This window comes from Streptomyces sp. NPDC047917 (genome assembly GCF_043204345.1).
Taxonomy (GTDB): Bacteria; Actinomycetota; Actinomycetes; order Streptomycetales; family Streptomycetaceae; genus Streptomyces; species Streptomyces sanglieri.
This window is the reverse complement of record NZ_JBIDCA010000008.1, coordinates 343,793-401,463: the sequence shown is the minus strand read 5'-3', so window position 1 is coordinate 401,463 and position 57,671 is coordinate 343,793. Positions and strand designations below refer to the sequence as shown.

Sequence of the window (57,671 nt, the reverse complement as noted above, 5' to 3'; positions counted from 1 at the left end):
GCACGCCGAGCTTGCCGCCGCCTTCGCCGACCCCGCGGCCCGGCCGCTCTTCGTCGACCTCAACACCGATGGCATGGCGGCCGCCCGGGTGCTCGCCCTCGCCCGCGAGCTGGCCCCGGCCTGCGAGCTGATGGCCCGGTTCGAGAGCGGCCTGACCTGGGCGGCGGGCGAGATCCTCGCCGGGCGGCTCGATGTCTCCTTCGGCCGCGCCGCCGGACTCGACCCCGGCGTACGGGCCCGGCTGGGCGTGCAGCCGGTGCGGTACGAGCCGATGGCCGTGCTGCTCCCCGACGACCACCCGCTCGCCGCGCGCGAGACGGTCGCGCTCGGTGACCTGGCCGGGGAGACCGTCTACGCGGGCGACGGAAACCCGCGCACGAAGGAGTGGACGGACTTCGCCCGGCTGCTCTTCGCCGAGTGGGACATCGAACTGGCGCCGCCCGTGCCGCTCGCGATAGGCGTGGCCGAATTCCAGCGGGTCATGGCCAAGGACCGGAACCCGGTGCTCGCCGTGGTCGACTTCCCTCCGATACCCGGCACCGTGATCCGTCCGCTGGTCCGGCCCGTGCCGCTCTCGCCGCTGCTGCTGGTCTGGCGCAAGGGGCTGCGCCATCCCGGCCTGGACGCACTGCGCGAGGCGGCGGCCCGGCTGGGCGCCGAGGAGGGCTGGATGGTGCGCCCCGGCGACAGCTGGCTCCCCGGGCCCGACGCGGCCCTGATGCTGGGGTCCGGCTGAGCGGGCGCGGTGCGCCCCGAGGTATACCTTCGCCGGGCCGGGCACCGGTACGACCGCCCGGTGCCGGGTGACGTAACGGGCGGGAAATACGGGTGAACCAGCCCTGTCACGCATCGTTGGCAGGCTCGCCCCTCGGCATCATCGGGCAGCAGCGGGACGAGAGCCGGGAAGACCACATGCACCAGGACGAACAGCACGGGCCTCTCACGGGTTTCACCGTCGGGGTCACCGCCGCACGGCGCGCGGAGGAGTTCGGCGCGCTGCTGGAACGACGCGGCGCCACGGTCCTGCACGCTCCCGCGCTGCGGACCGTGCCGCTCGCCGCCGACGGCGAACTCCTCGCCGCCACCCGCGGAATCATCGAGTCCGCACCCGATGTGGTCGTCGCCACCACCGCTGTCGGCTTCCGCGGCTGGATCGAGGCCGCCACGGGCTGGGGCCTGGGCGAGCGGCTGCTGGCGGCCCTGGGCGGCGCGGAACTGCTGGCCCGCGGCCCCAAGGTCAAGGGAGCCGTCCGGGCCGCCGGGCTGACCGAGACGTGGTCACCCGCATCCGAGTCCATGGCCGAGGTCCTGGAACGGCTCCTGGACGAGGGTGTGGCGGGCCGCCGCATCGCCCTCCAACTGCACGGCGAACCCCTCCCCGGCTTCGTCGAGTCGCTGCGCGCCGGCGGCGCCGAGGTCCTCGCCGTACCCGTCTACCGCTGGACGGATCCCGAGGACATCGCCCCGCTCGACCGGCTGCTCGACACCACTCTCGCCCGCGGTCTGGACGCCCTCACCTTCACCAGCGCCCCGGCCGCCGTCTCGCTGCTCCGCCGGGCCGAGAGACGCGGGCTGCTCCCGGAGCTCCTGAGCGCGCTGCGCGAGGACGTCCTCGTGGCCTGCGTCGGACCGGTCACCGCCCTGCCGTTGCAGGCCCGGGGCATCGACACCGTCCAGCCGGAACGTTTCCGGATCGCCCCGCTCGTCCAGCTGATCTGCCGGGAACTCCCCGCCAGGGCGCCGGCGTTGCCGGTCGCCGGGCACCGGGTCGAGATCCGGGGCCATGCCGTGATCGTCGACGGTGGGCCTCGCCCGGTGCCTCCCGCCGGGATGACGCTGCTGCACGTCCTGGCCCGCCGACCGGGCTGGGTGGTGTCCCGCGCCGATCTGCTGCGGGCACTGCCCGGTGGCGGCACGGACGAGCACGCGGTGGAGACCGCCGTGGCGCGGCTGCGCACGGCACTGGGCGCGCCCCGCCTGATCCAGACGGTCGTCAAGCGCGGCTACCGGCTGGCGCTGGACCCGGTGGCGGCGGCGGACGGTGGGGCGGACGACGGGGCGGACCGTGGGGCGGACGACGGGGTGGACCGTGGGGCGGACGACGGGGTGGACCGTGGGGCGGACGACGGGGTGGATGGTGGTTCGGCGCGGTCGTGACCGGGTCGCCGGTCCGTTCGGCGGGGTCCGGAGACTGTGCCGCTGTCCGTGGCGTGGCCACTCCCGTTGCCGGTTTCGGTTGTCGGTTCCGATGTGAAGTTCCGTTGCGAACTTCCGTTGTCAGTGCCGTTTGTTACAACGGGTCAGGCAGGAAGAGCCAATGGGAAGGGGGCCCCGTGGGTACCTGGGGCAGCGGGAATTTCGACAGTGACACGGCCGCGGATCATCTGTCCGGCATCACCGGACGCCTCGTCTCGGAGATCGAGGAGGCGATGGCCGGCGACCCGGTCGTCCTGGAGCCCGACGAGTACGACGGCGTCGCCGTGCCGTGCAACGTCGAGCTGCTGTGCCTGATGGCGGAGCAGGGGTACGTAGGCGCGCGTGTGCCGGAGCCCGCGGTGGTCGAGAAGTGGAAGAAGACGTTCATGGACGTGTGGGAGCGGACCATCGACGGCCTGGAGCCCGGGCAGGGGTACAAGGAGGACAGACGCGCGGAGCTGATCCGTACCTTCGACCGGCTGTCGACCCTGGCCGGGCGGGAGCACGCCGGGGAGTGACCGGGCGTTCTCCGCCGTGCGCAGGGAAGGGCGGAAGGCCGAGATCGCCGGCGTCGACCACGAGATCGGGCGTGAACGCCTCGACGAATCGTTCATGGGCGCCGGCGTCGCTCAGGTGACCATGGAGTGCGATCACCTCGTGGACCGCCGGCCGGTCGTCGGCCGTCAGGCTCATCGCGAACTCCAGACACATCGGTAGGTACGCGCCGGTCGAGGCCGGTACCGCCTTCCGGCCAACTCGCTTTCATCGGTGCCGGAATCGCGCCGGAATCGTGCCGGGATAGCGTGCGGGAATGAGCCATGGAATCCACCGCCTCGACGCGGACGCACGTCTCCGTCCCCTCGCCCCGGACGACGCCGCCTCCCTCGCCGTCGCACTGACGCGCAGCCGCACGTACATGCAGCCCTGGGAGCCCGTGCGGCCCGACTCCTTCTACACCGAGCAGGGGCAGCGGGAGCGGCTGGCCGCGCTGCTCGCCGACCGCGACGCGGGACGGGCGATGCCCTGGGTGCTCGCCGACGAGGAGGACCGTGCGATCGGCGCGTTCAACCTGAACGGCATCGTGCTCGGGCCGCTCCGCAGCGGGACGCTCGGTTACTGGGTCGACGTCGAGCACGCGGGCCGCGGTCTGGCCACGGCCGCCGTGACGCGCATCTGCGAGCTGGCCAGGGACGAGCTGCACCTGCACCGGGTGGAGGCGGGGACGGTCGTGGACAACTTCGCCTCGCAGCGGGTGCTCGCGAAGTGCGGCTTCGAGCAGTTCGGGATGGCCCCGCGCTACCTCCACATCAACGGTGAGTGGCGCGACCACTGCCTGTTCCAGCGGATCCTGCACGACGGTCCGCCCGTGGGCTGAGCGACCGTCCGGGGCGATCGGCCGTCAGAGGTCCCCGGTGCGCAGCCGGGTGTGCCGATGCCCGTCCAGCGGCCACGGCGGACGCGCCGGAATCACCTCCGCGAAGCCGTATCCGCTCTTCTCCGCGACCCGGCAGGACGCCTCGTTGCCCAGCTGGTGCAGGAGGTCGAGCCGCGTCAGTACATCCCCCGCGAACGTCTCGAACGCCCAGTCGCCGAGGGCTCCGAGCGCCAGCGGCGCGATCCCGCGGCCGCGGGCGGGGGCAGAAGTCCAGTAGCCGACCTCCGCGTCGCCGGAGCCCGGTGCGGGGTGCTTGAGCGCCACATTGCCGACCGGTTCGCTCCCGTGATCGCGGTCCACCACCGCGAAGCTGAAGTATCCGCCGGACACCCACCCCTCCTGTCGCACCCGCAGCCACTGTTCCGCCGTCGCCTCGTCCGTGACCTGGGACCGCAGCATGGTGCGCATCGCGGGATCGCGGTACGCCTCGATCAGCGCCGGGATGTCCTCGGCCAGCCAGGGCCGGAGCAGGAGCGGCCCGGCCGAGAGGGTGGTGGTGACAGGATCGTCGTACATGCGGACACCGTACGGGTCGCCCGCGCGACGACCCGTGGGGCGGTAGGGGTTCCGGGCGGGCGCCGCGAGGGGCACCCTGGAGGAGACCCCACCGGTGACCCGAGGCGGTGACATGCGCATGGCGGCCGGCAAGAGTTCGTGCGACTGGCGGTTCGACTCAGGTCGGCCCTGTCTGGACCTGGTGGCGACCGGGGTCGGGACCACCGGCGCGTGTGAACTGCTCGACTGCGCAGAGCGGCTCGCGGACTGGCTCGTCGCCGCCGGGCTCGTACCGGACGGCACCCACCTCGACGTTGTGGACGAGAGCTGGGTGGTGCGCTTCCGGCAGTTGCGGACCGGCGTCGAACGGCTGCTGACGGCAGAGCTCGGCGGCAGCCGCGGCGCCGGGAGCGCCCTGGAACGGGTCAACGCGCTCGCCGCCGGGGCGCCACCGGGGCTGCGGGCCGTGCGCGGCAGCGGCGGCAAGCTGGTACGGGCACTGAGCGCCGATCCCGAGTGCGGTGCGCTGCTGGCCGCCGTCGCCCGCGACGCCGTGGAACTCCTCACCGACCCCGTGGCGCGGGCCGGGCTGCGCCGCTGCGAGGCCGACAACTGCCGCCGGCTGTACCTGGACACCTCGCGCGGCCGACGCCGCCGCTGGTGCTCCGGCGAGGTCTGCGGGAACCGCGAGCGGGTGGCCCGGCACCGCCGTCGGGCGGCGGCTTCGGCGGTGCCGGACACGGCTGTTCCGTAGCGGGCGCCGGGAATCGCGTGGCCGGGTACGCATCCGCAACCGGTCCGAAGGATCCTCAACCGGTCCGAAGAATTCCTGACCCGGTACGAAAGAATCCTCGGCCGGTCCGAAAGAATCCTCGGCCGGTTTGAACGGATCGCGGCCCGCCCCCGTATTCGATGACCTGGGAGCTCCACAGGGTCTCGACCGGGAGGGTTCGGGTGCGCAAGGATGCGGCCGTGGCCGGTGATCGTCCGCACAGGGCTCGGCATCGCGGCAGGCAGTCAGCGCCGCCCGCCCCGCCCCCGCACGCCCCCGTGCCCTCTTCCACTTCCTCACCCCGCTCCCCGTCGCCTTCCGCCGTCCCGGACGAGGAGCTGATGAGGGCGCTCTACCGCGAGCATGCCGGGCCCCTGTTCGCGTACGTGCTCCGCCTGGTCGCCGGTGACCGGCAGCGCGCCGAGGACGTGGTGCAGGAGACGCTCATCCGGGCCTGGAAGAACGCCGGGCGGCTGGGCGGCGCGACCGGATCGGTCCGGCCCTGGCTGGTGACGGTCGCCCGGCGCATCGTCATCGACGGCCACCGCAGCCGACGGGCCCGGCCGCCCGAGGTCGACCCGTCGCCGCTGGAGGCGGTGCCCGCGGAGGACGAGATGGAGAAGGCGCTGTGGCTGATGACGCTGTCCGAGGCGCTCGACGATCTGACCACCGCGCACCGGGAGGCCCTGGTCGAGACCTACTTCAAGGGCCGCACGGTCGGTGAGGCGGCCGAGGTGCTGGGCATTCCGAGCGGGACGGTACGGTCGCGGGTCTTCTACGCGCTGCGCTCGATGAGACTCGCACTGGAGGAGAGGGGGATCACGGCATGAACGACGACCACGAATGGGAGCCCTTCGGGCTCAGGCCGACCGGCCCCCGCAGCTTCTCAGGCCCCTCAGGCCCCTCAGGCCCCCGTAGCCCCTCCGACTCCCACAGCCCTTCCGGTCCGTCCGGCCACCGCACCCCCGTCGATCCCGCCGGGCACGACGCCGCCGGTGCGTACCTCCTCGGTGTTCTCGACGACGCCGGGGCGTCCGCCTTCGAGGCGCACCTGACCGGCTGTGACCTGTGTGCCGCCCGGCTCGACGAGCTCGCCGGCCTGGAGCCCGTGCTCGCGCGGGTCGCCGGCCACCGGGGTGCGCCCGCCGTCCGGTACGTACCGGGGCAGCCCGGCCCCCAGGTGCTGGAGCGGCTGGTCGACGAGGTGACGGCCGGGCGGGTCCGGCGCAGGCGCCGCTCCATGGTTCTGGTTGCGGCGGCGGTGGCGCTGATCATCGGCGGCCCGGTGGTCGCGGTCCTGGCGGGCGGCGACGACGGCCCGGCGGCGCGGGCGGCCGGACCGTACCCCACCGGCTCCACCACACCGACGACTCCCACCGGCCCCACCACCCCGACCGGCCCCACCACCCCGACCGACCCCACCACCCCCGCCGAGGGCGCCGCCTTCCGCCGCATGCCGGAGAAGGTGCGGGCCACCGACCCCCGTACCCGGGTCTCGGCCACCGTCGGCATGGCGGAGAGGCCCTGGGGCACCAGCACCGTGCTGGAGCTCAGGAACGTGACGGGCCCGCAGAAATGCCGCCTGATCGCGGTGTCGAGGACCGGCGAGGAAGAGGTCGTCACCTCATGGTCCGTACCGGAGTGGGGGTACGGCATCCAGGACTCCCCGTACCCGGGCGCGGAACACCCGCTCTATGTCTCCGGCGGAGCGGCCATGGGGCGGGGCGACATCGACCATTTCGAGGTGCGTACGTTCGACGGCGGGCGGCTGGTCGAGGTAGATGCCTGACCGATACCCCCGGCAGACCATTTCGAGACGCGCGGCAGGTGCGCGGCGGGTCACCCTTCGCATAAGGTTGACGGCTGCCCAATGCACGTCAGAAGGGGGCCTCGGTGGCCGCGCAGGATGCCGCTGTCGATTCGTTGCGGGACCGGGAAATCGGTGTCGAGCAGGAACATCTCGACCGTGTTTATCACCGCCTTGAGGAGAAGATCCACGAGGCGGAATTTCTCATGAATGACGCCGTCAAGCGCGGCCAGGTGGGTACCCCGGGGGCGCTCGCCGAGCGTGACGCCCAGGTGTTCCGGGCCGGAATCCACCTCAACCGGCTGAACAGCGAGTTCGAGGACTTCCTCTTCGGAAGGATCGACCTGCTGCTCGGCAAGGACGGTGTACGCGGCCCGGACGGCGCGTACACCTCCGTCGAACCGGCCGAGGACGCGGTACGCGACGACAGTTCGGCCGAGATCGCGGAGACGCTGCACATCGGCCGGATCGGGGTCCTCGACTCCGACTACGCGCCGCTGGTCATCGACTGGCGCGCGCCGGCCGCCGCACCGTTCTACCGGTCGACGCCGAAGGAACCCGGCAGGGTCGTGCGCCGCCGGGTCATCCGCTCCAAGGGCCGCAAGGTCCTCGGGGTCGAGGACGACCTGATGCGCCCCGAGCTGACCTCGTACCTGCACGGCGCCGAGCTGCCGGTGATCGGGGACGGCGCCCTGATGGCGGCGCTCGGCCAGGCCCGCAGCCACACCATGCGGGATATCGTCTCCTCCATCCAGGCCGAACAGGACCTGGTGATCCGGGCCCCCGCCGCCTCGGTCACCGAGGTCTCCGGCGGTCCCGGCACCGGCAAGACGGCCGTCGCGCTGCACCGCGCCGCGTACCTCCTCTACCAGGACCGGCGGCGATACGCGGGCGGCATCCTCGTCGTGTCGCCGACCCCGCTCCTGGTCGCGTACACCGAAGGTGTGCTGCCCTCGCTGGGCGAGGAGGGGCAGGTCGCGATCCGTGCCGTCGGCTCGCTCTCCGACGAGGCGGCCGGCGTCGAGGGCGCCACCACCTACGACGACCCCGCCGTCGCCCGGATCAAGGGCTCCTCGCGGATGCTCCAGGTGCTGCGCAAGGCGTCCCGGGGCGCGCTGGAACAGCCCGGCACCTCCCGCAGGGCGGCGGACCGGGACGGCCAGCTGTCCTTCGGCGACGAGGAGGCGGCAACCGACGCCGCCCCGGCCACCCCCACCCGGCTGCGGGTCGTCGCGTTCGGCGCCCGCGTCGAGCTGAACGCCGACGAACTCCACCGCATCCGGCAGTCCGTCCTCGGCGGCACCGCACCGGTCAACCTGTTGCGCCCGCGCGCCCGCAGACTGCTGCTGGACGCCCTGTGGAACAGGTCCTCGGGCCGGGGCCGCTACACCGACCCGGAACTCGCCGCCGAACTGCGCTCGTCCTTCGACGAGGACGTCTCCACCGAGACGGACTTCCTCGACTTCCTGAACGCCTGGTGGCCCGAGCTGACCCCGCGCGGGGTGCTCGCGGCGATGGCCGACGAGAAGCGGCTCGGCCGCTGGGCCCGCCGGGTCCTCAACCAGGGCGAGGTGCGCCGTTTCGCCCGCTCCCTGAAGAGGCTCGACAGCGCGGGGAACGGGCCGTTGTCCGTGCACGACGTGGCCATCCTCGACGAGCTCCACACGCTGCTGGGCACACCGCACCGGCCGAAGAAGAAGCGCGAACTCGACCCGCTGGACCAGCTCTCCGGGCTGGAGGAACTGATGCCGCAGCGCGAGGAGACCCAGCGCGAGCGCGCCGAGCGGCTGGCCGCGGAGCGCACGGAGTACGCGCACGTCATCGTCGACGAGGCGCAGGACCTGACGCCCATGCAGTGGCGGATGGTCGGCCGCCGGGGCAGGCACGCCACCTGGACGATCGTCGGCGACCCCGCGCAGTCCTCCTGGTCCGACCCGGACGAGGCCGCCCGTGCGCGCGACGAGGCGCTCGGCAACCGGCCGCGCCGCCGCTTCACCCTCACGGTCAACTACCGCAACCCGGCGGAGATCGCCGAGCTGGCCGCCAAGGTCCTGGCGCTGGCGATGCCCGGGATGGAGTCCCCGTCCGCGGTCCGCTCCACCGGGGTGAAGCCGCGCTTCGAGACGGTACGGGACGGCGATCTGGCCGCCTCGGTGCGCGAGGAGGCGCGGCGGCTGCTCGGTGAGGTCGACGGCACGGTGGGCGTGGTCGTCGCGATGAACCGCCGGGCGCAGGCCCGTGCCTGGCTCGCCGAGCTGGGCGAGCGGGTGGTGGCGCTGGGCAGCCTGGAGGCGAAGGGCCTGGAGTACGACGCCACGGTGGTCGTCTCGCCCGCGGAGATCGCGGACGAGTCCCCGGCGGGCCTGCGGGTGCTGTACGTGGCGTTGACGCGTGCGACGCAGCAGCTCACGGTGGTGTCGGGGGAGCGGGATCTGCCGGACGAGGACGGAGTTCCGGACCTGCTGAGGGACTGATCGCCTGTTTTTCGGGTCAACCTGTGCTGCGGGGAATCACTTCTTCGGGGTCTTTGTTAGCCTGGTGTCGGCACCGGCTCGATCCAAGCCCCCGGGCCCAACCTTCGTCGCTACGAGCGACCACTTGCCGCGAGGCGAGCATGGCGGGTCGGTGCCGCTTGAACCAGAAGACAGACCCGCGTCACCTCCAGGTGGCGCGGGTCTGTTTTTGTTTCGGGAGTCCGTTCCCGTTCCGGATCCGGCCGGACTCCGTCTGGGCCCCGGTGGACCCCGCGCCGACCCCGGTGGACCCCGCTGATCTCCAGTGGACCCCGCCGGATCGCAGTGGATCCGGCGGGCCCCGGCCGGATCCCGCCGGGGCAGGCTCAGGGCTTCCATCGAAGCCCCCATATCTCGTATGGTGGAAACTACTTTCCGAAGAGTGGCAGTCATTACCGGCTACCGGCCAGTAGGTGCGACGATCGGGAAGCGTGTTCGAGGCGAGCGCCCCGGCCGCGCGGCAAAGAAGCTAAGGAAAGCGAAGGACTCGGCCATGGCAACGGCGCCCAGCGTCTCGTACTCGATGACGGTCAGGCTGGAGGTGCCCGCGAGCGGCACAGCGGTCTCCCAGCTCACCACGGCCGTGGAGTCCTCCGGCGGTTCGGTCACCGGCCTCGACGTGACCGCCTCCGGTCACGAGAAGCTCCGGATCGACGTCACCATCGCGGCCACCTCCACCTCGCACGCCGACGAGATCGTCGAGGGTCTGCGCGGCATCGAGGGCGTCGTCCTCGGCAAGGTCTCCGACCGTACGTTCCTGATGCACCTCGGCGGCAAGATCGAGATGGCGTCCAAGCACCCCATCCGCAACCGTGACGACCTCTCGATGATCTACACCCCGGGCGTGGCCCGGGTCTGCATGGCGATCGCCGAGAACCCCGAGGACGCCCGCCGCCTCACCATCAAGCGCAACACCGTTGCGGTCGTGACCGACGGCTCCGCCGTGCTCGGCCTCGGCAACATCGGCCCGATGGCCGCCATGCCGGTCATGGAGGGCAAGGCGGCCCTCTTCAAGCGGTTCGCCGACATCGACGCCTGGCCGATCTGCCTGGACACCCAGGACACCGACGCCATCGTCGAGATCGTCAAGGCGATCGCCCCCGGCTTCGCGGGCATCAACCTGGAGGACATCTCCGCCCCCCGCTGCTTCGAGATCGAGGCGCGGCTGCGCGAGGCCCTGGACATCCCGGTCTTCCACGACGACCAGCACGGCACCGCGATCGTCGTGCTGGCCGCGCTGACCAACGCGCTTCGCGTGGTGGGCAAGGGGATCGGGGACGTACGCGTCGTCATGTCCGGCGCCGGAGCGGCCGGTACGGCCATCCTGAAGCTCCTCATCGCCGCGGGCGTCAAGCACGCCGTCGTCGCCGACATCCACGGCGTGGTGCACGCAGGCCGCGAGGACCTCGTCTCCGCCGACGCCGACTCGCCGCTGCGCTGGATCGCCGACAACACCAACCCGGAGTCCGTCACCGGCACCCTCAAGCAGGCGGTCGTGGGCGCCGACGTCTTCATCGGCGTCTCCGCCCCGAACGTGCTGGACGGCGACGACGTCGCGGCCATGGCCGAGGGTGCGATCGTGTTCGCGCTCGCGAACCCGGACCCCGAGGTCGACCCGGCAATCGCTCGCCAGACGGCGGCAGTTGTCGCCACCGGCCGCTCCGACTTCCCGAACCAGATCAACAACGTGCTGGTCTTCCCGGGTGTCTTCCGCGGTCTGCTGGACGCCCAGTCCCGCACCGTCAACACGGAGATGATGCTCGCCGCGGCGGGCGCCCTCGCCGACGTGGTCGCCGAGGACGAGCTGAACGCGAACTACATCATCCCGTCGGTCTTCAACGACCGGGTCGCGGGCGCGGTCGCCGGAGCCGTCCGGGACGCCGCGAGGGCGGCCGCCGGTACCCGCCCGGCCTCGGGCGAGCTCGGCTGACCCGGACCCCCCGGTACGACCCGGCGCGGCCCCGTCCGCGCCGGCCGCGCCCGCGGCGCCCCACGCCGGTCCGGCTCACGTCGGCCCGGCCTACGGCGCGTCGCGGGTCGCGACGCCCCAAACGCCCCTTTAGGGTGGGCGGGCGGCACGCCCCGCGCAGGCCCCGCATTCGCTGCGGAACGCTTTCGGGGAGTCGACGGAACGTCACCACGAAGAGGCCGTGGCGCTTTTCGTGTGACTCCGGAGGGTGCCGGATTGGCGTTACCGCCGCAGGTGGGGGCAGGATGCGTAATCGGGCGCGAGGGTCTGACGACAGACCCGGGTCCGGGGACTGTCCGAGGGCCCTGGCAGCATCGGCTTCGATCTCACGCCTCACAGGCAAGAAGAACACGGGAGTAACAACATGAACCGCAGTGAGCTGGTGGCCGCCCTGGCCGACCGCGCCGAGGTGACTCGCAAGGACGCCGACGCCGTTCTGGCCGCCCTCGCCGAGACCGTCGGTGAGATCGTCGCCAAGGGCGACGAGAAGGTCACCATCCCCGGCTTCCTGACCTTCGAGCGCACCCACCGTGCCGCTCGCACCGCTCGTAACCCGCAGACCGGCGACCCGATCAACATCCCGGCCGGCTACAGCGTGAAGGTCTCCGCGGGCTCCAAGCTCAAGGAAGCCGCCAAGGGCAAGTAAGCCCCACAGGCGCGACGAAGGGCGGTCACCCCACCAGGGTGACCGCCCTTCGGTGTACCGGCCCGAGAGGCCCCGTTCTGGGCCTCTGCGGCCCGGTATCGAGCCCCCGGGCCCCGTTCGGCGGGGAACAGGGGCCGGAAAACGGGGAACGGGGGCCCGGGGCAGCGCCCCGAACCCCCGTCAGCAGCCTTCCGGCGCGCGGTCTCAGACCAGCGCCCCGCCCGGCAGCTCGACCTTCGCGCCCAGCTTCTCCAGCTTGTCCATGAAGTTCTCGTAGCCGCGGTTGATCAGGTCGATGCCGTGCACCCGCGAGGTGCCCTGCGCCGCCAGTGCGGCGATCAGGTACGAGAAGCCGCCGCGCAGGTCCGGGATGACCAGGTCCGCGCCCTGCAGCCGGGTCGGTCCGGACACGACCGCCGAGTGCAGGAAGTTGCGCTGGCCGAAGCGGCAGTCGGAGCCGCCCAGGCACTCGCGGTAGAGCTGGATGTGCGCGCCCATCTGGTTGAGCGCGGAGGTGAAGCCGAGCCGGGACTCGTACACCGTCTCGTGGACGATGGACAGGCCCGTGGCCTGCGTCAGGGCCACCACCAGCGGCTGCTGCCAGTCGGTCTGGAAGCCGGGGTGCACGTCCGTCTCCAGGGCGATGGCGTTCAGCGCGCCGCCCGGGTGCCAGAAGCGGATGCCCTCGTCGTCGATCTCGAAGGCACCGCCGACCCGGCGGAAGGTGTTGAGGAACGTCATCATCGAGCGCTGCTGTGCGCCCCGTACGTAGATGTTGCCCTCGGTGGCCAGCGCCGCGGACGCCCAGGAGGCCGCCTCCAGGCGGTCCGGGATGGCCCGGTGGGTGTAACCGTCCAGCCGGTCGACACCGGTGATCCGGATCGTCCGGTCGGTGTCCATCGAGATGATCGCGCCCATCTTCTGCAGTACGCAGATGAGGTCCTCGATCTCCGGCTCCACGGCCGCGTTGGACAGCTCGGTGACGCCCTCGGCCAGCACGGCCGTCAGCAGCACCTGCTCGGTGGAGCCCACCGACGGGTACGGCAGCCGGATCTTCGTGCCGCGCAGCCGCTGCGGGGCCTCCAGGTACTGCCCGTCCGCCCGCTTCTCGATGGTCGCGCCGAACTGCCGAAGCACGTCGAAGTGGAAGTCGATCGGCCGGCCGCCGATGTCGCAGCCGCCGAGCCCCGGGATGAACGCGTGGCCGAGCCGGTGCAGCAGCGGGCCGCAGAACAGGATCGGGATGCGCGAGGAGCCCGCGTGGGCGTCGATGTCGGCGACGTTGGCGCTCTCCACATGGGTCGGGTCCAGGATCAGCTCACCCGGTTCGTCACCGGGCCGGACCGTCACGCCGTGCAGCTGGAGCAGCCCCCGGACCACCCGCACGTCGCGGATGTCGGGCACGTTGCGCAGCCGACTGGGCCCGCTGCCGAGCAGCGCGGCGACCATCGCCTTCGGCACCAGGTTCTTGGCGCCTCTGACGCGGATCTCGCCCTCCAGCGGGGTTCCGCCGTGGACAAGCAGGACATCGTCTGTGCCGGTCATGAATCTCGCGTTCCGGAGTGGTCGGGCAGGGGGCCAAACGAAAGAGTAATGGCCGACCACCCCCGTTCCGTAAGAGAACAGGGGGTGTACGAACGTCATGAATCCGCCACAACACGCTCTGCTCCCCGAGACTTGCGGAGGGTTACCGTCCGCAAGGCCCTCCGGATCGCGCGCTCCCCATGCATCCGTGCGCCCTGAGCTGCGCTCCGGCCCGGCCGGTGACCGGGCGGTCCACTTGGTCCCCGCGGCGGGCGAAGATGCGGGATCATTTCTGCCATGACCGAGGTGTCCTCGCTCACAGGGCGACTGCTCGTGGCCACACCCGCGCTCGCGGACCCGAATTTCGACCGCGCGGTGGTGCTCCTGCTCGACCACGACGAGGAGGGCTCACTCGGCGTGGTCCTGAACCGCCCGACCCCGGTCGGCGTCGGTGACATCCTCACGCCCTGGGCCGGCCTGACCGGTGAGCCGGACGTCGTGTTCCAGGGCGGCCCGGTCTCGCTCGACTCGGCGCTCGGTGTGGCCGTGATCCCCGGCGACGAGGGTCCGCTCGGCTGGCGCCGGGTGTACGGGGCGATCGGCCTGGTGGACCTGGAGGCGCCGCCGGAGCTGCTGGCGGCGGCGCTGGGCTCGCTGCGGATCTTCGCCGGGTACGCGGGCTGGGGCCCCGGACAGCTGGAGACCGAACTGACCGAGGGTGCCTGGTACGTCGTGGAGTCGGAACCCGGGGACGTCTCCTTCCCGCGCCCGGAGCACCTCTGGCGCGCGGTCCTGCGCCGCCAGCGCAGCGAACTGGCGATGATCGCCACGTATCCGGACGACCCTTCGCTGAACTGAAGCTCCGGGCGGTCGGTACCCTTGGCGGTTATGAGCACTCTTGAGCCCGAGCGCGGGGCAGGTACGGGCACCCTCGTAGAGCCGACCCCGCAGGTGTCGAACGGCGACGGCGACCACGAGCGCTACGCCCATTACGTCCAGAAGGACAAGATCATGGCGAGCGCCCTGGAGGGCACCCCCGTGGTCGCGCTGTGCGGGAAGGTCTGGGTGCCGGGGCGCGACCCCAAGAAGTACCCGGTCTGCCCCATGTGCAAGGAGATCTACGAGTCCATGGGCGCCGGTGGCGACAAGGACAAGGGCAAGGGCGGCAAGGACAAGAAGTAGTCCGGAAGCAGTCCGGCGACATTGCTTCGGGCCCCCGGGGCGCGCTCAACGCGCGCCCCGGGGGCCCTTCGCGTTGCACGGGCTGCTTCCCCGGGTCACAGAGTGGTAGAGACCACTTGTCGGCGTCTGCGTGCGCACCTACTCTCCTGCCAGTTGTGCAGAACGAAACGACCGTTGCGTATGTTGCAACGCCGACCGGTAGGGGTTCCCGGATGAAGCTTTCTGCCCGAATTGCCGCCCCGGCCGCGGCGCTTGTGCTGGCGGGTCTCACCGCCACCGCCTGCGCGCCGCAGACCTCCGACACCGGAGCCAAGGGGGACGAGAAGACCGGCACGCTGCGTGTCTGGCTCTTCCAGGAAGTCGGCAACAAGCCCAAGGAACAGGTCGTCGACGCGGCGGTCGCCGACTTCGAGAAGGCCCACAAGGGTGCGGAGGTCGAGGTCGAGTACATACCGGTCGACACCCGTGCCCAGCGCATCAAGGCGGCGTTCAACGACCCCAAGAGCGCCCCCGACCTCATCGAGTACGGCAACACCGACACCGCCGGATACGTCAAGGACGGCGGACTCGCCGACGTGAGCGCCGAGTTCACCGCCTGGGACGAGGCCAAGGACACCGACCCGACCGCCAAGCAGTCCGTGACGGTGGACGGCAAGATCTACGGCGCCCCGCTCTTCGTCGGCGTACGGGCGCTGTACTACCGCACGGACGTCTTCGGCGAGCTGGGGATCGAGGCCCCCAAGACCCAGGCCGAGCTGATCTCCACCGCCAAGAAGATCCACAGGAAGAAGCCGGACCTGTACGGGCTCGCGGTCGGCGGCGCGTACACCTACGGTGCGATGCCGTTCATCTGGGCGGCCGGCGGCGAACTCGCCGACGAGAACGGCGGTACGTACAAGGCCGCCATCAACAGCGACAAGGCCCGCAAGGGCATCGAGGCCTACACCTCGCTCTTCGGCGACGACAACTGCCCGGCCGCCAAGTGCGCGGCCATGGGCGGCAACGCCACCGTCACCGCCTTCGCCTCCGGCAAGGCCGCCATGGCGATCGGCGGCGACTTCAGCCACACCGCCGTCGAGGCCGGATCGGTGAAGGGCAAGTACGCGGTGGTGCCGCTGCCCGGAGTCGCCGAGGGCTCCGTCGCCCCCGCGTTCGCGGGCGGGAACAACATCGGCGTACTGAAGAGCAGCCCGCACCGCACCCTCGCCGTGGACCTGATGAAGTCCCTGACCGGCAAGCAGACCCAGACCAAGATGTTCGACGCGATGGGCTTCCTGCCGACCTACACCGACGTACGGGACGCGGCCGCGAAGAAGGAGCCGTTCGTCGAACCGTTCGTCAAGACCCTCGGCGCGGGCGCCAGGTTCGTCCCGGCCTCGCCGGGCTGGGGCCAGATCGACTCCTCGCTGATCCTGCCGACGATGTTCCAGGAGATCGTCAGCGGCCGTAAGGACGTGGCCGGGGCCGCGGACGACGCGGCGAAGAAGATGGACGCCGCGTTCACCGACGCGGGCTGACCATGACCGCGAACACCACGGCGTACAAAGCGCCCGGCGCCGCCGGCGCGGGCGGCACGGCCCCGCGCCCGCTCCGGCGCCGCCAGTCCTCGCCCGCGCGCCGCTCCGGCTGGACCCCCTGGCTCTACCTCCTGCCCGCGCTCGTCCTGCTCGGCGGGCTGCTCGTCTACCCGATCTACCAACTCGGCCTGATCTCCTTCCTGGAGTACACCCAGGCCCAGGTCAGCGGCGGTGAACCGACCACCTTCCAGGGCTTCGGGAACTACGCGACGCTCTTCGGCGACGGCCAGTTCTGGCAGGTGCTGCTGGCGACCGTGGCCTTCGCCGCCGTCTGCGTACTGGCCACCCTGCTCGTCGGCTGCGCGCTGGCCGTCCTGCTGACCCGGATCCGCGCCCTGCCGCGGCTCGCCCTGATGATGGCCGCGCTCGGTGCCTGGGCGACCCCGGCGATCACCGGGTCCACCGTCTGGGTGTTCCTCTTCGACCCGGACTTCGGCCCGGTCAACCGGGTGCTGGGGCTCGGCGACTTCTCCTGGACGTACGGGCGCTACAGCGCCTTCGCCCTGGTGCTGCTGGAAGTCCTGTGGTGCTCGTTCCCGTTCGTGATGGTGACCGTGTACGCGGGCATCCGGGCGATCCCCACCGAGGTGCTGGAGGCGGCCGCGCTGGACGGCGCCTCGCAGTGGCGGATCTGGCGGTCGGTCATGGCCCCGATGCTGCGGCCGATCCTCGTCGTCGTCACCATCCAGTCGATCATCTGGGACTTCAAGGTCTTCACCCAGATCTACGTCATGACCAACGGCGGCGGCATCGCCGGCCAGAACCTGGTGCTCAACGTGTACGCGTACCAGAAGGCGTTCGCGTCCTCGCAGTACAGCCTCGGCTCGGCGATCGGCGTCGTGATGCTGGTGATCCTGCTGGCCGTCACGCTCGTCTATCTGCGGCTGGTGCGGCGTCAGGGGGAGGAACTGTGAGCGCACGGAGCATGCTGCGCGTCCGCCGGCCCGGCCGGCTGGCCGCCGAGGCCGCGGCCCTGCTGATCGCCGCCGCGGTCGCCTTCCCGCTGTACTGGATGGTGCTTTCCGCGCTCAAACCGGCCGGAGAGATCCAGTCCACCGACCCCCGGCCGTGGACGCTGTCGCCGTCCCTCGACTCGTTCCGGCGGGTCTTCGAACAGAACGACTTCGGGCGGTACTTCCTCAACAGCCTGCTCGTCGCCGGCACGGTCGTCATCGCCTCCGCGCTGATCGCCTTCCTGGCGGCGACGGCCGTGACCCGGTTCAGGTTCCGCTTCCGGACCACGCTGCTGATCATGTTCCTGGTCGCGCAGATGGTGCCGGTCGAGGCGCTGACCATCCCGCTGTTCTTCCTGATGCGGGACTTCGGCCAGCTGAACACGCTCGGTTCGCTGATCCTGCCGCACCTGGCCTTCTCGCTGCCGTTCGCGATCTGGATGCTGCGAGGCTTCGTCAAGGCCGTCCCGGAGGCACTGGAGGAGGCCGCGTACATCGACGGCGCGAGCCGCACCCGCTTCCTGTGGCAGATCCTCTTCCCGCTGGTCTTCCCCGGCCTGGTGGCGACCAGCGTCTTCTCGTTCATCTCCACCTGGAACGACTTCCTGTTCGCGAAGTCGTTCATCATCAGCGACACCTCCCAGTCGACGCTCCCCATGGCGCTGCTGGTCTTCTTCAAACCCGATGAGAACGACTGGGGAGGGATCATGGCAGCCTCGACGGTGATGACCGTTCCCGTTCTGGTCTTCTTCGTACTCGTACAGCGCCGCCTGGTCTCAGGACTCGGCGGAGCGGTAAAGGACTGACGCCATGGCCATGGACATGGACCCGACCTCCGGCCCGACCTCCGGCCCGATCTCCGGCCCGATCCCGGCATCCGACGTGATCCCGGCGCCCGAGCCGGTCCCGGCATCCGACGTGATCCCGGCATCCGACGTGATCCCGGCACCCGACTTGATCCCGGCGCCCGTGCGCGCCGGTGGTGAAGGGCGCCGCGGCTTCCTGTTCGGCCCGTCCACCACCATCACGGCGGCCCCCGGCACGGAGAACACCGAACGCTGGCTGCGCACCACGCTCGGCGCCGCCTTCGGCCTGCCGCTGGCCCCCGGCGGCGAACACGCCGCCGACACCGTCCGGCTGGCCATCGACCCGGCACTGGAACCGGAGGGCTACCGGCTGAGCACCGGGGCCGGCACCGGCGTGGAGATCACCGGGGGCAGCCCCGCCGGGGTCTTCTGGGGCGCGCAGACCCTCCGTCAGCTCCTGGGCCCCGAGGCCTTCCGCCGCGCACCCGTCAGCCCCGGCACACAACGCGCGATCCCCTTCGCGGACATCGAGGACGCCCCCCGCTTCCCCTGGCGCGGCATGATGCTCGACGTGGCACGGCACTTCCTGCCCAAGGACGACGTGCTGCGCTATCTCGACCTCCTCGCCGCGCACAAGCTGAACGTCTTCCACTTCCACCTCACCGACGACCAGGGCTGGCGCATCGAGATCAAGCGCTTCCCCCGGCTCACCGAGGTCGGCTCCTGGCGCTCGCGCACCAAGCACGGCCACCGGGCCTCCGAGCTGTGGGACGAGACCCCGCACGGCGGGTACTACACGCAGGACGACATCCGCGAGATCGTCGCGTACGCCGCCGAGCGGCACATCCGGGTCGTCCCCGAGATCGACATCCCCGGCCACTCGCAGGCCGCCATCGCCGCGTACCCCGAACTGGGCAACGCGGACGTCGTCGACACCACCGCCCTCTCCGTCTGGGACACCTGGGGCATCAACGCGAACGTACTCACCCCCACCGACAACACCCTGCGCTTCTTCGAGGGCGTCCTCGAAGAGGTGCTCGACCTCTTCCCCGCCGCCACCTCGCCGTTCATCCACATCGGCGGCGACGAGTGCCGCAAGGAGCAGTGGAAGGACTCGGCGGTCGCCCAGGCCAGGATCGCGGAATTCGGCCTGGCCAACGAGGACGAGCTGCAGTCCTGGATCATCCGGCACTTCGACACCTGGCTGACCGCGCGCGGCCGCCGGCTGATCGGCTGGGACGAGATCCTGGAGGGCGGCCTCCCGGCGGGCGCCGCCGTGTCGTCCTGGCGGGGCTACGGCGGAGGCATCGCCGCCGCCGAGGCCGGCCACGACGTCGTGATGTGCCCGGAGCAGCACGTGTACCTGGACCACCGTCAGGACGGCGGCCCCGACGAGCCGATGCCCATCGGCTTCGTCCGCACCCTGGAGGACGTCTACCGCTTCGAACCCGTACCGGCGGGCCTCTCCGAGGAGGCGGCCCGTCACATCCTGGGCACCCAGGCCAATGTCTGGACCGAGGTGATGCAGAACCGGGCCCGCGTCGACTACCAGGTCTTCCCGCGCCTCGCGGCGTTCGCGGAGGTCGCCTGGTCACCGCTGCCCGTATCCGCCGAGCGGGACTTCGCCGCCTTCGAGCGCCGGATGACCACGCACTACGCCCGGCTCGACGCCCTCGGCGTCGACTACCGGCCGCCGGCCGGCCCGCTGCCCCGTCAGCAGCGACCCGGAGTGCTGGGACGACCCATCGACGGGGTGCCCCCGAACGTGTGATCCCGACCGCACCCGGCCGTCGGCCGGCCCACTCCTGAGGAGCGGGCCGGCCGACGGTTTTTTTGTCCGGAACTCGCCCTGGCGCAACGGAACGCGGCACTCAGAGGCCAGAACAGAACAATCGCCCACGAGCCGTACCGAAGAACTGCAATTCACACTCTGCGCCGAAGCAGGGTGAAACGGGAACATTCCCCTGATCAGGGATGGATACGCCCTTCGCGGACCCTCGCGTCGGTCCGATCCGAAGATGTGCCAGAGTTGCCACGTCCAGGCTTCGAGCACGTACCGTACGGCGAAACAGCCGGACAGCCGGGACACCGGGAAGGGGCAGCTGGGTTGACCACGCACGCACCGCAGGCGACGCAGTCCGTGACGCTGCCGGCCTCGCTCGACGAGGCCGTGGCGGCGCTCGGAGCCATGCCTGCCGCCGTTCCCGTGGCGGGCGGTACAGACCTGATGTCGGCCGTCAACAAGGGGCTGCTGCGCCCCTCGGGCCTGGTCGGCCTCGGCCGGATCAGCGAGCTGCGCGGCTGGCACTACCAGGACGGCCACGCCCTGCTCGGCGCCGGCCTCACCCACGCACGCATGGGACGGCCCGACTTCGCGGCCCTGATCCCCGCACTGGCCGCGTCGGCACGCGCCGCCGGCCCGCCCCAGATCCGCAACGCCGGAACGCTCGGCGGCAACATCGCCACCGCGGCCCCGACCGGTGACGCCCTGCCGGTGCTCGCCGCGCTGGAGGCCGAGCTGGTCATCGCGGGTACGGGCGGCGCACGGCGCGAGATCCCGGTCTCCCATCTGCTGGCCGGCCGCGACATGCTCGAACCCGCCGAACTCATCGGCTTCGTACGGGTACCCCTGCTGCACGCCCCCCAGGTCTTCCTGAAGGCCACCGGCCGCACCGGCCCCGGCCGCGCCACCGCGTCCGTGGCGATCGTCCTCGACCCGGCCCGGCGCGGAGTGCGCTGCGCGGTCGGCGCCATCGCGCCGATGCCGCTGCGCCCGCTGGAGGCCGAACGCTGGATCGCCTCACTGATCGACTGGGACGGCGAACGGGGCCTGGCCCCCGACGCGCTGGCCGCCTTCGGCGAGTACGTCGCCGCGGCCTGCATCCCGGACCAGCCGCCGTCCGACGGGGGCGAGGCAGTACCGCTGCCCCCCGCCGTACTGCACCTGCGGCGGACCGTCGCCGCGCTGGCCCGACGAGCGCTGGGGAGGGCACTGTCGTGAGCAACGAAGAACACAACGATCGGCACGGGCAGCAGGAGCACCTGCGGCACGGGGGCTGGCAGCCGACGCCGCAGGGCGGCGAGTACGACGCGGAGGCGACCGCCTTCGTCCACCTGCCGCCGGAGGACCTGGCGAACATCCCGCTGGCCGCGCCCGGCCACGGCTACGTACCGCCGATGATCGTGCCGCTGACCCCGGCGGCCGGGCTCGACCCGTCGGCCACGGGCAGCTGGATCATGCAGACGCAGAGCCGGCAGGAGCACGGTACGGAGGCGGAGCAGCAGGCCCCCGGGTCGGTGCACTGGCCGGACCCGAACCAGCAGCAGGCCACGAACCATCAGCAGGGCCCGAACCATCAGCAGGGCCCGTACGACTACGAGTACGAGTACCCGCAGCAGGCCCCCCAGGCCCCGCACGTCCCTCATGCCCCCCAGGAGCCGCAGACCCCGCAGGCCCTGCACGATCCGTACGCGCAGGAGCAGTACCGCGAGAACCCGGCGGCCACGGGCCAGTGGAACTTCACCGAGTCCACGGAGTACGGCATCCACACGGGCCGGGTGGGTCAGCAGGGCCACCCCGACCACACCGCTCCCGTCGACCAGACCGGGCAGCACGGTGGCCACCCCGACCACACGGGTCACACCGGCCAGTGGACGATCCCGGTCGCCGACGGCGATCTCCCGGAGGAGTCGGGCGAGTTCGCGGCCTCGGCCCTGGCGGCCCAGTGGTACGGGGACCGGACCCCGCCGGCCACGCTGCCGGGCGGCGCACCCGCACCGTGGGCGACGCAGGAGCCGGTGCAGGAACCGGTACGGGAGCAGGCCCCGGAGCCCGTCGCGGCGCCCTCGACCGAGCAGCACGAGGCCGGGGCCGGGGCAGACCTCGCGGTCGATCCCGCGCTCCTGACGGACACGGACCGGGAGCCGGAGCACACGCCGGGAGCCGAGTTCGAGCAGGCACCGGTCGAGGCGTCGTCCGTAACGTACGCGGACACCCCGCACGCCCCCGAGGCAGTACCGGTCCCGGAGCCTGCCGTGGCGGCGGAGCCCACCCCGGTACCGGACGGTGCCGCCGCCGTTCCGCACGCTCCGGAAGCGCCCTCCGAAGCCGTTGCCGACACGGTCGACGCCGCCTCCGGGCACCCCGCGGAGCCGGAGCCGGAGCCGGAGCCGGAGCGGGACCCGGAGCCGAAGCCCGATCCGGTGTCGGAGCCGGTGTCCGAGTCCGAGGACGCGCAGCCTGCGGCGGACCTCGAAGCCGCAGCGCCCCCGGTGCCGGTGACCGACCCCGAAGCAGCCCCCCAGGAGTCTGGGCCGTCTGATCCCCAGCCGGCCGATCTCCAGCCGGTCGATCTCCAGCAGACCGATCCTCAGCAGACCGATCCTCAGCAGTCTGATCCCTCGCTGCCCGACCCTCAACCGGAAGAATCCGGCCCGCTCGGCGTTCCCGACGACCACCCCGCCGCGTCCTACGTCCTGCACGTGAACGGCGCCGACCGCCCCGTCACCGACGCCTGGATCGGCGAGTCGCTCCTCTACGTGCTCCGCGAGCGCCTCGGCCTCGCCGGCGCCAAGGACGGCTGCTCGCAGGGCGAGTGCGGAGCGTGCAACGTCCAGGTGGACGGCAGGCTGGTCGCCTCCTGCCTGGTCCCCGCGGCCACCGCGGCCGGCAGCGAGGTGCGTACGGTCGAGGGTCTCGCCGTGGACGGCGAGCCCTCCGACGTCCAGCGCGCCCTGGCCAAGTGCGGTGCCGTCCAGTGCGGTTTCTGCATCCCCGGCATGGCCATGACCGTCCACGACCTGCTGGAGGGCAACCACGCCCCCAGCGAACTGGAGACGCGCCAGGCGCTCTGCGGGAACCTCTGCCGCTGCTCCGGCTACCGCGGTGTCCTGGACGCCGTCAACGAGGTCATCGCGGGCCGCGAGGCCGCCGCCGACCTCGCCTCGTCGGACTCCCCGTCCCCGGAGTCCGACGAGGCCCGCATCCCGCACCAGGCGGCCCCCGGCGCCGGTGGAGTCCAGCCGCACCCGCAGGACGGAGGCATGGCGTGAGCAACGACGCAGCCACCGCTGCCAACGCGACCAGCACACGGATCACCACCCAGACGGGCACCGACCCGACGGCCGAGGGCCCCGACACCGAGCCGCCCGCGCTCGGCCTCGGCGTCTCGCTGCCCCCCGCCGACGCGCGCGCCAAGACCGAGGGCACCTTCCCGTACGCCGCCGACCTCTGGGCCGAGGGCCTGCTCTGGGCCGCCGTCCTGCGCTCCCCGCATCCGCACGCCCGGATCCTGTCCATCGACACCTCGGCCGCCGTCGAGATGGCGGGGGTGCGGGCCGTCATCACGCACGAGGACATCCCGGGGGAGACCACCTACGGACGCCGGGTCGTCGACCGTCCGGTCTTCGCGTCCGACCTGGTCCGCCACCACGGCGAGCCGATCGCCGCGGTCGCCGCCGACCACCCGGACACGGCCAGGCTCGCCGCCGCGGCCATCGCCGTCGAGTACGAGGTCCTGGAACCGGTCACCGACCCGGAGAAGGCCTTCGCCGCCGAACCGCTGCACCCCGACGGCAACCTGATCCGCCACATCCCGCTCCAGTACGGCGACCCCGAGGCCACCGGCGAGGTCGTGGTCGAGGGCCTGTACCGCATCGGCCGCCAGGACCCGGCCCCCATCGGCGCCGAGGCCGGGCTCGCGGTGCCGCGTCCCGACGGCGGTGTGGAGATCTACACCGCCTCCACCGACCCGCACACCGACCGTGATCTCGCCGCCGCCTGCTTCGGCCTCGAACCGGACCGGGTGAAGGTCGTCGTCACGGGTGTCCCCGGCGCGACCGGCGACCGCGAAGAACCCGGTTTCCAGCTCCCGCTCGGCCTGCTCGCCCTGCGCACCGGCTGCCCGGTCAAGCTGGCCGCCACCCGCGAGGAGTCCTTCCTCGGACACTCCCACCGGCATCCCACGCTGCTGCGCTACCGCCACCACGCGGACGCCGAGGGCCGGCTGGTGAAGGTCGAGGCGCAGATCCTGCTCGACGCGGGCGCGTACGCCGACTCCTCGTCCGAGTCGCTGGCCGCCGCGGTCGCGTTCGCCTGCGGCCCCTACGTCGTCCCGCACGCCTTCATCGAGGGCTGGGCGGTCCGTACGAACAACCCGCCGTCCGGACACGTCCGCGGCGAGGGCGCGATGCAGGTCTGCGCGGCATACGAGGGCCAGATGGACAAGCTGGCCGCCAAGCTCGGCATCGACCCGGCCGAACTGCGCCTGCGCAACGCCCTGTCCACCGGCGACATCCTGCCCACCGGCCAGACGGTGACCTGCCCGGCACCGGTGGCCGAACTCCTTGAATCCGTAAGGGAATTCCCCCTTCCCGCCCTGCCCAAGGACTCCCCGGAGGACGACTGGCTGCTTCCCGGCGGCCCCGAGGGCGCGGGCGAACCCGGTGCGGTGCGCCGAGGGGTCGGCTACGCGCTCGGCATGGTCCACATGCTCGGCGCGGAAGGCACCGACGAGGTCTCCACGGCCACCGTCAGGGTCCACGACGGCATCGCCACGGTCATCTGCGCGGCGGTCGAGACGGGTCAGGGCTTCTCGACCCTCGCCCGCCAGGTCGTCCAGGAGACCCTGGGCATCGAAGAGGTCCACGTCGCGTCCGTCGACACCGACCAGCCCCCGGCGGGCCCGGCCACGCACGGCCGCCACACCTGGGTCTCGGCCGGGGCGGTGGAACGCGCCGCCAAGATGGTCCGCACCCAGCTCCTCCAGCCGCTGGCCCACAAGTTCGGCATGTCCACGGAACTGCTGCAGATCGCCGACGGCAAGATCACCTCGTACGACGGTGTGCTGTCCACGACGGTCACCGAGGCGATGGACGGCAAGGAACTCTGGGCCACCGCCCAGTGCCGCCCCCACCCGACCGAGCCCCTCGACGAATCCGGCCAGGGCGACGCCTTCGTCGGCCTCGCCTTCTGCGCGATCCGCGCGGTGGTGGACGTGGACATCGAACTCGGCTCCGTCCGGGTCGTGGAGATGGCCATCGCCCAGGACGTCGGCCGGATCCTCAACCCGTCCCAGCTGGCGACCCGCATCGAGGCCGGCATCACCCAGGGCATCGGCGCCGCCCTCACCGAGAACCTCCGCAGCGCCCGCGGCCTGATCCGCCACCCCGACCTCACCGGCTACGCCCTCCCGACCGCCCTGGACGCCCCCGAGATCCGCATCGTCAAACTCGTCGAGGAACGCGACGTGGTGGCCCCCTTCGGTGCCAAGCCCGCCTCGGCGGTCCCCGTGGTGACGTCCCCGGCAGCAGTGGCCGCCGCCGTACGAGCAGCCACCGGCCGCCCGATCAACCGCCTCCCCATCAGGCCCCAGGCAGCGGTGGCGGCGTCCAACTCCTGATGCCCACGCGGATGGCCTGATCCGGGTTGCGGACGCAACCCGGAAATGCGCGGTGTCATCACTGCTCACTAGGGTGACCAGTGAAGCCGAGGGCCGATGCGCCGACCGGCTGTCGCCGAACGGGGGGAGGGCGATGTGGGGCAGAGCGGTCCGGGGGCAGAATCCCCGGCATACCCATGGCATGTCATCGGAGCGGTGGGGGCCGCGGGGGCGGTGTCCCCGGGAGTCGCGGGCGAACTGGTCATCGAGCTCTCGTCGTTCACGAAGTTCCGCGACCGCATCGACGTCCTCCTGCACGACCTCAAGACCTCTCCGGCGGGCCCGGGGAAGGTCGGCGAAGACACGATGGGACGGGACCGGTTCGGCGGCGGCAAGGGCGAGTGGTCGGAGGCGGACGCCCTGCACGGCTCGTACTCCAAGGTCATCAAGGAGCTGGAGGAGCTGTCCCAGCTGCTCTCCGACTCCATCGAGGGCATGAGCATCGCCGTGCTCGGGGCCCACAAGGGCTACGAGAACGTCGACCTGGACATCCGGGGCCGCATGCTCGCGATCCAGAACAGCATGAGCGCCCACCACAAGGCCGAGCAGCGCCACACGTCCGACGGCACCGTCTTCTGACGCTGATGGTCGATGTGCTCTGCGCGCGGATGACAGGGGACGGGGAGAGGGGGCGCCATGGGTACGGATTTCGACAAAAAGACACACGAGCAGATGCTGGAGTGGTTGGACCGCGCCAACAGCGGCGAGATGCAGGCAGCGTCGGACCGTCTCGCGAAAGCGGCTTCCGAGATCAGCAAGATCGCCGAGGACCTGAAGGTCCGCCCGCAGTGGGTGGAGTGGAAGGGCCAAGGGGCTGATGCGTTCCGCACATGGAGTGCAGATCTGGCCAATGCGACGCTGCGCCTTGGTGATTACAGCGAGGGCGTCTCCAAGTGGCTCGGCGAGGCATCGAACGCTGTTGCGTCGGCGCAGGCGTCCATTCCACGGACGGAGGCGGGTGCCCGGGCGAACCTGGAGGCTGCTCTCGCTGCCCGGAACGACCCGGATGCCTCGGATGTGGCGAGGAAGTCCGCAGAGACGCTGATCGAGTCCGGAAAGAAGAACCGTGACGAGGCGGCCGCGCAGATGCGGAGGCTGTCGCAGGCGTACACCTTCTCGTCGTCGCAGATGACGTCTCTGGAGAAGCCGGTGTTTCCGGCTTTGCCGGGGGCGATTGCTCTGCGACGGGCTGACACGCGCGACGGGCGACAGAACGGACAAGTTTCGCCGGAGACGGCGCCCGCATCTGCTACCAGCGGCGCGGTACACCACGGTGTATCAGGACACCGCGCTGAAGCCACGGCTGATGTGACCGCGCCTGCCGGGAGCGTGGTTGCCACCCCGCACACGATGTCACCCTCCGTCTCCAAGCCGGTGGGCATGGGGATCGACGCAGTGGCCGCGCTGCCGGACACGCTGCCTTCGCGGGTTGCGAATCCAGTAGTGCCGCCAACCGGGCCCAGGCCTGACAATCTTCCCTCGCTGACGCCAGGCATGATTCCGCCTGTTCCCCCTACCAGCCCCTCCGCACCCCACAGCACCAGTGGAGGAGGCCGTGCGACTGGTTTGCCGCGTCCGTCAGTGTCTGCTCCGGGGGCGACTCCGCCGGGCCCCGGTCCGGTGGGCCGTGCCCCCGGGCCCAACGGGATCACCGGTGGCCGCGTTGTACCCCCGGAACCAGGACGCTCTGTCGCGGGAATCCCTCGTGGAACGGTCATCGGCAACGAGAACCCCCGCGGCGCAGCGCCCATGGGGCGTGCCCCGGGCATGGGTGGCGGCGTCGGTTCCGGAGTCTCCCCGATCACAGGTGGCAGCAGCCGCCAACCACAGGGTCGCGGGTCCGCACGCCCGTTCACTCCCGGAGGGTCCGGTCTGGTGAGGGGAGGGGCCTCGGGAGGCTCGACGCGTAAAGGCTCGGGGGCGCACACGACGAGGCGGGATGAGAACGGCGAGCGGCCGGACTATTTGGTCGAAGACGATGAGACCTGGCAGCAAGGCGGCCGACGCGTAGTCCCGCCGGTCATCGACTGATCAGCAGTGAACTCACGAAGGACTTGGATGCGCATCAGGAGTGAAGGAGCTGCACGACGGCGATCCGCGATGGCGGCTGCGCTGGGCCTGCTCCTGGTAGGCGGTTCCGCTGTGCCCGCGTCTGCTGACTCCACGCGTTCCATGCAGTGGCATCTCGACGCCATGAAGGCAGACGAGATGTGGCAGACGAGTACGGGCAAGGGCGTTGTCGTTGCTGTGATCGATACCGGGGTGGATCCGGCGAATCCGGACCTGGTGGGGCAGGTTCTCAAGGGAAGGAACCTGGAGTCGGATGTTGCGGGTGATGAGCACACCGACTACGACGGTCACGGTACGAGCATGGCCGGCCTGATCGCGGGGACGGGCCGGAGCAACAGAGGGAACGGCGCCTTCGGCCTTGCGCCAGGAGCGAAGATCCTCCCGATCCGCATGCCCGAATCGGGAGTCGGGGCAACCCAGGCTGAGGGGGACGCAAAGTTCAATCGAGTTGCCCCTGTAGCGATTCGGTACGCAGTGGAACGCGGCGCGAAGGTCATCAATATCTCCCTGGGTGTGCAGGAAGGTTCGCAAGCGCTCACAGATGCGGTGAAGTACGCACTCGACAATGGATCGCTGGTCTTCGCGGCCGCCGGAAACAGCGGTGATGGAGGCAACCTGCTCGAATACCCGGTTGGTACGCCCGGGGTTGTCGGCGTAGGCGCCATTGGTCACGACGCGAAGAAGACCGACGAGTCCCAGTACGGGCCGCAGATCGATTTCACGGCACCCGGAATCGACATGGTCCATCCCTGCAAGGGCGGAACTCAGCTGTGCAAGACGAGCGGAACCAGCGACGCCACCGCGATCGCCTCCGCCTCCGCCGCCCTCATCTGGTCACAACACCCCGACTGGACCAACAACCAGGTCCTCCGCGTCATGCTGAACACAGCGGGCAAACCGAAGAGTGGCGCGAAACGTGACGACTACGTCGGCTACGGCGCGGTCCGCCCCCGCATCGCCCTCAAGACCCCGGGCGACCCAGGCCCGCCCGACGTGTACCCGCTCCCCGACCTCGCGGCAGCCAAGCGCAAGAGTCCCGGCGCTTCCCCCAACCCTTCGAAGGCGACCGGGGATTCAGGTAGCCCCGACGAGCCGACCGCGGCAGCTCCCCTCTCCGACGGCAACAGCAGCAACACGGGCCTCTGGATCGGTCTGGGCATCGGCGCGCTCGCGCTCATCGGCGCGGTGACGGCAGGCCTGGCCATCCGCTCCCGCCGCCGCAAGTCCGCGGCAGCCCCGCCTGCGTACCCGCACCAGCAGCCGTACCCCAACCCGTACCAGCAACCACAGCCTCACCAGCAGCCCACGCACCCGGCCTGCGCACCACCACCGGCCGCTCCCCCCGGCTCCAACTCGCCCTGGACATAGGCGCAGACAAGCGCGCGGCGGGCGCCACGGTCAGCGCGGTTGCCGCAGTCGCTGCGCGCTGGGCCGATCCCGTCCGTGGTCGGGGTGCTCGCCCCGGGCGCTCCGCCGATAAAGTGACCCGGCGGTGGCCGTGTTTCTCGGGCAAGATGGCCAACAGGCCAGAATTTGGGGGGAGTTCGTGTCGTTCGATGAGGAGTGGGCGGAGCTTCGTGACGCGGCGGCCGCGCGGCGGAGTGCCATGCAGATCGACAGCGTCCCGGCCGAGGGCGGCGGGAGCGGGGGTGGCGCCCCCGACCTGGTGGTCAACCGAGACTCCCTCGGCGCCATCGGAAACGACGCCTACGAATTGCGGACTCGGTTGTCGAAAGAGGGGGACCGCGCTCGTCCCGCCACGTTCGACGCGGCGATCGCGCTGACCAACGGCAACTTCGCAAGCGGTTCGGCGGTGCTCAAGGTGCACGACTTCTGGAATACCCATCTGAAGACTCTGCTGGATTCCCTTGCGCACATCTCGAACCACCTCGATTACACCAAGGCTCAGCATGCGAAGGACGAAGCGAAGGTCGAGGGGGACCTGGCACCGATCTCCAAGCTCACGGAATACATGAAGTAAGGGGTCGGGGGAGTAAGCACATGCTGAAGTACGAGGATCTGATCGACGCCCCCGTGGGGAAAATGAAATCTGCGGTCGACGACTGGGGCAAGATGGCGAGCGACCTGGACAAGCTCGCCGATGACGCGGCCAACGGGATGAAGGGCAAGTCGGACAAGGCGGAATGGGAAGGCCTCAACGCGGGGGTCACCAAGACGTTCGTCACCAAGACTGCCAAGGAGTTCGCGGACGCCGCAGCCGAGGCCAAGGGCGTGAAGGCGATCCTTGAAGAGGGCCATGCGGCCATCAAGAAGGCCAAGGACGAGCTGATCAGCATTCGCGACGACGAAGGACCCGTCGCTGGCATCCATGTCGATGCCAAGGGCAAGGTCACGGCTCGGCATCCATACGAGAAGTCAGGGGTTTCGCCCAATCAAGATCCCGACTACTTCGAGACTCTGGCGCGGCAGAAGAAGATGATCGAGGCATGGCAGAAGAAGATCGACCTCATCGTCGACAACTGCAACGACACCGATGTCGCTTTCAAGAACGCGCTTGAGGCCAACGTCACCGACAGGCGCGACTTCACCGCGCCGAAGTACGAGAACCTGGACCAGGAAGAAGCGGCCCGCGCTGCCGCGCTCGCTGCCAAGGGCCGCGACATCACGCACACCGAGCTCCAAGCACTCAACGAACTGCTCCATGACAACAGCAACTCGTCCGAGTTCGCGAAGGACTTCTACAGGAAGCTGACCCCGGAGAAGTCGCTCGCATTCTTCGGTCAGCTCTCGACCGATACGTACGAGTACGGCAAGGTCGACAAGGAACGGCTCAAGGACGTCCAGGCACTCCAGAAGAACCTGGGCCTCAATCTCGCCATGGCTTCCCGTGACAAGGATTTCAGTGCGGAGTGGGGTCCGGAGCTGCGCAAACTCGGTACCGAGCGTATCCCGCTGACCAAGTACGACAGCGGTGGGCCGTTCGGATACCAGCTGCTGGGCGGGATCATGCGGTACGGGAACTACAGCGCTAATTTCTTGAACCCGATTGCCGAGCACGTAGCGCAGCTGCACCAGAAGGACCCATACACGTTCGCTGACAGCAAGGTGGTGAACAGTCCGTTCAAAAACCCGTTCAACCCCTCCGGCGTCAACGGCTCCGGGTACGACCCCACCGTCTCCATGCTGGAAGCGCTGGGGCACAGCCCGGACGCGGCCAAGCACTTTTTCTCCGACGACCCGACCAAGTACAACGAGGACGGCACGGTCGACGAGGGAGGTACGGCAGACCTCGGCAAGGCGGATGGTGCAGCCATCGACAACTACCTTGACTTCTTCGGGAATGAGAAGTGGGAGTCCTTCGGGGACGTCGACTCGCTCGACCCGAAGGAACAGGAGAAGTCGCTCGGCTACATGCCGGACGCGCTCGGACATGCGTTGGAGGCAGCGACCCTCGGGTACCCACACGACAGTCCGCACGCCGACGTCGTGCGGGACGCGGACAACGCCGGCGTCATGCGGGACGTCATGGAGAAGTACGGCGCGGATGCCGGCCTGCTGAAAAAGCAGGAGGCGATGGCCGACAGCCTTGGGGTCATGGGTGCCGGGTACATCGACGACATCAACTGGTCGCTCGAAAAGAATGGCTCGGACAGTGTATTTGCTCCGACTAAGAACCCGGAAGGGCACCTCGACTTCTCCATCGTGAACGGTGATGGGGAAAGCGGCAATGGGCGAGCTGCAGTGCGTCAATTTCTCAGTACTCTGGGGCAGCACCCAGACGCATACGCCACACTTTCCAACGCAGAACAGATTTATACCACCGGCATGCTGGAGCGTCAGGTGGACTCGAGTGGCGAGATCAACCAGGGTGCTGCGCGGTCAGTAGTCGGTACGGGTGCCGAGGTGCAGGGCATGCTCGACCAATCCCGTGCGGATCAGGTAGTTGCATCCCATATGAAGGATCAGGAGGACTATGAGAAGGCTGTGGCCGCGCGTTCCGGTTGGGTCGAGTTCGGTGCCGGTGTGGGAATAGCTGCTGGTGTTGCCTTCCTGCCTGAGGTCGCTGCTGTGGGGGCAGCAGCAACGCTTATTACTTTGGGCAGCGACACGGCCAGTGGAGCCGTGGAGCATGTCGTTGGTCAGTTCATCGGAGACATCTCTGACCAGTCCGTGGATGAACACAAGGAAGAGGTCGAGGATCTCACTCGTGAGGAGAAGACCAGGGTGTTCCGATCTGGCGAGTCCATGGCTGAGGCGCCCATGGACGGGTTCCTGGAGCGGCATACGACTGCCGCCGATTCCGGATTCCGTCAGGACATGAGGGAGTCGATGAGAATTGGATATGGAACAGGAAATGACCGTGAGAACCAGCAGGGCAGCGATCCCGAGACCGGGGATTGAGCCGGAGAATGGTGCGGGACGGGGTGCGGAGGTGAAGGCCGTGGAAGCGGTGCGTGTGAGGCGAGCGCTGTGCACTGTCGGGTTGTTGATGGCTGTCGGGGCGACGGCTGCCGGGTGTGGCGAGGAGAAGGGGACGCCGGACTACGTCGGGTCGGGGGAAGTGTGTGATGGTCTGTTCAAGGGTCCGCTGGCGAAGACGATCGAGTCCGTCACGGGTGCGACTTCGTTCGCCGGGACCAACGCGAATGCCATGGACCGCGTCGTCGATGCGCTTGAGGCCGGGTATGAGTCCGGCCATCGCTGGGCTCAAGGCGACACCTTGTGTCGAATCGCCCCGGAAGGTGCGGGGAGAAAGGGGAGGGCAGGCATCACATTTTCTATGTACGCGCCACAGGACGTGGGAGATCTGCGCCTTCCGGCAGGGGGGAAGCTCTACACCATGGGAAAGCAGTCCGAGGCGACTCCGACGTCCGCTGCTCTCTACTTCGAGTGCGTGAGCACTCGGTTTAAAGGTTCGAAGGTTCGTCCGATGCGCATACTCGGAAATTTTGGCCGACCTAGTGGCCATGAGCAGAATCTGTCCGATTCGCGGGAAGCGAACCTGACGGTTCTGCACGCAGCATCCCTTGCCGTGGCGAAGACGCTGCAGTGTGAGAACAATGGCGGGTTGCCCGAGAAGCCCGTACTGGAGCCCCGGACCACCAACTGAGTTTCCATTGGTGGCAGGGTCGTTGCCGAAGGTCCCGGAAAGCCGCCCGTCCCGGACTTCCACGGGGCGGGCGGCTCTGTCTGTGGAGGCCGTGACCGGATTCGAACCGGTGTAACTCGAGTTGCAGTCGAGCCCCTGAACCACTCGGGCACACGGCCGTGTGTTCCTTGTCGTGGTTCGACCGTAGGGGCGGAGGTCCCGTCACTCAAGGGTGCGGGGCGGGGTGCAATGCGACTGCCATACCGCGTTCACGATCGGCATCATGGTCCTACGACCAACGGAGGACCGGAGGACCGTCTCACGACAGGGCTCATCTGGGATTTTGCCCCTTACGCTTGGGTTCATGAGTGCCCTGGAACCGCGGGACGACGTCGATGTCCCACCCCTTGCCGTGGACGCCCCTGCCGCCGTCGAATCCGGAGGGGTGCTCGGGCGGAACTATCGGGCGCTGAGCATCGGCATCGTCTCCGTCGTGTTCCTGATCGCCTTCGAGGCGACCGCCGTGGGGACCGCGATGCCGGTCGCCGCGCGGGAGCTGCACGGCATTCCGTTGTACGCGTTCGCGTTCTCCGCGTACTTCACGACCAGCCTCTTCGCCATGGTGCTCTCCGGGCAGTGGGCGGACCGGCGCGGGCCGCTGGGGCCGCTCGCCGCCGGGATCAGCGCGTTCGCGGCGGGGCTGCTGCTCTGCGGGACCGCCGGGAGCATGTGGGTCTTCGTCGCGGGGCGCGCCGTGCAGGGGCTCGGCGGCGGGCTGGTGATCGTGGCGCTGTACGTGGTGATCAGCCGGGCCTACCCGAAGCGGTTGCAGCCGTCGATCCTGGCCGCGTTCGCCGCGAGCTGGGTGATCCCGTCCGTCGTCGGGCCGCTCGCCGCCGGGAGCGTGACCGAGCACCTGGGGTGGCGCTGGGTCTTCATCGGCATCCCGGTCCTCGTCGTGTTCCCGCTGGCGCTCGCGCTGCCCGCGATCCGGCGGCGGGCGTCGGGGCCGGCCGATCCGGCGGCGCCCGTCGAGCCGTACGACCGGCGGCGCATCATGCTCGCGCTCGGGATCTCGCTGGGCGCGGCGCTGCTCCAGTACGCCGGGCAGGAGCTGAACTGGTTCGCTCTGCTGCCGGCCGCCGTGGGTGTCGCGCTGCTCGTGCCCGCGGTGCGGGGGCTGCTGCCGCCCGGCACCGGGCGGGCGGCGCGCGGGCTGCCCTCGGTGGTGCTGCTGCGTGGTGTGGCGGCCGGGTCGTTCATCGCCGCCGAGTCCTTCGTACCCCTGATGCTGGTGACCCAGCGCGGGCTCAGTCCGACGATGGCCGGGTTCTCGCTCGCGGCCGGGGGCGGGACCTGGGCGCTCGGTTCGTACGTACAGTCCCGGCCGAGCCTGGAGCCGTACCGGGAGCGGATGATGGTGGGCGGCATGGTGCTGGTCGCCGCGGCGATCGCGGCCGCGCCGTCCGTGCTGATCGACTCGGTGCCGGTCTGGACCGTCGCCGTGGCCTGGGCCTTCGGGTGCTTCGGCATGGGCATGGTGCTCGCGTCGACGAGCGTGCTGCTGCTGAAGCTGTCGGCGCCGGAGGAGGCGGGGGCGAACTCGGCCGCCCTCCAGATCTCCGACGGGCTCTCCAACGTACTGCTGCTCGCGGCGGGCGGAGCGGCCTTCGCGGCGATGGGCGGCGGGGCCGTGGGGGCCGTGCACGAGGCGGCGGAGGCGGGGGCGGCGGGGTCCCATCCGGGGGCGTTCGCGGTGGTCTTCCTGCCGATGGCCGGGGTGGCGCTGGTGGGGGCGTGGGTGGCGGCCCGGGTGCGGGAGCGGTGAGTAGTATCGCTGCGACCCCTGTGATGGTACCGTTTTGGTATGGCTATGAATCTGCGTCTGCGTGACGACCAGCAGGAGGCACTCAAGCTCCGTGCGGAGGAGGAAGGGCGGAGCATGCACGCCATAGTGCTGCAGGCGATCGACCGGTACCTCGAGCAGGAAGCGGATCGACATGAGGTCCGTCGGCTCGGCGCCAAGTACGCGGTGCGCCATGCCGATCTGCTGCGGCGGCTGGGGGAGTAGTGAAGTACCTGACGGTCCAGGAAGTCCTGGACCTGGCGGAGCTTGCCTGCGGGGAGCAGCAGATCGCGGTGCGCGATCTGGGGCTGCTCAGCTCGGCTGTCCACCGCCCCCAGTCCCAGATGTTCGGCATGGAGGCGTATCCGGACCTTTTCGAGAAGGCCGCCGCCCTGCTCCAGTCGCTTGCTGTGAACCATCCCCTGGTGGACGGCAACAAGCGCATGGCCTGGATGTGCACGGTCGTCTTCCTCGACTTCAACGGTTCGGACATGGTGGACGTCGATCAGGACGAGGCGTACAAGCTTGTCATCGAGGTGGCGATGGGCAGTCTCGACGACGTCGGACACATTGCCCAGCGCCTGCGTTCCCTGCGCTCGGGCGTGTGAGCTGAGTCGCACCCGCACGGGGCCTCGGTCTGTTCGTACGAGGTTCCGTGCGCTGCGCCGGTAGGGTGGCCCGGTTGTCCTACGGACACCCCACCACGTACCCGAGTGCCCCGAACCGGAGACCGTGACTACTACCGCCTCCCACCACCTCTCACCCGCCTTTCCCGGCCGCGCCCCCTGGGGCACGGCCGGCAAGCTGCGAGCCTGGCAGCAGGGCGCCATGGAGAAGTACATCCAGGAGCAGCCGCGCGACTTCCTCGCGGTCGCCACCCCCGGCGCGGGGAAGACCACCTTCGCGCTGACCCTCGCGTCATGGCTGCTGCACCACCACGTGGTGCAGCAGATCACCGTCGTCGCGCCGACCGAGCACCTGAAGAAGCAGTGGGCCGAGGCAGCGGCCCGGATAGGGATCAAGCTCGACCCCGACTACAGCGCGGGCCCGCTCAGCAAGGAGTACGACGGCGTCGCGGTCACCTACGCGGGTGTCGGCGTCCGGCCGATGCTGCACCGCAACCGCTGCGAGCAGCGCAAGACCCTCGTCATCCTCGACGAGATCCACCACGCCGGTGACTCGAAGTCCTGGGGTGAGGCCTGCCAGGAGGCGTTCGACCCGGCCACCAGGCGGCTCGCGCTCACCGGTACGCCGTTCCGCTCGGACACCAACCCGATCCCGTTCGTCGTGTACGAGGAGGGCAACGACGGCATCCGGCGTTCCTCGGCCGACTACACCTACGGCTACGGCAACGCGCTCGCCGACGGCGTTGTCCGGCCCGTGATCTTCCTCAGCTACAGCGGCAACATGCGCTGGCGCACCAAGGCCGGCGACGAGATCGCCGCCCGGCTCGGCGAGCCGATGACCAAGGACGCCATCGGGCAGGCCTGGCGCACCGCGCTGTCGCCCACCGGCGAGTGGATCCCCAATGTGCTGAGCGCCGCCGACAAGCGGCTGACCGAGGTCCGCAAGGGAATCCCGGACGCGGGCGGGCTGGTCATCGCCACCGACCAGGAATCGGCGCGCGAGTACGCCAAGATCCTCAAGCGGGTCACCGGCGAGAAGGCCACCGTGGTCCTCTCCGACGAGAAGGCCGCCTCGAAGAGGATCGACCAGTTCAGCGAGGACGGGTCGCGCTGGATGGTCGCGGTCCGCATGGTGTCGGAAGGTGTCGACGTGCCGCGCCTGGCCGTCGGTGTGTACGCCACCACCATCTCCACGCCGCTCTTCTTCGCGCAGGCCGTCGGGCGATTCGTGCGTTCGCGCAGGCGCGGCGAGACCGCGTCGGTCTTCGTACCGACGATTCCGATGCTGCTCGACTTCGCCAACGAGATGGAGGTCGAACGGGACCACGTCCTCGACAAGCCCAAGAAGGGCAGCGACGAGGAGAACCCGTTCGCGGAGGAGGACAAGCTCCTCGCCGATGCCGAGAAGCTGGAGGACGAGGAGACCGAGGAGCAGCTGCCCTTCGAGGCCCTCGAATCGGACGCGGTCTTCGACCGGGTGCTGTACGACGGTGCCGAGTTCGGCATGCAGGCGCACCCCGGCAGCGAGGAGGAGCAGGACTACCTGGGCATTCCGGGGCTGCTCGAACCCGACCAGGTGCAGCTGCTGCTCCAGAAGCGCCAGTCCCGGCAGATCGCCCACAGCCGCCAGCGGCCGGCCGAGGAGGCCGACCTGCTGGAGAAGCCGGCCGAGGCGCGGCCGGTGGTCACGCACAAGCAGCTGCTCGGCCTGCGCAAGCAGCTCAACACGATGGTCTCGGCCTACACGCACCAGAGCGGCAAGCCGCACGGCGTGATCCACACCGAGCTGCGACGGGTGTGCGGCGGCCCGCCGAGCGCGGAGGCCACGGCCGGACAGATCCAGCAGCGGATCAAGAAGGTCCAGGAGTGGGCCACCCGCATGACGTGAACCCTGGCATGACGGGGGGCGCTCCGCTACGGCTGTGGAGCACCCCCTGTGCGCGGGTGGCGATCGGAACGGCAGCGAGACCGGGACGGTCGTGTTCCTTCCCGGTCTCACGCGCTCGTCATCCGGCCAGGGCGTCCGGTACCTCGGCGGGCAGCTTGGCCTCCGCAGCACAGCCCAACTCCTCGGCCATGGCACGGGAAACGGCATTGAGTACGGTCATGCGTCCCTTTCCGTCAGGGTTCACCTGGCCTCGTGCAGAGAACATTTCCGCCTCCACATAGGGCATCTTTCCATCGGGCCCCGACGTGGGGCACGCGAAGTAGAGCGAAGTGCTGTCCTCGCCCCGTGCGGATGCGAACAGGCCGAGAGGGAAGAACATCTCCCCCGAATCGCTCGACTTGTCCTCTTCGGCGAGGTCGGGATGGCTCTTCCGTGCCTGAAAACTGATGTCGAGAAGCGGAAAATCGTTCTTGCCATCGGCTTTGTAGATGAGGCAGTCGTTCTTCTTGGACGGGTCGTCGTAAAGAGTCTCTGCCGCATGTTTCAAGGAAAATTTGTACGGGGTCCCGGATTCCTTTTTCCCCTCGATCTCAGTGAAGCGGTCCGTGCCGCCGAGGTGTCCCAGCGCTGCCGCTGCCGCTGTGTCCAGCGTTCCGTCGCAGACCTGGGTGGCCGAGAGTACGTCGGGCTTCGCTTCCTCGCCACTGTCGTTGCCGCATGCGGTCACCCCGGCGACGACAAGAGTCAAGAATGCAGCCCAGCGCGTTGTTGCCTTCATGAGCGCTCCGATATGTGCGTAGTCGACTGCCGGTCAGTCTTTGTACGGTGCGCGCCCTCGGAAGTCGTCCTGGTTCGAACCGGTGTTGATGTAGCTGCTTTCGATGTCCCTCGCCCACTCCGAACTCTCACTGTTTTCCCACTTCGGATTATTCTTTTCGTAGGCGACGTAAGCCGTGCCGAGCTCGTCGGCGCCCTTTTGGTAGAATTTCTGACTGGTCATCTGCGACTTCTCGGCGGCGTCCTGCTCGGAGCTGTCGATGCTCTTGTCGACCTCGTGACCGATGAATGTATTCACCATGTCACCGACGGTGTCCGCCGCCATGGGAGCGACCACCAGGGCTGCGGCGGTGGAGCCGGGCAGCGGGATCGCCGCGATTCCGCCTCCCACCACCACGCCTGCGCCCAGTTTCACCCAGTCACCGGACCGGCCAAGAGACTTGTTTGCTTCCTCGGCCTCCTTGCCGTACGTGGCTTCCGCCTGCTGCACGCGCGAGTGGTCCAGGATGCCGCGGGCCTCGCCACCCGTCATGAGCGCGTCCTTGGCGTGGTTGATGTTCGCCTCGCTAGTGGCCGGGTTGGCGTCCAGAGCGCTCAGTGTGTAGAGGTGCTGCGCCGCTGTGACGACGCCGTGCGAGGTTTCGTTCTGCCCAAGCACGCTGAGGAAGTTGATGGCGCCCTGCTCGCCGAAATTCGCCCGCCCCTGGTACTTGGCGGGGAATGACTCGTCGGTCTTGGCGGAGTTCCCGACCCCCGACAGGCTGTAGTCGATGTCGTCGATGTACGCGGCTCCCATCTTCCCCAGGCTGTCGGCCAGTGGTGACTGCTCGTGCAGCATTTTGGGGCCTTCCTCGCTCCCGTACAGGAACGCCACCTGCTCCATGACGCCTGCCGTCGCGGCCGTCCGGTGGTCCTTGGCGCCCGGGACCATGGGGTCCTTGCCGGACATCGGGTCGGCGTCGTACGCGTATCCGGTGGTGGCCGATTCCAGGGCGTGACCGAGCGAGTCATGACCGGCCATGGCCTTGCCGTCACCGCCGAAGGGGGCGTCCGGGAGCCAGATTCGGTCCTTGGTCAGGTACTTGAGGTGATCATTCACCTCGTCTTCCTTGCGGATCGTCGCCCCCGCGCCCTCGGGCTGTGCGAAGAACTGGGTCGAGGCATCGGGGTTGTGGCCCAGGGCTTCCATGAAGCCGGTCATCGGGTCCCGGCCGCGGTCGTTCTTCCCGTAGAAGTTGAGATCCCCCTGATCCCGGTTGTTGATCCATGGGCTCATGTCCTTGACGTTGTGTTCCTTGTCGTAGGCGATGAGGGTTTCGCCGTAGTTGTTGAGGAACTGGTCGTCGTAGTCACCGAAGCGCATGAGGTTGCTCATGACGCCGAAGCCCGTCGGGTCGTTGGCGTCGTCGATACCGAGTCGGTCGGGGCCCAGTTTCACCATCTGCTGCTCCCAGCGCTCCATCGTGTCGCTGTCGGAGAGTGTGGCCGTACCCAGCGTGATACCGAGGTTCTTCTGAAGTTTCTTCGCCTGCTCGATCCGGGCCCGGTCGGTCCCGTATCCCTGGTATGGATCTGCGATTCCGGCGTAGAACTCCAGGACCTTCTTCGGTTCCACCTGAGTGGCGAACCGCTCGGCGAAGAGCGGGTCGTTCTTGTAAGCGGCCAGGGAGGTGTTGAGAGCGTTGAGCTCGGTCAGCGTGACGTCGTGCGGGTCCTTCTTGAGGATCTTCGCCGTCTTCTCCGCCTCGGCCACCGCCTTGGCCGCGGAGTCGCGGTCCGAGTAGCTGGCATCCGAGAAGCCGTACTTGGCCTGGTCGACGAGGAGGGTGAGTACCTTCGCCGCCGATGTGTCGCTCTCCGTGGCCTTCTTCAGGATGTTCTGAATCTCGTCCCGGAACGTGTCGACGTCCTGCTGGGTGTGCTCGGGCAGCGTGGTGCCCTTCGCGGCCCTGTCGGGGTGGATGTTCATGGTGACGGTGAAGGATCCGTCGCCCGTGTCCATGACAGTGAGGTTCTTCTGCGCCCCGCGATGGATCGCAGTGTTGAGCTGCGTGCGGTAGCCGACGAGTTCCCCACGAGTGTCGGTGAGGATCTTCGTGATGGTTTCGGCCTGAGTGTGGGCGTCGGCGAACTCTCCCGCCGTCTTGTTCACGAAAGCGCGGGTGACAGTGGCGTTCTCGCCGGCCCAGTTCGCCTTGTCCGACTTGGCTTTGAGGTCGTCCTTGGCGTCACTCTGAAGGGCTTTGAGCTTTGCGACCATTTGTTCCCAGTCGGCGATGGCCGTATCCAGACCGGAGAAGTTGGCGAAGCGCAGGGAGTCGAGGTCCATCAGTGGCCCGACCTCTCGTCGAAGCCTTTGTCGAGTGTGTCGATGTTGCTGATGAGCGTGGCGATGTAGACCTCGTCGTCGGCGTGGGCGCCCTTGGTGAAATCGAGGTGGTTCGAGATGTGGGCACAGGCGTCCAGCAGTGAGCGGACCTGGTCGATCCACCGTGACGCCACGTGATCGAGGGCCGCGCCCAGTGCGAAGGTCTCCGCCCTGAGCCCGCCGGCAGCCTTCTGGGTGGCGGCGCGGGCGTGGTCACCGGCCTTCTCGAGATCTCCGTACATCCGGAATGCGGTATTGCCGATCGCCGCCAGGTCCTGCTGATCGACCTCCAGGTCGCCCTGGGGAATCGGCCCTCCGCCGCCTGGTTCGACCTGATTCAGTTGCATCTGGGTCGAATTTCTCTCCGCCGCCTCGGATTTCAACTGTTCCCACTCGTCCCACGCCACTGGCGGATGCCTTCCCCATAGTCCCGTTGATTCCCGTACGCCGCCCGCGCGGGCGATGAGCGGTGCGTCAATTTACCAATGGGGACAGGGAGTTGGCGTAGGAAATGGTCACTGATTGTGGCGATCGGCCAGGAGGTACGTGCGTCCGGGGTGGCAGCGCAGGGCGTCGGACGCCGAGTGCCGAGTGCCGAGTGCCGGGTGCCGAGTGCCGGGTGCCGAGTGCTGGGTGTGCGCCGGCCCGGGGCGGGGACAGCGGTCCTCGCCCCGGGCCGGCGTCGTACGTGCGGATGGAGTGGTGCGGCTTTCGTACGTGCGGATGAAAGTGGTGCGGCTAGGGCCTCTGGTTCGGGGCGGGTGGTGCGGTTACCAGACGAACGGTGCGGACTGGTTGGCCGTGGCGACGCACGGGACCGTGGCCGACGTCGGGGACGAGGCCACGATCTGCAGTGACCAGTTGGTGGCACTCGGAGGCGAGGCCAGCACCACGGAATTCGTGCTGTCACCCGCGGCCAGGGTGCCGGAGGTGAGCTTCAGCGGGCCCAGGGTGATGGGGTTGCCGCCGCTCAGGCCGGGGTTGGTCTTGCCGGAGAACTGCACCTGGCTGGTGACGCCGCCCGAGGTCTTGCTGAGCTTGAGCGTCGTCGTGATGCTGTTCGGGTCGGCGCTGGTACCGGCCGGCATGGTGATCGCGGTGGACGTGATCTTTATCGTCTTGGACGTGCCCGAGTCGGTGGCGGTCAGGGTGGCGAGACCGCTGCCCCAGGCGCCGCAGTCGTACGTGGCCGTCGCGGTGAGCGGAGTCACCGCATGGGCCGCCGGAGCCAGGGCGAGTGCGCCGGCCACGGAACAGGCCGCGGCCAGCACCAGGGGGATGTGTCTTCGATTCGACGACATGACGGGGGGAACTCCTTCCGGTTCTGAATTCCGCAGATTCACCGAAGAACTGAGGAAGTGGATCTGCGTGCCGGGCCCGGCATGTCGGGTGCAGTGAAACGGTGGTCCTCGGAGAAGTCAAGAGATGTCCGCAGGAGCACTTGAAATTCCCGTGGAAATGCTCTTCGGGCATTTCAGGCAAGGATCAACCGGTTCTCTCTTGACTTCTTTGCACCCGGCCTCCTCAATGTGCGCAATCAATGGGCCATGGAGGGGTGTCTGGTGATACGACGACGAAGACCCGGCGTGACCGGTCTGCTCGCTGCCTGCTTCGTGATGTCGCTGAGCTGCGCCGGGGCCACCGCCCAGGCCGCGCCGCGGGACGCGGCGGCGGCCGGGCGGCAGGCGGCCGGTGTGGTCACCCCGTCCGTCCACTGCGTGCTGCCCGCGGGGCAGGGTGAGGCGACCGGGCCGCAGGAGATGACCGTCGAACTGTCGCCCGCGGTCGTCGCCCCGGGCGGGAAGGTGCACGCCGAGGTCACGCTGGGGCCGTCCCCCGCCACCAGCGCGCTGGCGCTGGAGGACGTGCCGACCATCCCCAGCCTCGACCTCGCCATGTCGGGCGGGGCGACCGGCACCGTCACCGTGCGGGGGGCCGAGTTCACGATGGACATCCCGGCCGGGAAGCCCATCGAACTCCCGCCGTACGAAGGGGACTTCCTGGTCCCGGCGGACGCCTCCGGGGACATCTCGTTCGCCCCGGTCCGTACGCTGACGCAGACCAAGGTGCTCGGCTCCGTCTTCGAGACACCCTGCGACGTCGTGGGCGGCGGCGGCAGCGTCGGCGGCGTCACGGTGGAGGGCACCGGCTCCGAACCCGCCACGCTGACCGCTCCCGCCGATCCGGTACGGCCCAACACCGCGGTGGCGCTGGGGGGTTCGGGGTGGACGCCGGGCGGGTCGCCGGTGCCCTCGCTCTGTGCGGTGGGCGGTGGCGGCTGTGATCCGCTGAAGTTCAGGAGCAACACGCTCACCATCGGCGGTGACGGCACGCTGGCCGGCACGGCCACCCTCGCGGAAGCCGGTGCGGTGCCGGACGGTGCGTACGAGGTGAAGGTCAACGACGGTACGAAGGAGGCCACCGCCCCCCTCACCGTCCGGGCCGTCGCGGCCGGCGACCGTGAGATCTCGCTGTCGCGCGGCAGCGGTCCCGTCGGCAGTGTCGTCACGGTCAGCGGCAAGAACTACAACCCGGACCGCTGGATCAACGTCATCGGCCTCGACGCCTCGGGCACCGGGCTCGACGACAGCGCGGTCTACGTCAAGAGCGGCCCGGACGGCACGTTCTCCGTCGAGTTCACCGTCATCTCCGACGCCGTCGTCGCGGTCCAGGCGGACGAGGGCAACGATCCGGCGACCGTGCGGACCGTGCCGTTCACCGTCTCCGACGGCGGGGGAGGGGACGGCGGCAGCGCCGACCAGCGGCTGAGCACCTCGGTCAGGGCCGGGACACTGTCCATGGTCCAGGACGGTGACACCGTCGACTTCGGTACGACGGTGCTGGGCACCGGCAGCGGTGTGCAGCGCTCCCGGCTCAACCGGGTCGAGGTGGAGGACGGCCGCGGTGTGAACAGCGGCTGGTCGCTGACCGCCACGCTCTCCGGGTTCACCTCCTCCGGCGGCGGCACCATCCCGGCCGACGCCGTCCGGTGGACGCCCAGGTGCACGGCGCAGAACGGCAGCGTGGGGGCGCCGGTGGCCGGTTCGCCCGCCGCGCTCGGGAGCGGGGCGGCGAGCCTCTGCCGGATGGATCCGGACGGCTCCCGCCCGTTCACCGGCGGCCGGTTCGACGCCGACGCCGATCTCACCCTCACCGTCCCCGGCTTCACCCCGCCCGGAGATTACAGCGCGACCCTCACCCTCACTCTTCTCTGAATTCTTCATTCTCCGTTTTCTGTTCTGTGTTCTCCGGAGGATTTTCCGGGAGCCGTGAGGGGAAGTTCCGGAGGCGCCCGCCCGCTCCGTATCGCATCGGAGCGGGCGGGCGCCGCCGTTCCGAATTCGGGAATTCCCGCAGCCGACATCTCAGCCATGGAGGAGACGCATGTCCGTGTCCGTCAGATCGAGAAGAACCGAACGGCCGGGAAGGGCCGGACGGTCGGGGATGGTTCACCGCGGACGCGCGGGGTTACGCCGTGCCGTGGCGCTCACCGCCGGGGCCGTGCTCGTCTGGACCGGCGGCACCGTCGCACTCGCCCCCGCCGCCGAGGCCGGCACCGTCACCCCGACCGTGCACTGCTCCCTGCCCGCGGGCCAGGGCGAGGCGACCGGGCCGCAGGAGATGAGCGTCGACCTCTCACCGTCGATCGTCGACCCGGGCGGCAAGGTCCACGCCAAGGTCGCCCTCGGACCGTCCCCCGCCACCAGCGGACTCAGCCTGAGCGATGTGCCCACCACCCCCAGCATCGACTTCGCGATGTCCGGTGGCGCCACCGGCACGGTCACCGTCACCGGCCCCCAGATCAACCTCGACATCCCGTCCGGCAAGCCCATCGAAATCCCGCCGTACGAAGGGGACTTCCTCATCCCCGCCAATGCGAGCGGCCCGATCACCTTCACCCCGATACGCAATCTGACGCGTACGAAGGTGCTCGGCTCCACCTACGAGACCCCGTGCGACGTGGTGAGCGGCGGCGGCTCCATCGGCACGGTGACCGCCGAGGGCACCGCGGGGCATCCGCCCACCCTGACCGCGCCCACCACAGCCGTCCGGCCGTCCACCGCTGTCGCCCTGTCGGGCAGCCTCTGGACCGCGGGCGCCACCCCCGTACCGTCGCTCTGCTCGGCGGACGGCGGTGGTTGCGACACCGGCAAGTTCGCCTCCAGCACCCTCTCCATCAGCGCTTCGGGGGAGCTGGGCGGAAGCGCGGTGCTCGCGGCCGCGGGCGCCGTGCCCGACGGCTCGTACCTGGTGAAGGTCGGCGACGGCACGAAGGAGGCGACCGCGCCCCTGACCGTCAAGGCGTACGTGCCCGGCGGGCCGCGGGCCATCGCGCTCTCCCGCTCCGGCGCGCCGGTCGGCAGCGTCATCTCCGTCACCGGCAGCAACTATTTCCAGGACCGGTGGATCAACACCGTCGGCCTGGACGCGAGCGGGGCGACGCTCGACGACACCGCCGTCTATGTGAAGAGCACCCCCGACGGCACGTTCAACGTCGAGTTCACCGTCTCCGACCCCGCCATCGCCGCGATCCAGGTCGACGAGGGAAACGATCCGGCCACCGTGCTCACCACCCCGTTCACCGTGACCGACGCCTCCGCGACGCTCTCCGCGGGCGCGGCGAAGGTCAGGCCGGGCGGAACGATCGCCCTCTCCGGCGGTGACTGGCCGTCCGGAACCACGCCCACCGCCGCCCTCTGCACCGCCGACGGCGGCTCCTGCGACAGCGCCCGGATCAGCGGCTCCACCCTCCGGATCGGCGCCGACGGAACGCTGGCCGGCACGGTCACCGTGGCCGGATCCACCCCGCGTGCCGTGTACGCGCTCCAGGTCACCGCCGGGGGAGCGCAGGCCACCACCCCGCTGACCGTCGCCCCGTCCTTCGTCGTGCTCACCCCCTCGGCCGGCCCGAAGGGCACCGCCGTCACCGTCATCGGGCAGGGCTTCGCGAAGGTCGCGACCGTGTCCATCGTCGGGCTGCGGGCCGACGGCTCGCAGACGTCCGACCCGGCGAAGACCAAGGTGGTGGGGCTGGACGGGGCGTTCTCGCAGACCTTCAAGGTCAACGCCGCCGACACCGTCGCCATCCGGGTCCGGGAGGTCCTCGTCAACCCCCGTACCGAGACAGCGGCGTTCACCGTCCAGGACGGAACCGTCCCCGCCGGACCGTCCTTCGCGCTCTCGCCCCCCGAGGGGCCCGTCGGCACGACGGTCCAGGTGGCCGGACGCGGATTCGCCCCCGTCGCCACGGTCTCGGTGACCGGCCGCACCGCGGACGGGAAACGCACCGCCGATCCGTACGTCACCCGGGTCATCGGTCTCGACGGCACCTTCGCCCTCGACTTCACCGTCCGGGACCCGGCGACGAAGTCGATCCGGGCCTGCGAGGTGCTCGTTAACGGAAAAATTGTGCAGCAGGCGTTCACCGTGAGTTAACGGCAGTTCACTTCCGGTGCGTGAAGCGCCGCGACGGCGTCGGCCGACCTGGACGCGCGTAGACCTCCGGGATCCGGCCGACGCCCCGCTGACCGGCGCTTATGCTGCTTCAAGCCAACTCCCCTTCGGACAACGCCCGGATTCTGGACGAGGTCTTCCGCTGAGCGGACTCGCTCGCTACTGTCCCAAAAAATGAACGCCCCGTGGCAGAGCCCGCAGCGGGGCGCAGCCGGTGCCTGGCCAGGCCGGCGGCCTCTCCGTGCGTCGCCGCTGGGACCGGCGACGCACATTCCGTGGGAATCAGCCGCTGCCGCTCATCAAAGAGGAGAGGGCGTCGTGACCGCGGAAACCTCCCAGACGCTCGACCGGGGCCTGAGGGTCCTCAAACTGCTTGCCGACACCGACCACGGCCTGACCGTCACCGAGTTGTCCAACAAACTCGGGGTCAACCGGACCGTGGTCTACCGTCTGCTCGCCACCCTGGAACAACACGCCCTGGTACGCCGGGATCTGGGCGGCCGGGCCCGAGTGGGCCTGGGCGTGCTGCGCCTGGGCCGCCAGGTGCATCCGCTGGTGCGCGAGGCCGCGCTGCCCGCGCTGCGCTCGCTCGCCGAGGACATCGGGGCCACCGCACACCTCACGCTGGTCGACGGCAGCGACGCGCTGGCCGTCGCGGTGGTCGAGCCGACCTGGACCGATTACCACGTGGCCTACCGGGCCGGATTCCGCCACCCGCTGGACCGGGGTGCCGCGGGCCGGGCGATCCTCGCCGCCCGCCAGAAGCCGGTCGGCGAGACCGCCTTCACCCTCACCCACGGCGAGCTGGAGGCCGGGGCGAGCGGAGCCGCGGCCGCGCTGGTCGGGGTGACCGGAGTCGAGGGCAGCGTGGGTGTGGTGATGCTCGCGGACTCCGTACCCGAACGCGTCGGCCCCCGTGTGGTGGACGCGGCCAGGGAAGTGGCGGACGCGCTCCGGTAGCGGGCCCTGCGGCGGGCCGCCCCCACCGGCCCGCGGGCGGCTTCATGGCCGGATCACGTCTGAGCGGATGCCCGGACGGGCCGTATGTCTTCGGGGCCCACGCCTCGACCGGAGCCCGTGGCCGTTCCGGGGGTTCCGATGAATGGTTCTGATCTCACGATTCTCGTTGCCGTGGGTATCCCGTTGTATTTCCTGCCCTTCTTCATCGCTGCGGGGCGCGGGGCGAACACCGGCTCGGTGTTCGTGATCAATCTGTTCCTCGGCTGGACGTCCATCGGCCGGGTGGTCGCCCCGGCCATGCAGATGGGAACCCGGCGCACGCCGTAGACGCCCCGGGCCGGGTACGGGGCGCCCGGCCCTTGTGCCCGCTCCGGCGGTTAGATTGGGCGGGTGCTCCCTCGTCTCTCGCGTCCCCGTGCCCTCGCCCTGTGCGCCCTGCCCGTGCTCGCCCTGTTCGGTGTGGCCGCCTTCGCGCCGCTGCCGTTCACCCTGGCGCAGCCCGGCTCGACCGCGAACGTGCTCGGGGACGATCACGGCACGCCGGTGATCAGCATCAAGGGCGCGCCCACCCGACCCACCAAGGGTGAGCTGCGGATGACGACGATCCTCGCGACCGGGCCCACCGCCGACGTCGGCATCGGCGATGTGATCGACGGCTGGTTCCGTACGGACCGGGCGGTGCTGCCCCGGGACTCCGTCTACCCGACCGGCGGCTCCGAGAAGGAGATCGAGAAGCACAACCTCGACGACATGCGGAAGTCGCAGGACTCCGCGGTCGACGCCGCGCTGAACTACCTCGGGAAGAAGCCCGGCTCGGTGGACGTGACCCTGAGCCTCGCCGATGTGGGCGGACCCAGCGCCGGCCTGTTCTTCGCGCTCGGCATCGTCGACAAGCTCGACGGGGACGGCTCGGGGGGCGATCTCACCGGTGGCCGCACCATCGCGGGCACCGGCACGATCGAGGCGAACGGGTCGGTCGGGGCGGTCGGCGGGGTGTCGCTGAAGACTCAGGCCGCGCGCCGAGACGGGGCGACCGTCTTCCTCGTACCGAAGGCGGAGTGCCGGGAGGCGGGCGCCGAGCTGCCCGAGGGGATGCGGCTGATTCCGGTCACGACTCTGAAGAGCGCGGTGTCCTCGCTCCGGGCACTGGAGCAGGGGCACAGGGTCCCGAGCTGCTGATCTCGCCGACCGGCTCGTCGGCCGGTACGGAAGCCCGCTCCGCCACCGCGCCGTCCATCGTGCGCCACACCGGGAATACCAGTGGGCTCAGCGTCGCCAGCAGGTACACCCCGCCCATCGCCAGCAGCGCGCCCTTCACGCCCGCGCTCTCGACCAGCAGGCCGGCCGCGAGACCGCCCACCGGCATGGCCAGTTCGCCGCCCGCCGTGAGGACCCCGGAGACCCGGCTGCGCAGCTCGTCGGGCACCGTTCCGTAGATCAGGGTCGTCAGGATCGGGTTCAGCACCCCGCCCGCGAGCCCGCTCAGCGCCATGGTCACCGCGAGCGGCAGCGTCGTACCGGTCAGCGCCGCGACCACGTACCTGGGCGCGCCGCACAGCAGCACGCACACCGTGAACACGGTCCGCCGCGAGAAGCGGTGCCCGACCGCCCCGTACAGCAGCGCCCCGGCCAGCCCGCCCGCGCCGAACAGCGCGGTGAGCAGCCCGATGTCACCGGCCCCGCCCAGTTCGGCGGAGGCGTGCACCGGGAGCAGGACGGCGTTCCAGCCCTGGTCGGTGCCGTTCATGAACAGGACCATCACCACGACTGCCAGCAGCAGCCGGTTGCCCAGCAGGTAGGCGTAGCCCTCGCGCAGTTCGGTGCGGTACGCCCGCAGCGAGACCGGTGCCGCGGCCTTGCGGGGCTCGGCCGCGCGCACTCCCCGTACGCCTGCCGCGATCAGCAGCGCGGACGTCAGGAAGGTCACCGCGTCCAGCAGCAGTACGGTCTCCGCGCCGACGAGTGCGATCAGTACGCCGGCCAGTGCCGCCCCGACCATCCGGGCGCCGCGCGACACGGCGTCGAAGAGGCTGGCGGCGCGGGCGAGGGTGGTGCCGGCGTGTTCGGCGAGATCCGGCACCAGGACGTAGCGCGCCGTGTCGCCCGGGGTGTGCGCGAGCCCGCCGACCGCCATCAGCGCGCACAGCATCCAGAAGGCCAGGGCGTCCGCGTAGTGCAGCAGCGGAATGGCGGCGACGGCGAGGCCGCACACCAGGTCCGAGGCCACGGAGACCCGGCGCCGTCCGAGCCGGTCGATGACGGGGCCGCCGATCAGGGCGGATACGACGATCGGCAGGGTTGCGCAGAAGGCGACGACACCGGCCCGGCCCGCGCTTCCCGTGGTCTCCAGGACGAACCACGGGACACCGATCATGGTGAGTGAACTGCCCGCCCTGGATATGGAGTTGGCGGACAGTACGGCGGCGAGCGGGATACGGCTGCGGTCCCCCCGACCGTTCACGCCGGACCGGGCACGACGTAGGTGTGGCCGGCCCGGTGGGGCAGGACGCGCAGCCCCAGTCCGACGAGGGCCCAGCCCAGCCGGGTGCGCAGACCGGCGCCCTGCGCGGCCGATCTCAGGCCGAATTCCGTTGCGCACAGCCGTAGTTCGGCGGCACGCAGGTGGTGCAGCTGCAGATGTGTATCGGGGTGCACGACGATGTCCTTCCGGTCGGGAGGGGCTGGTTACGCCGCGGGGCGCGGGAAGAGGTGCACATGGCTGCGGACGTTGGCCGAGCCCTCGGTGCCCTCCGGGACCCGGCCGTGGTAGCTCTCGATGAGTTCGTGGACCTTCCCGATCAGCTCCTCGGCGAGGTCCGGGGTGAGGCGCACCTGGAAGTCGCTGATGTCCCAGCCCTCGCGCCACTCCTCGGGCCACTCGGACATGGTGCCGATCCAGGTGTTCAGCTCCCGGGAGTGCGCGGTGGCGATCTCGTGGAGCACGAGGTCGACCGCGCCGCGCACCTCGGGGTCGGGGTGGCTCAGGAATCTGCCGCTGTCGAAGACGGTGCCCCGGTGCGCGGCCCGCCACCAGCGCTCGCGGCCCTTGCCGCGCTCCGGGTCGTCCTCGACGAAGCCGTACGTCGCCAGCTGCCTGAGGTGGTAGCTGGTGGCGCCGCTGGACTCGCCGAGCCGGCCGGCGAGACCGGAGGCGGTGGCGGGGCCGAACTCCCGCAGCGCGGCCAGCAGCCGCAGCCGCAGGGGATGGGCCAGCCCGCGCAGGGTGCGGGCATCGACCTTGTGGATGTTCTCGGCTTCGGCGGGCGTCTCGGCGCCGTCCTCTGTTTCGGGCATGGGTGAACCGTAGACTTGCAAAATCTTCTTTGCAACAGTTTTTTTGCAACACATCCTTTGCACGTGGGTCTCCGGGGGAGAGCCGGTGAGTCGGCGAGCCGGTGAGTGAGTCGTGCGTGGTGTGCGGTGTGTCTCCCGGCACCGGCTCACCCCTGCTTGATGAACCCCTCCTGGATCAGCCAGTCCTTCGCCACCTCGTGCGGGTCCTGCCCGTCCACGTCCACCTTGGCGTTGAGCACCTGGGCGACCTCGGTGGTCAGCTTCCTGCTGACCGGGTCGAGCAGTCCGGCGATCTGTGGATACTTCTCGAAGGTCTTGGTGTGGATGACCGGTGCCGCGTTGTAGTTGGGGAAGAAGTGCTTGTTGTCGACGAGCACTTCGAGGTTCATCGCCTTGATCCGGCCGTCCGTGGTGAACACCTCGCCCAGCAGGCAGGAGTCGGACTTGGAGACCTGGGTGTAGATGATCCCGGCGTCCATCTTCTTGATGTTGGCGGCCGGGAGCGACATCCCGTACGCCTTCTCCATGCCCGGCAGCCCGTCGTCGCGTGAGGCGAACTCGTTCTCCACGCAGATCGTCACCGCCGACGGGTTCTTCTCCGCCAGCGCCGCCACGTCGGAGAGCGTCTTCAGGTGGTACTTCGCGTTGTTCTTCCGGCTGATGGCGAGCGCGTAGGTGTTGTTGAGCGTGGACGGCGTCAGCCAGGTCACCCCCGTACGGCGGTCCTCGTCCCGGACCGCCGTCCACTGCTTCAACGGGTCGGGGATCGGCTTCGCATGGCCGAGGTACGTGATCCAGCCGGTGCCCGTGTACTCGTACATCGCGTCCGCGTCGCCCTTGACGATCGCCTCGCGCGCACTGATCGAGCCGGGCAGGTTCGTCCGGTCCAGGACCTCCGCGCCCGCGGCCTTGAAGACCAGGCCGATCATCTGGCCCAGGATGATGTTCTCGCTGAAGTTCTTCGAGGTGACGGTCAGCGAGGCACCGTCCAGCGGCTTCCCCCGGCCGACCGAGCCCGGCACCACGTCGTCCACCATCGGCGAGCCGCTCTTCAGCCCGCACCCGGAGAGCAGCAGCGCCACCGCCACCGCCCCCACCAGGCCGGCACGCACCTTCCGCGGGCCCGTCATCGCCCCACCTCCAGTCCGCGCGGTGTCAGCGCCACCTCGACGAGTGAGGCCAGCCAGTCCACCAGCAGCGCCAGCACCACCGTCAGCACCGAGCCGAGCACCAGTACCGGCATCCGCTGGGTCTGGATGCCCGAGGTGATCAGGTCACCGAGACCGCCGCCGCCGACGAAGGTGGCCAGGGTCGCCGTGCCGACGTTGAGCACCAGGGCCGTACGTACCCCGGCCAGGATCAGCGGTACGGCCAGCGGCAGTTCGACCTTGGTGAGCGTCCCCGTCGCCGACATGCCGATGCCGCGCGAGGCCTCGACCAGATTCGGTTCGATCGCCTTGAGACCGGCCACCGTGTTGGAGAAGACCGGCAGCACCGCGTAGATCACCATGCCGATGATCGCCGTCGACGGACCGATGCCCAGCCAGATCACCAGCAGCGCCAGCAGGCCGATCGCCGGTGTCGCCTGCCCGATGTTGGCGACCGCGGTGACCACCGGGGCACCCTTGCTCAGCCTGCGCCGGGTCAGCGCGATGCCCAGCGGAATGGCGATGATCAGCACCCAGAACGTCGAGATCGCGGTCAGCCGCACATGCTGCCACCAGCGCAGCTGCACATTGCCGCCGGTGAGCGAGTTCCGCGCGATCGAGTCGAGGTGGACATTGGTGATCCAGAGATACGTGACGGCCAGCACGATCGCGAGCGCCACCGGCATCATCACCAGCTTGCGCCAGGTGAACCGGCGCGGCGGACCGCTCGGCGGCGGGGCCGGCTCCTCCTCCTCGTCCCGGAAGGCATGGCCCTTCACGTCGTGCTCGCCGGGCGGGCGGTCCTTGTCGGAGGAGGGCACGGACGGCTCGGGGCGCGGCCGGCGCGGGGGTTCGTGGTTCAGCGGTGGATTGCGAGTCATGCGCCCGGACCGCCCTCCAGCTCCGTCTCGGTCTGGTGGCTGCGCAACTCCTCCAGGTCGTGCTGGTGCTCGATGGCGGCGAGCCGGTCGGCCTCCAGCAGTTCATGGACGGAGTTCATCAGGGTCTGCATGTCGACGACGCCGATGAACTCGCCGCGCCGCCCGGTCACCGCGACCCGTCCGCCGCTGTCGGTCAGCACCGCCTCCAGCGCGTCGTGCAGCGTCGCGTCACGCGTCACCGTGTCGTGGACCAGCTGCCCGGCGCGCGCCAGCGAACCCCGGGCCCGCATCAGGTCGCCGCGCCGCAGCCACTTGTACGGGCGGTTCCTGCGGTCCAGCATCAACAGCTCGTTGTGCGGGCCGCTGCGCAGCTTGTTGAAGATCGACTGGAGCGGGTCGTCGACCGTCACCGTGGGGAACTCGGCCATCTCCACATCGCGTACCCGGGTGAGATTGAGCCGCTTCAGCGCCGCACCGGCACCGACGAAACCGGAGACGAAGTCGTCCGTCGGATTGGTGAGGATGGCCTCCGGGGTGTCGAACTGCGCGATGTGCGAACGCTCCCGCAGCACCGCGATCCGGTCCCCCAGCTTGATCGCCTCGTCGAAGTCGTGGGTGACGAAGACGATCGTCTTGTGCAGTTCGTGCTGGAGCCGGATCAGCTCGTCCTGGAGGTGGTCACGGGTGATCGGGTCGACCGCGCCGAACGGCTCGTCCATCAGCAGCACCGGCGGATCGGCCGCCAACGCCCTTGCCACGCCCACCCGTTGCTGCTGACCGCCGGAGAGCGCGCGGGGATAGCGCCCGTGGAACTCCCGCGGGTCCAGCCCCACCAGATCGAGCATCTCCTCGACCCGGTCCTTCACCTTCGACTTCGACCAGCCGATCATCTTCGGTACGAGGGCGATGTTCTCGGCGACCGTCATGTGCGGGAAGAGCCCGGACGACTGGATGGCGTAGCCGATCTTGCGGCGCAGCTTCACCGGGTCGATGTCGGTGACGTCCTCGTCGTTGATCCTGATCCGCCCGGACGAGGGCTCGATCAGCCGGTTGATCATCTTCAGGGTGGTGGACTTGCCGCAGCCGGACGGGCCCACGAAGATCACCGTCTCACCGGCCTTGATGTCCATCGAGACGCTGTCCACCGCCGGGTTCGGATTCCCCGGATAGTGCTTGGTCAGGTCCTCCAGCTGGATGGTGGCGCCGGACGTGGTCCGGGGCGTTCCGGCGCTGCCGGCGTCCGTGCTCCCGGTGGCGGTCTCAGACACGGATCCCCCTCGGGATGGTGAGCCGCCCGAGCAGTACGTACGCGGCGTCGAAGAGCAGGGCGAGGATGACGATGCCGAGCGTGCCCGCGAGCACCTGATTGAGCGCGTTGGCGCTGCCCAGCGAGGCGATGCCGCGGAAGATCTCGTTGCCCAGGCCGGGGCCCGAGGCGTAGGCGGCGATGGCGGCGATGCCCATCAGCATCTGGGTGGAGACCCGGATGCCGGTGAGGATCGGCGGCCAGGCGAGCGGCAGTTCCACCCGGCAGAGCCGGGCCAGCCGGGACATCCCGATGCCCTTCGCCGCGTCGACCAGCGACGGATCGACGCCGCGCAGCCCCACGATGGAGTTACGGACGATGGGCAGCAGCCCGTACAGCGTCAGGGTGATCACGGTGGGCGCGACCCCGAGGCCGACGAGCGGGATGAGCAGGCCGATCGCGGCGAGGGAGGGGATGGTCAGGATCGTCGCCGTCGAGGTGATGGCCAGTGACCCCGCCCAGCCGCTTCGGTAGGTGACGACCCCGATCAGGATGCCCAGCACGGTGGCGATCACCATGCACTGGAACACGGCGCTGACGTGCTGGTACGCGTCGGTGAGCAGCTGTTGGTGCCGGTTTCCCAAGTACTCCCAGAAGCTCACACGTCACTCCTCGGCTCAGTCGTGGTCCGCCGCGGCCTGCTCGACGAGCGGGATGATCCGCAGCGGGACCGGGTTCTCCATGACGATGGCCGTGGAGGCCCGGACAATGCCATCAAAACCGACAACCCGGTCGATGACCCGTTGGAGATCGGCGTTGGAACGCGCGACGAGCCGGCAGAGCATGTCGCCGTGCCCGGTGGTGGTGTGCAGCTCCAGCACCTCGGGCACGCCGGTCAAGTGGGCCCGCACGTCCGCCCCTTGGCCCTGCTTGATCTCCAGGGTGGCGAACGCGGTGACGGGGTAGCCGAGCGCCGCCGGATCGACCGCCGGACCGAAACCGCGGATGACGCCATTCGACTGAAGCCGGTCGAGCCGGGCCTGCACCGTCCCGCGGGCCACGCCGAGTCTGCGCGATGCTTCCAGTACGCCGATGCGGGGCTCGCGGGCCAGCAGCACGATCAGCCGCCCGTCCAGATGATCGATCGCCATGGTCCGCTCCGAAGGGTCGACGTGATGGTCATCATGTACAGATAGCCCGCCCATCATCCCCATGCGCTATACAGATTGCCCAGTGATTCCGTGAACTATTGCGCACCTTGCGAAGCGGCGAGAGCCTTCGGACATGACTGAGACTCTGCACACCACCCCCGAAACAGCCCGGCAGGCCGACCCCTTCCCGGTCAAGGGAATGGACGCGGTCGTCTTCGCCGTCGGCAACGCCAAGCAGGCCGCGCACTACTACTCGACGGCGTTCGGCATGAAGCTGGTCGCCTACTCCGGACCGGAGAACGGCAGCCGCGAGACGGCGAGTTACGTACTGACCAACGGATCGGCCCGTTTCGTCTTCACCTCCGTCATCAAGGCCGCCACCGACCACGGACGCTTCCTCGACGCCCATGTGGCCGAGCACGGCGACGGCGTCGTCGACCTGGCCATCGAGGTCCCGGACGCCCGCGCGGCCTACGCGTACGCGGTCGAGCACGGCGCGCGCGGCCTCGACGAGCCGCACGAGGTCAAGGACGAGCACGGCACCGTCGTGCTCGCCGCGATCGCCACGTACGGCAAGACCCGTCACACCCTCGTCGAGCGCACCGGCTACGAGGGCCCGTACCTGCCCGGCTACGCCGCCGCCGAGCCGATCGTCGAGCCGTCCGCCAAGCGCACCTTCCAGGCCATCGACCACTGCGTCGGCAACGTGGAACTCGGCCGGATGAACGAGTGGGTCGGCTTCTACAACAAGGTCATGGGCTTCACCAACATGAAGGAGTTCGTGGGCGACGACATCGCCACCGAGTACTCCGCACTCATGTCGAAGGTCGTCGCCGACGGCACCCTCAAGGTCAAGTTCCCGATCAACGAACCGGCGATCGCCAAGAAGAAGTCCCAGATCGACGAGTACCTGGAGTTCTACGGCGGCGCCGGCGTCCAGCACATCGCGCTCGCCACGAACGACATCGTCGCCTCGGTACGGGCGATGCGCGCCGCGGGTGTCCAGTTCCTGGACACGCCCGACTCCTACTACGACACCCTCGGCGAGTGGGCGGGCGAGACCCGCGTGCCGGTGGAGATCCTGCGCGAGCAGAAGATCCTCGTCGACCGCGACGAGGACGGCTACCTGCTGCAGATCTTCACCAAGCCGGTCCAGGACCGCCCGACCGTCTTCTTCGAGATGATCGAGCGCCACGGTTCGATGGGCTTCGGCAAGGGCAACTTCAAGGCCCTCTTCGAGGCGATCGAGCGCGAGCAGGAGAAGCGCGGCAACCTCTGATCCCTCGGGTCGGCAGCCTCCGAACCCGATCGACCGGCACGCGGCCGGCCCCGGGCTCCGTCAGGGGGAGCCCGGGGCCGGCTGCCGTGCTTCGGGCCGTTCCGGTTCGGACTCCGGGGCCGGACGCGGCCTTGGCGGGCCGCCCGGCGGGGGAGGAGCCAGATCGTCCAGGGCCTCCTGGGCGGCGGGCCCGGCCAAGGGGGAGAACCCGGGGTTGGTGCGCAGGGCCTCTTCCAGATTGCGGCGGGCCGGACCGTACTCCCGCAACGCCTGCTGGATCATGCCCAGGTGGTACGCGTACGCGGCGTTCTGCCCGCCCGTGTCGACCGCGCTGGCCGCGTACTCCAGCGCGGCGGACGGGTCGCCGGAGCGGTGCAGGGCCCAGCCCAGGGCGTCCGCCACCGCCGCGCTGCGGTGCGGGCGCGCCCACTCGGCGTCCAGCAGCCCGACCGCCACAGCCGGATCCCCGTGGTCGGCCTCGAAACGGCCGCGCAGCAGCGCGTGGTCCACGCCCTGACCCTCGTCCCTGGCGAGTGCCCGGCGAAGCTGCGCGTACTGCTCGTCGGCCTCCGTGCCCAGCCCCAGCGACTCGTACAGCTCGCCCAGCTCCAGCAGGTATTCGGGCCGGGGGAGTTGCGTCAGCGCCGCCCGGTAGTCGCGCTGGGCCTCGTCGGTACGGCCGAGCGCCACCAACGCCCTGGCCCGCCCCGCGAGCGACGCGTGGTGGGCCCGGTCGGTACGCAGTGCCGCGCCGAACTGCGCGACCGCCTCCTCGGGCTCGCCCCGCTCCCAGGCCAGTTCGCCCAGCAGATGCAGACACTCCGCCTTCTGCGCGGGCGTGGTCGCCCGGTCCGCCGCGTCCCGCGCGCCGGCTAGTGCCTCCTCGCGCCGGCCGCGGTCCCGCTGCATCCGTGCCGTCTGCACGAGCGCCGGAACCCCCGCACGCAGCGCCGTGAAACGCTCCACCGCCGAGTTCACGGCCTCGTGGTCCCCGAGCCCGCCGTACGCGTCGATCAGCGCCGGATAGACGGCCCACTGCTTCGGCTCCCGCGCCCGCACGGTCTCGCCCCACTTCCGCGCCGCGACGAAGTCGTGCCGGGCATCGGCGAGCTCCGCGAGCCCCACCAGGGCCGCCGTGTTGCCGTTCTCACCCGGCTGGACGTTCAGCGAGCGCTTCAGCGCCTGTTCGGCCCGGCCGTAGTACGCCGCGTCCGCAGAACGCCGCCCCCACTCCACGTAGGCCGTGCCCAGCAGTGCCCAGGACCGCGCGTCGGACGGATGCGTGCCCACCCACTGCTGCCGGTCCCCGATCAGCGCCGTCAGATCGGAGAGCGAGGCCGGGGCACCGGCGGCGGTCGCCCTCAGCGCACGCTGGACCGGGCCGGGCACGGGCGGCCGCGACGCCTTCTTCCCGTCCTCCGGAACGGCCACCACCGCACCCGTCACCAGCACCGCACCCGCCACCACGCCCAGGGCCGCCCGGCGCAGCGTCGTACGCAACGAGAGCGGCGGGGGCTCGGCCAGCGACTCGGGATCGACGAGCGAGGAGAGCGCGGAGGCGCCGACGGGGGCGAAGGAAGCGCTGGGGGCGGAAGGAGCGGAGAGGGCGGAAGGGGCAGAGGGAGCAGAAGAGGCAGAAGGGGTAGAAGAGGCAGAAGGAGTGGAGGGGGCGGAGACGTCAAGGGGAGGGGAGCTGCTCGGATCAGGGGGCTGCGGAGGCTGCTGCGGCATGACATCCATGCCGATCACTCTGCGTCAGTAATAAGAGCACACCGCGCCTTGCGAAGGCCGCGGCAGACGGGTTCACACCAATGGGCCCGGGTGTCACGCTTGGATCATGGACGGTCTTCTCGAACAACTTCGTGCCGGTCTGCCCGCCGACGCCCTGATCACGGATCCCGACGTCACCGCCTCGTACGCCCACGACATGGCGAGCTTCTGCGAGGCGGGCACACCCGCGGTCGTCGTGCTCCCGCGCACCGTCGAGCAGGTCCAGCACGTCATGCGCACCGCCACGGCCCTGCGCGTCCCGGTCGTCCCGCAGGGGGCGCGTACCGGCCTGTCGGGCGCGGCCAACGCCTCCGACGGCTGCATCGTGCTGTCCCTGGTGAAGATGGACCGGATCCTGGAGATCAGCCCCGTCGACCGGATCGCGGTCGTCGAACCGGGCGTCGTCAACGCGGTGCTGTCCCGAGCGGTCGACGAGCACGGTCTCTACTACCCGCCGGACCCCTCCAGCTGGGAGATGTGCACCATCGGCGGCAACATCGGCACCGCGTCCGGCGGCCTGTGCTGCGTGAAGTACGGGGTCACCGCCGA

General features: G+C 69.9%; 51 protein-coding genes and 1 tRNA gene (2 of these 52 running past the window's edge). 36 read left to right on the top strand and 16 right to left on the bottom strand.

Features of this window, described 5'->3' with window-relative positions; genetic code table 11:
• From ACGF8B_RS21780 to ACGF8B_RS21760, 5 genes are all read left to right on the top strand, one after another.
• Window positions 1-736, top strand: the 3' portion of a protein-coding gene (locus ACGF8B_RS21780; RefSeq protein ID WP_392740906.1) for a LysR family transcriptional regulator. The gene continues 275 nt to the left of window position 1, outside the view; only the last 736 of its 1,011 coding nucleotides appear in the window; its start codon lies beyond the left edge, outside the window; its stop codon occupies window positions 734-736.
• A gap of 176 nt (window positions 737-912) precedes the next feature.
• Window positions 913-2,157, top strand: a complete 1,245-nt coding sequence (locus ACGF8B_RS21775; RefSeq protein ID WP_392740902.1) for a uroporphyrinogen-III synthase — start codon at window positions 913-915, stop codon at window positions 2,155-2,157.
• A gap of 176 nt (window positions 2,158-2,333) precedes the next feature.
• The gene (locus ACGF8B_RS21770; protein ID WP_392740899.1) at window positions 2,334-2,714 is read left to right on the top strand and encodes a DUF4259 domain-containing protein; all 381 of its coding nucleotides are present in this window, start codon (window positions 2,334-2,336) and stop codon (window positions 2,712-2,714) included.
• 16 nt (window positions 2,715-2,730) lie between these two features.
• On the top strand, window positions 2,731-2,913 hold the full coding sequence (locus ACGF8B_RS21765; RefSeq protein WP_392740896.1) for a hypothetical protein: 183 nt from the start codon (window positions 2,731-2,733) through the stop codon (window positions 2,911-2,913).
• 94 nt (window positions 2,914-3,007) lie between these two features.
• On the top strand, window positions 3,008-3,571 hold the full coding sequence (locus tag ACGF8B_RS21760) for a GNAT family N-acetyltransferase (protein ID WP_392740893.1): 564 nt from the start codon (window positions 3,008-3,010) through the stop codon (window positions 3,569-3,571).
• A gap of 24 nt (window positions 3,572-3,595) precedes the next feature.
• Here ACGF8B_RS21760 and ACGF8B_RS21755 read toward each other — a convergent pair whose 3' ends face one another.
• A complete protein-coding gene (locus ACGF8B_RS21755; RefSeq protein WP_392740890.1) occupies window positions 3,596-4,147 on the bottom strand; it encodes a GNAT family N-acetyltransferase in 552 nt (183 codons plus the stop codon).
• 118 nt (window positions 4,148-4,265) lie between these two features.
• Between ACGF8B_RS21755 and ACGF8B_RS21750 the strand changes: the two genes are divergently transcribed.
• From ACGF8B_RS21750 to ACGF8B_RS21725, 6 genes are all read left to right on the top strand, one after another.
• The gene (locus tag ACGF8B_RS21750; RefSeq protein ID WP_392741032.1) at window positions 4,266-4,880 is read left to right on the top strand and encodes a CGNR zinc finger domain-containing protein; all 615 of its coding nucleotides are present in this window, start codon (window positions 4,266-4,268) and stop codon (window positions 4,878-4,880) included.
• Window positions 4,881-5,038: 158 nt separating this feature from the next.
• Window positions 5,039-5,728 carry a sigma-70 family RNA polymerase sigma factor gene (locus ACGF8B_RS21745; protein ID WP_392740887.1) on the top strand — a complete coding sequence of 230 codons (690 nt, stop codon included), beginning with the start codon at window positions 5,039-5,041 and terminating at the stop codon, window positions 5,726-5,728.
• Window positions 5,725-6,687, top strand: a complete 963-nt coding sequence (locus tag ACGF8B_RS21740; protein WP_392740884.1) for an anti-sigma factor family protein — start codon at window positions 5,725-5,727, stop codon at window positions 6,685-6,687. Before ACGF8B_RS21745 ends, ACGF8B_RS21740 begins: the two co-directional genes overlap by 4 nt.
• A gap of 104 nt (window positions 6,688-6,791) precedes the next feature.
• Window positions 6,792-9,179 (top strand): HelD family protein, encoded by a 2,388-nt coding sequence (locus tag ACGF8B_RS21735; RefSeq protein ID WP_392740881.1) that lies wholly within the window; start codon window positions 6,792-6,794, stop codon window positions 9,177-9,179.
• Window positions 9,180-9,711: 532 nt separating this feature from the next.
• Window positions 9,712-11,148 carry an NAD-dependent malic enzyme gene (locus ACGF8B_RS21730; protein ID WP_392740879.1) on the top strand — a complete coding sequence of 479 codons (1,437 nt, stop codon included), beginning with the start codon at window positions 9,712-9,714 and terminating at the stop codon, window positions 11,146-11,148.
• Between the two features lie 403 nt (window positions 11,149-11,551).
• Window positions 11,552-11,833, top strand: coding sequence for an HU family DNA-binding protein (locus ACGF8B_RS21725; RefSeq protein WP_003968811.1), 282 nt, complete (start codon window positions 11,552-11,554; stop codon window positions 11,831-11,833).
• 204 nt (window positions 11,834-12,037) lie between these two features.
• On the opposite strand, the gene murA is transcribed toward ACGF8B_RS21725, so the two are convergent.
• Window positions 12,038-13,378, bottom strand: a complete 1,341-nt coding sequence (gene murA / locus ACGF8B_RS21720; protein WP_124723249.1) for a UDP-N-acetylglucosamine 1-carboxyvinyltransferase — start codon at window positions 13,376-13,378, stop codon at window positions 12,038-12,040.
• Window positions 13,379-13,654: 276 nt separating this feature from the next.
• Between murA and ACGF8B_RS21715 the strand changes: the two genes are divergently transcribed.
• From ACGF8B_RS21715 to ACGF8B_RS21650, 14 genes are all read left to right on the top strand, one after another.
• Window positions 13,655-14,215: a YqgE/AlgH family protein gene (locus tag ACGF8B_RS21715; RefSeq protein WP_266732557.1), complete on the top strand. Its 561-nt coding sequence runs from the start codon at window positions 13,655-13,657 to the stop codon at window positions 14,213-14,215.
• 30 nt (window positions 14,216-14,245) lie between these two features.
• A complete protein-coding gene (locus tag ACGF8B_RS21710; RefSeq protein WP_072484142.1) occupies window positions 14,246-14,539 on the top strand; it encodes a DUF3039 domain-containing protein in 294 nt (97 codons plus the stop codon).
• Between the two features lie 212 nt (window positions 14,540-14,751).
• The gene (locus tag ACGF8B_RS21705; protein WP_392740874.1) at window positions 14,752-16,056 is read left to right on the top strand and encodes an extracellular solute-binding protein; all 1,305 of its coding nucleotides are present in this window, start codon (window positions 14,752-14,754) and stop codon (window positions 16,054-16,056) included.
• A 2-nt stretch (window positions 16,057-16,058) separates the two neighbouring features.
• Entirely contained in the window at window positions 16,059-17,030 is a 972-nt protein-coding gene (locus ACGF8B_RS21700) for a carbohydrate ABC transporter permease (RefSeq protein WP_392740872.1), read from the top strand.
• A complete protein-coding gene (locus ACGF8B_RS21695; RefSeq protein WP_392740869.1) occupies window positions 17,027-17,875 on the top strand; it encodes a carbohydrate ABC transporter permease in 849 nt (282 codons plus the stop codon). The genes ACGF8B_RS21700 and ACGF8B_RS21695 overlap by 4 nt, the downstream gene beginning before the upstream one ends.
• Window positions 17,876-17,885: 10 nt before the next feature.
• A complete protein-coding gene (locus tag ACGF8B_RS21690) occupies window positions 17,886-19,646 on the top strand; it encodes a beta-N-acetylhexosaminidase (protein ID WP_392741029.1) in 1,761 nt (586 codons plus the stop codon).
• 336 nt (window positions 19,647-19,982) lie between these two features.
• Window positions 19,983-20,876, top strand: a complete 894-nt coding sequence (locus ACGF8B_RS21685) for an FAD binding domain-containing protein (protein WP_392740866.1) — start codon at window positions 19,983-19,985, stop codon at window positions 20,874-20,876.
• A complete protein-coding gene (locus ACGF8B_RS21680) occupies window positions 20,873-22,927 on the top strand; it encodes a 2Fe-2S iron-sulfur cluster-binding protein (RefSeq protein ID WP_392740863.1) in 2,055 nt (684 codons plus the stop codon). The genes ACGF8B_RS21685 and ACGF8B_RS21680 overlap by 4 nt, the downstream gene beginning before the upstream one ends.
• The gene (locus ACGF8B_RS21675; RefSeq protein ID WP_392740860.1) at window positions 22,924-25,275 is read left to right on the top strand and encodes a xanthine dehydrogenase family protein molybdopterin-binding subunit; all 2,352 of its coding nucleotides are present in this window, start codon (window positions 22,924-22,926) and stop codon (window positions 25,273-25,275) included. Before ACGF8B_RS21680 ends, ACGF8B_RS21675 begins: the two co-directional genes overlap by 4 nt.
• A gap of 195 nt (window positions 25,276-25,470) precedes the next feature.
• The gene (locus tag ACGF8B_RS21670) at window positions 25,471-25,893 is read left to right on the top strand and encodes a hypothetical protein (protein WP_392740858.1); all 423 of its coding nucleotides are present in this window, start codon (window positions 25,471-25,473) and stop codon (window positions 25,891-25,893) included.
• 1,479 nt (window positions 25,894-27,372) lie between these two features.
• Window positions 27,373-28,752, top strand: a complete 1,380-nt coding sequence (mycP, locus tag ACGF8B_RS21665) for a type VII secretion-associated serine protease mycosin (RefSeq protein WP_392740855.1) — start codon at window positions 27,373-27,375, stop codon at window positions 28,750-28,752.
• A gap of 178 nt (window positions 28,753-28,930) precedes the next feature.
• Window positions 28,931-29,365: a hypothetical protein gene (locus ACGF8B_RS21660; RefSeq protein ID WP_392741026.1), complete on the top strand. Its 435-nt coding sequence runs from the start codon at window positions 28,931-28,933 to the stop codon at window positions 29,363-29,365.
• A gap of 20 nt (window positions 29,366-29,385) precedes the next feature.
• Window positions 29,386-31,746, top strand: coding sequence for a hypothetical protein (locus ACGF8B_RS21655; protein WP_392740853.1), 2,361 nt, complete (start codon window positions 29,386-29,388; stop codon window positions 31,744-31,746).
• A 40-nt stretch (window positions 31,747-31,786) separates the two neighbouring features.
• Complete coding sequence (locus ACGF8B_RS21650; protein WP_392740850.1) at window positions 31,787-32,455, top strand: hypothetical protein; 669 nt, start codon at window positions 31,787-31,789, stop codon at window positions 32,453-32,455.
• Window positions 32,456-32,538: 83 nt separating this feature from the next.
• Here the strand turns inward: ACGF8B_RS21650 and ACGF8B_RS21645 are convergent.
• Window positions 32,539-32,613 (bottom strand) — tRNA-Cys (locus ACGF8B_RS21645).
• A gap of 185 nt (window positions 32,614-32,798) precedes the next feature.
• Here ACGF8B_RS21645 and ACGF8B_RS21640 point away from each other — a divergent pair.
• From ACGF8B_RS21640 to ACGF8B_RS21625, 4 genes are all read left to right on the top strand, one after another.
• Window positions 32,799-34,262 (top strand): MFS transporter, encoded by a 1,464-nt coding sequence (locus ACGF8B_RS21640; protein ID WP_392740847.1) that lies wholly within the window; start codon window positions 32,799-32,801, stop codon window positions 34,260-34,262.
• A 45-nt stretch (window positions 34,263-34,307) separates the two neighbouring features.
• Complete coding sequence (locus ACGF8B_RS21635; protein WP_383927505.1) at window positions 34,308-34,505, top strand: Arc family DNA-binding protein; 198 nt, start codon at window positions 34,308-34,310, stop codon at window positions 34,503-34,505.
• The gene (locus tag ACGF8B_RS21630) at window positions 34,505-34,888 is read left to right on the top strand and encodes a type II toxin-antitoxin system death-on-curing family toxin (RefSeq protein ID WP_392740845.1); all 384 of its coding nucleotides are present in this window, start codon (window positions 34,505-34,507) and stop codon (window positions 34,886-34,888) included. Before ACGF8B_RS21635 ends, ACGF8B_RS21630 begins: the two co-directional genes overlap by 1 nt.
• A 124-nt stretch (window positions 34,889-35,012) precedes the next feature.
• Window positions 35,013-36,794, top strand: coding sequence for a DEAD/DEAH box helicase (locus ACGF8B_RS21625; protein WP_392740843.1), 1,782 nt, complete (start codon window positions 35,013-35,015; stop codon window positions 36,792-36,794).
• 118 nt (window positions 36,795-36,912) lie between these two features.
• Here the strand turns inward: ACGF8B_RS21625 and ACGF8B_RS21620 are convergent, their stop codons facing one another.
• The 4 genes from ACGF8B_RS21620 to ACGF8B_RS21605 all read right to left on the bottom strand — a co-directional run bounded on the left by ACGF8B_RS21620 (window position 36,913) and on the right by ACGF8B_RS21605 (window position 41,240).
• Entirely contained in the window at window positions 36,913-37,572 is a 660-nt protein-coding gene (locus tag ACGF8B_RS21620; RefSeq protein ID WP_392740840.1) for a hypothetical protein, read from the bottom strand.
• Window positions 37,573-37,605: 33 nt separating this feature from the next.
• Entirely contained in the window at window positions 37,606-39,900 is a 2,295-nt protein-coding gene (locus ACGF8B_RS21615; protein WP_392740837.1) for a hypothetical protein, read from the bottom strand.
• A complete protein-coding gene (locus ACGF8B_RS21610) occupies window positions 39,900-40,346 on the bottom strand; it encodes a hypothetical protein (RefSeq protein WP_392740834.1) in 447 nt (148 codons plus the stop codon). Before ACGF8B_RS21610 ends, ACGF8B_RS21615 begins: the two co-directional genes overlap by 1 nt.
• 363 nt (window positions 40,347-40,709) lie before the next feature.
• Window positions 40,710-41,240 (bottom strand): hypothetical protein, encoded by a 531-nt coding sequence (locus tag ACGF8B_RS21605; protein WP_342285922.1) that lies wholly within the window; start codon window positions 41,238-41,240, stop codon window positions 40,710-40,712.
• 285 nt (window positions 41,241-41,525) lie between these two features.
• On the opposite strand from ACGF8B_RS21605, the gene ACGF8B_RS21600 reads away from it, so the two are divergent.
• The 5 genes from ACGF8B_RS21600 to ACGF8B_RS21580 all read left to right on the top strand — a co-directional run bounded on the left by ACGF8B_RS21600 (window position 41,526) and on the right by ACGF8B_RS21580 (window position 47,532).
• Window positions 41,526-43,154, top strand: coding sequence for a hypothetical protein (locus tag ACGF8B_RS21600; protein WP_392740831.1), 1,629 nt, complete (start codon window positions 41,526-41,528; stop codon window positions 43,152-43,154).
• A gap of 265 nt (window positions 43,155-43,419) precedes the next feature.
• Entirely contained in the window at window positions 43,420-45,375 is a 1,956-nt protein-coding gene (locus tag ACGF8B_RS21595) for a hypothetical protein (protein WP_392740828.1), read from the top strand.
• Between the two features lie 336 nt (window positions 45,376-45,711).
• A complete protein-coding gene (locus ACGF8B_RS21590) occupies window positions 45,712-46,353 on the top strand; it encodes an IclR family transcriptional regulator (RefSeq protein WP_124723277.1) in 642 nt (213 codons plus the stop codon).
• A gap of 171 nt (window positions 46,354-46,524) precedes the next feature.
• Complete coding sequence (locus ACGF8B_RS21585; protein ID WP_392740824.1) at window positions 46,525-46,680, top strand: superinfection immunity protein; 156 nt, start codon at window positions 46,525-46,527, stop codon at window positions 46,678-46,680.
• 63 nt (window positions 46,681-46,743) lie between these two features.
• Window positions 46,744-47,532, top strand: a complete 789-nt coding sequence (locus tag ACGF8B_RS21580; RefSeq protein ID WP_392740822.1) for a S16 family serine protease — start codon at window positions 46,744-46,746, stop codon at window positions 47,530-47,532.
• On the opposite strand, the gene ACGF8B_RS21575 is transcribed toward ACGF8B_RS21580, so the two are convergent.
• The 8 genes from ACGF8B_RS21575 to ACGF8B_RS21540 form a co-directional block, all read right to left on the bottom strand.
• Window positions 47,462-48,814 carry an MFS transporter gene (locus tag ACGF8B_RS21575; RefSeq protein WP_392740819.1) on the bottom strand — a complete coding sequence of 451 codons (1,353 nt, stop codon included), beginning with the start codon at window positions 48,812-48,814 and terminating at the stop codon, window positions 47,462-47,464. The genes ACGF8B_RS21580 and ACGF8B_RS21575 overlap by 71 nt on opposite strands.
• Window positions 48,811-49,008 (bottom strand): hypothetical protein, encoded by a 198-nt coding sequence (locus ACGF8B_RS21570; protein ID WP_392740817.1) that lies wholly within the window; start codon window positions 49,006-49,008, stop codon window positions 48,811-48,813. Before ACGF8B_RS21570 ends, ACGF8B_RS21575 begins: the two co-directional genes overlap by 4 nt.
• A 30-nt stretch (window positions 49,009-49,038) precedes the next feature.
• Window positions 49,039-49,647 (bottom strand): winged helix-turn-helix domain-containing protein, encoded by a 609-nt coding sequence (locus ACGF8B_RS21565; protein WP_392740815.1) that lies wholly within the window; start codon window positions 49,645-49,647, stop codon window positions 49,039-49,041.
• A 146-nt stretch (window positions 49,648-49,793) separates the two neighbouring features.
• Window positions 49,794-50,777: a glycine betaine ABC transporter substrate-binding protein gene (locus tag ACGF8B_RS21560; RefSeq protein ID WP_392740813.1), complete on the bottom strand. Its 984-nt coding sequence runs from the start codon at window positions 50,775-50,777 to the stop codon at window positions 49,794-49,796.
• The gene (locus ACGF8B_RS21555; protein ID WP_392740811.1) at window positions 50,774-51,676 is read right to left on the bottom strand and encodes an ABC transporter permease; all 903 of its coding nucleotides are present in this window, start codon (window positions 51,674-51,676) and stop codon (window positions 50,774-50,776) included. Before ACGF8B_RS21555 ends, ACGF8B_RS21560 begins: the two co-directional genes overlap by 4 nt.
• A complete protein-coding gene (locus ACGF8B_RS21550; protein WP_392740810.1) occupies window positions 51,673-52,944 on the bottom strand; it encodes an ABC transporter ATP-binding protein in 1,272 nt (423 codons plus the stop codon). The genes ACGF8B_RS21555 and ACGF8B_RS21550 overlap by 4 nt, the downstream gene beginning before the upstream one ends.
• A complete protein-coding gene (locus ACGF8B_RS21545; RefSeq protein ID WP_385824757.1) occupies window positions 52,937-53,584 on the bottom strand; it encodes an ABC transporter permease in 648 nt (215 codons plus the stop codon). Before ACGF8B_RS21545 ends, ACGF8B_RS21550 begins: the two co-directional genes overlap by 8 nt.
• 15 nt (window positions 53,585-53,599) lie before the next feature.
• Complete coding sequence (locus ACGF8B_RS21540; protein ID WP_124723287.1) at window positions 53,600-54,073, bottom strand: Lrp/AsnC family transcriptional regulator; 474 nt, start codon at window positions 54,071-54,073, stop codon at window positions 53,600-53,602.
• A gap of 133 nt (window positions 54,074-54,206) precedes the next feature.
• Here ACGF8B_RS21540 and hppD point away from each other — a divergent pair, with 133 nt between their 5' ends.
• Window positions 54,207-55,352, top strand: coding sequence for a 4-hydroxyphenylpyruvate dioxygenase (gene hppD / locus ACGF8B_RS21535; protein ID WP_392740806.1), 1,146 nt, complete (start codon window positions 54,207-54,209; stop codon window positions 55,350-55,352).
• Window positions 55,353-55,412: 60 nt separating this feature from the next.
• On the opposite strand, the gene ACGF8B_RS21530 is transcribed toward hppD, so the two are convergent.
• Window positions 55,413-57,092, bottom strand: coding sequence for a tetratricopeptide repeat protein (locus tag ACGF8B_RS21530; RefSeq protein WP_392740803.1), 1,680 nt, complete (start codon window positions 57,090-57,092; stop codon window positions 55,413-55,415).
• A gap of 97 nt (window positions 57,093-57,189) precedes the next feature.
• On the opposite strand from ACGF8B_RS21530, the gene ACGF8B_RS21525 reads away from it, so the two are divergent.
• Window positions 57,190-57,671 carry the 5' portion of an FAD-binding oxidoreductase gene (locus ACGF8B_RS21525; RefSeq protein WP_392740801.1) on the top strand. It continues 886 nt past the right edge of the window, so 482 of the gene's 1,368 nt are visible here — the first part of the coding sequence; it begins with the start codon at window positions 57,190-57,192; its stop codon lies beyond the right edge, outside the window.

Bases quoted from the DNA above. Each gene is read 5' to 3' on its own strand.
- hppD (WP_392740806.1), top strand. From the start codon at position 54,207: ATGACTGAGACTCTGCACACCACCCCCGAAACAGCCCGGCAGGCCGAC.
- ACGF8B_RS21705 (WP_392740874.1), top strand. From the start codon at position 14,752: ATGAAGCTTTCTGCCCGAATTGCCGCCCCGGCCGCGGCGCTTGTGCTG.
- murA (WP_124723249.1), bottom strand. From the start codon at position 13,378: ATGACCGGCACAGACGATGTCCTGCTTGTCCACGGCGGAACCCCGCTG.
- ACGF8B_RS21640 (WP_392740847.1), top strand. From the start codon at position 32,799: ATGAGTGCCCTGGAACCGCGGGACGACGTCGATGTCCCACCCCTTGCC.
- ACGF8B_RS21700 (WP_392740872.1), top strand. From the start codon at position 16,059: ATGACCGCGAACACCACGGCGTACAAAGCGCCCGGCGCCGCCGGCGCG.
- mycP (WP_392740855.1), top strand. From the start codon at position 27,373: ATGCGCATCAGGAGTGAAGGAGCTGCACGACGGCGATCCGCGATGGCG.
- ACGF8B_RS21775 (WP_392740902.1), top strand. From the start codon at position 913: ATGCACCAGGACGAACAGCACGGGCCTCTCACGGGTTTCACCGTCGGG.
- ACGF8B_RS21615 (WP_392740837.1), bottom strand. From the start codon at position 39,900: ATGGACCTCGACTCCCTGCGCTTCGCCAACTTCTCCGGTCTGGATACG.
- ACGF8B_RS21555 (WP_392740811.1), bottom strand. From the start codon at position 51,676: ATGACTCGCAATCCACCGCTGAACCACGAACCCCCGCGCCGGCCGCGC.
- ACGF8B_RS21710 (WP_072484142.1), top strand. From the start codon at position 14,246: ATGAGCACTCTTGAGCCCGAGCGCGGGGCAGGTACGGGCACCCTCGTA.
- ACGF8B_RS21565 (WP_392740815.1), bottom strand. From the start codon at position 49,647: ATGCCCGAAACAGAGGACGGCGCCGAGACGCCCGCCGAAGCCGAGAAC.
- ACGF8B_RS21620 (WP_392740840.1), bottom strand. From the start codon at position 37,572: ATGAAGGCAACAACGCGCTGGGCTGCATTCTTGACTCTTGTCGTCGCC.
- ACGF8B_RS21530 (WP_392740803.1), bottom strand. From the start codon at position 57,092: ATGGATGTCATGCCGCAGCAGCCTCCGCAGCCCCCTGATCCGAGCAGC.
- ACGF8B_RS21560 (WP_392740813.1), bottom strand. From the start codon at position 50,777: ATGACGGGCCCGCGGAAGGTGCGTGCCGGCCTGGTGGGGGCGGTGGCG.
- ACGF8B_RS21655 (WP_392740853.1), top strand. From the start codon at position 29,386: ATGCTGAAGTACGAGGATCTGATCGACGCCCCCGTGGGGAAAATGAAA.
- ACGF8B_RS21760 (WP_392740893.1), top strand. From the start codon at position 3,008: ATGAGCCATGGAATCCACCGCCTCGACGCGGACGCACGTCTCCGTCCC.
- ACGF8B_RS21745 (WP_392740887.1), top strand. From the start codon at position 5,039: ATGACCTGGGAGCTCCACAGGGTCTCGACCGGGAGGGTTCGGGTGCGC.
- ACGF8B_RS21755 (WP_392740890.1), bottom strand. From the start codon at position 4,147: ATGTACGACGATCCTGTCACCACCACCCTCTCGGCCGGGCCGCTCCTG.
- ACGF8B_RS21690 (WP_392741029.1), top strand. From the start codon at position 17,886: ATGGACATGGACCCGACCTCCGGCCCGACCTCCGGCCCGATCTCCGGC.
- ACGF8B_RS21750 (WP_392741032.1), top strand. From the start codon at position 4,266: ATGGCGGCCGGCAAGAGTTCGTGCGACTGGCGGTTCGACTCAGGTCGG.
- ACGF8B_RS21635 (WP_383927505.1), top strand. From the start codon at position 34,308: ATGAATCTGCGTCTGCGTGACGACCAGCAGGAGGCACTCAAGCTCCGT.
- ACGF8B_RS21715 (WP_266732557.1), top strand. From the start codon at position 13,655: ATGACCGAGGTGTCCTCGCTCACAGGGCGACTGCTCGTGGCCACACCC.
- ACGF8B_RS21540 (WP_124723287.1), bottom strand. From the start codon at position 54,073: ATGGCGATCGATCATCTGGACGGGCGGCTGATCGTGCTGCTGGCCCGC.
- ACGF8B_RS21730 (WP_392740879.1), top strand. From the start codon at position 9,712: ATGGCAACGGCGCCCAGCGTCTCGTACTCGATGACGGTCAGGCTGGAG.
- ACGF8B_RS21605 (WP_342285922.1), bottom strand. From the start codon at position 41,240: ATGTCGTCGAATCGAAGACACATCCCCCTGGTGCTGGCCGCGGCCTGT.
- ACGF8B_RS21725 (WP_003968811.1), top strand. From the start codon at position 11,552: ATGAACCGCAGTGAGCTGGTGGCCGCCCTGGCCGACCGCGCCGAGGTG.
- ACGF8B_RS21740 (WP_392740884.1), top strand. From the start codon at position 5,725: ATGAACGACGACCACGAATGGGAGCCCTTCGGGCTCAGGCCGACCGGC.